Annotated in this window: 49 protein-coding genes (1 of these 49 cut by a window edge); 27 read left to right on the forward strand and 22 right to left on the reverse strand. The window is 71.8% G+C overall.

The annotated features are described in order from the left end of the window. Positions 1 to 96: 96 nt before the first annotated feature. Together ACIF83_RS25230 and ACIF83_RS25235 are read right to left on the reverse strand one after the other, a co-directional pair. Complete coding sequence (locus ACIF83_RS25230) at positions 97 to 1,503, reverse strand: MFS transporter (RefSeq protein WP_399730203.1); 1,407 nt, start codon at positions 1,501 to 1,503, stop codon at positions 97 to 99. A 103-nt stretch (positions 1,504 to 1,606) separates the two neighbouring features. Continuing rightward, positions 1,607 to 2,011 (reverse strand): winged helix-turn-helix transcriptional regulator, encoded by a 405-nt coding sequence (locus ACIF83_RS25235; protein ID WP_393467149.1) that lies wholly within the window; start codon positions 2,009 to 2,011, stop codon positions 1,607 to 1,609. 133 nt (positions 2,012 to 2,144) lie between these two features. Here ACIF83_RS25235 and ACIF83_RS25240 point away from each other — a divergent pair, with 133 nt between their 5' ends. From ACIF83_RS25240 to ACIF83_RS25270, 7 genes are all read left to right on the forward strand, one after another. Beyond that, positions 2,145 to 3,035: an NADP-dependent oxidoreductase gene (locus ACIF83_RS25240; protein ID WP_398136875.1), complete on the forward strand. Its 891-nt coding sequence runs from the start codon at positions 2,145 to 2,147 to the stop codon at positions 3,033 to 3,035. A gap of 33 nt (positions 3,036 to 3,068) precedes the next feature. Continuing rightward, complete coding sequence (locus ACIF83_RS25245) at positions 3,069 to 3,497, forward strand: GNAT family N-acetyltransferase (RefSeq protein ID WP_393467155.1); 429 nt, start codon at positions 3,069 to 3,071, stop codon at positions 3,495 to 3,497. An 81-nt stretch (positions 3,498 to 3,578) separates the two neighbouring features. Then, entirely contained in the window at positions 3,579 to 4,721 is a 1,143-nt protein-coding gene (locus ACIF83_RS25250; protein ID WP_399730208.1) for an LLM class flavin-dependent oxidoreductase, read from the forward strand. Then, a complete protein-coding gene (locus ACIF83_RS25255; protein WP_399730211.1) occupies positions 4,718 to 5,320 on the forward strand; it encodes an FMN reductase in 603 nt (200 codons plus the stop codon). The genes ACIF83_RS25250 and ACIF83_RS25255 overlap by 4 nt, the downstream gene beginning before the upstream one ends. Before the next feature lie 123 nt (positions 5,321 to 5,443). Further along, the gene (locus tag ACIF83_RS25260) at positions 5,444 to 6,181 is read left to right on the forward strand and encodes a response regulator transcription factor (RefSeq protein WP_393467164.1); all 738 of its coding nucleotides are present in this window, start codon (positions 5,444 to 5,446) and stop codon (positions 6,179 to 6,181) included. Next, positions 6,181 to 7,614, forward strand: a complete 1,434-nt coding sequence (locus ACIF83_RS25265; protein ID WP_393467167.1) for an ATP-binding protein — start codon at positions 6,181 to 6,183, stop codon at positions 7,612 to 7,614. The genes ACIF83_RS25260 and ACIF83_RS25265 overlap by 1 nt, the downstream gene beginning before the upstream one ends. Positions 7,615 to 7,976: 362 nt before the next feature. Next, on the forward strand, positions 7,977 to 9,245 hold the full coding sequence (locus tag ACIF83_RS25270) for an ArgE/DapE family deacylase (RefSeq protein WP_393467169.1): 1,269 nt from the start codon (positions 7,977 to 7,979) through the stop codon (positions 9,243 to 9,245). Here ACIF83_RS25270 and ACIF83_RS25275 read toward each other — a convergent pair. Further along, positions 9,229 to 11,049 (reverse strand): phosphatidylglycerol lysyltransferase domain-containing protein, encoded by a 1,821-nt coding sequence (locus tag ACIF83_RS25275; protein ID WP_399730215.1) that lies wholly within the window; start codon positions 11,047 to 11,049, stop codon positions 9,229 to 9,231. The two genes, ACIF83_RS25270 and ACIF83_RS25275, sit on opposite strands and share 17 nt — an antisense overlap. A gap of 102 nt (positions 11,050 to 11,151) precedes the next feature. Then, the gene (locus tag ACIF83_RS25280) at positions 11,152 to 11,388 is read right to left on the reverse strand and encodes a hypothetical protein (protein ID WP_393467175.1); all 237 of its coding nucleotides are present in this window, start codon (positions 11,386 to 11,388) and stop codon (positions 11,152 to 11,154) included. Between the two features lie 57 nt (positions 11,389 to 11,445). Here ACIF83_RS25280 and ACIF83_RS25285 point away from each other — a divergent pair, with 57 nt between their 5' ends. Then, on the forward strand, positions 11,446 to 12,384 hold the full coding sequence (locus ACIF83_RS25285) for a M55 family metallopeptidase (RefSeq protein ID WP_399730219.1): 939 nt from the start codon (positions 11,446 to 11,448) through the stop codon (positions 12,382 to 12,384). On the opposite strand, the gene pstB is transcribed toward ACIF83_RS25285, so the two are convergent. The 8 genes from pstB to ACIF83_RS25325 form a co-directional block, all read right to left on the reverse strand. After that, entirely contained in the window at positions 12,360 to 13,214 is an 855-nt protein-coding gene (pstB, locus tag ACIF83_RS25290) for a phosphate ABC transporter ATP-binding protein PstB (protein WP_393467180.1), read from the reverse strand. The two genes, ACIF83_RS25285 and pstB, sit on opposite strands and share 25 nt — an antisense overlap. Before the next feature lie 26 nt (positions 13,215 to 13,240). Next, a complete protein-coding gene (locus ACIF83_RS25295) occupies positions 13,241 to 14,149 on the reverse strand; it encodes a sortase (protein ID WP_393467183.1) in 909 nt (302 codons plus the stop codon). A gap of 73 nt (positions 14,150 to 14,222) precedes the next feature. Then, a complete protein-coding gene (locus tag ACIF83_RS25300) occupies positions 14,223 to 16,220 on the reverse strand; it encodes an Ig-like domain repeat protein (RefSeq protein ID WP_399730223.1) in 1,998 nt (665 codons plus the stop codon). 156 nt (positions 16,221 to 16,376) lie between these two features. Further along, complete coding sequence (locus ACIF83_RS25305) at positions 16,377 to 18,998, reverse strand: hypothetical protein (RefSeq protein WP_399730225.1); 2,622 nt, start codon at positions 18,996 to 18,998, stop codon at positions 16,377 to 16,379. After that, complete coding sequence (locus ACIF83_RS25310) at positions 18,995 to 20,668, reverse strand: phosphate ABC transporter substrate-binding protein PstS (protein ID WP_399730228.1); 1,674 nt, start codon at positions 20,666 to 20,668, stop codon at positions 18,995 to 18,997. The genes ACIF83_RS25305 and ACIF83_RS25310 overlap by 4 nt, the downstream gene beginning before the upstream one ends. Further along, positions 20,668 to 22,047, reverse strand: a complete 1,380-nt coding sequence (gene pstA, locus ACIF83_RS25315; RefSeq protein ID WP_399730231.1) for a phosphate ABC transporter permease PstA — start codon at positions 22,045 to 22,047, stop codon at positions 20,668 to 20,670. Before pstA ends, ACIF83_RS25310 begins: the two co-directional genes overlap by 1 nt. A 1-nt stretch (position 22,048) precedes the next feature. Further along, positions 22,049 to 23,116, reverse strand: coding sequence for a phosphate ABC transporter permease subunit PstC (gene pstC, locus ACIF83_RS25320; protein ID WP_399730234.1), 1,068 nt, complete (start codon positions 23,114 to 23,116; stop codon positions 22,049 to 22,051). Positions 23,117 to 23,264: 148 nt separating this feature from the next. After that, positions 23,265 to 23,876, reverse strand: coding sequence for a CGNR zinc finger domain-containing protein (locus ACIF83_RS25325; protein WP_393467199.1), 612 nt, complete (start codon positions 23,874 to 23,876; stop codon positions 23,265 to 23,267). 108 nt (positions 23,877 to 23,984) lie between these two features. Here ACIF83_RS25325 and ACIF83_RS25330 point away from each other — a divergent pair, with 108 nt between their 5' ends. The 5 genes from ACIF83_RS25330 to ACIF83_RS25350 all read left to right on the forward strand — a co-directional run bounded on the left by ACIF83_RS25330 (position 23,985) and on the right by ACIF83_RS25350 (position 28,757). Further along, positions 23,985 to 24,767: an MBL fold metallo-hydrolase gene (locus ACIF83_RS25330; protein WP_399730237.1), complete on the forward strand. Its 783-nt coding sequence runs from the start codon at positions 23,985 to 23,987 to the stop codon at positions 24,765 to 24,767. Between the two features lie 156 nt (positions 24,768 to 24,923). Beyond that, positions 24,924 to 25,883, forward strand: a complete 960-nt coding sequence (locus tag ACIF83_RS25335) for an ATP-binding cassette domain-containing protein (protein WP_393467205.1) — start codon at positions 24,924 to 24,926, stop codon at positions 25,881 to 25,883. After that, on the forward strand, positions 25,880 to 26,719 hold the full coding sequence (locus ACIF83_RS25340) for an ABC transporter permease (RefSeq protein ID WP_393467208.1): 840 nt from the start codon (positions 25,880 to 25,882) through the stop codon (positions 26,717 to 26,719). The genes ACIF83_RS25335 and ACIF83_RS25340 overlap by 4 nt, the downstream gene beginning before the upstream one ends. A 113-nt stretch (positions 26,720 to 26,832) precedes the next feature. After that, entirely contained in the window at positions 26,833 to 28,086 is a 1,254-nt protein-coding gene (locus tag ACIF83_RS25345) for a sensor histidine kinase (protein ID WP_393469719.1), read from the forward strand. Continuing rightward, on the forward strand, positions 28,083 to 28,757 hold the full coding sequence (locus ACIF83_RS25350; RefSeq protein ID WP_399730241.1) for a response regulator: 675 nt from the start codon (positions 28,083 to 28,085) through the stop codon (positions 28,755 to 28,757). Before ACIF83_RS25345 ends, ACIF83_RS25350 begins: the two co-directional genes overlap by 4 nt. Here the strand turns inward: ACIF83_RS25350 and ACIF83_RS25355 are convergent. Beyond that, complete coding sequence (locus tag ACIF83_RS25355) at positions 28,751 to 29,257, reverse strand: FxLYD domain-containing protein (protein ID WP_393467214.1); 507 nt, start codon at positions 29,255 to 29,257, stop codon at positions 28,751 to 28,753. The two genes, ACIF83_RS25350 and ACIF83_RS25355, sit on opposite strands and share 7 nt — an antisense overlap. 246 nt (positions 29,258 to 29,503) lie before the next feature. Here ACIF83_RS25355 and ACIF83_RS25360 point away from each other — a divergent pair, with 246 nt between their 5' ends. After that, the gene (locus ACIF83_RS25360; RefSeq protein WP_393467217.1) at positions 29,504 to 29,839 is read left to right on the forward strand and encodes a hypothetical protein; all 336 of its coding nucleotides are present in this window, start codon (positions 29,504 to 29,506) and stop codon (positions 29,837 to 29,839) included. A 19-nt stretch (positions 29,840 to 29,858) separates the two neighbouring features. Here the strand turns inward: ACIF83_RS25360 and ACIF83_RS25365 are convergent, their stop codons facing one another. Further along, positions 29,859 to 30,293, reverse strand: coding sequence for a copper-binding protein (locus ACIF83_RS25365; RefSeq protein WP_393467220.1), 435 nt, complete (start codon positions 30,291 to 30,293; stop codon positions 29,859 to 29,861). 319 nt (positions 30,294 to 30,612) lie between these two features. Here ACIF83_RS25365 and ACIF83_RS25370 point away from each other — a divergent pair, with 319 nt between their 5' ends. Continuing rightward, positions 30,613 to 34,659, forward strand: a complete 4,047-nt coding sequence (locus tag ACIF83_RS25370) for a molybdopterin-dependent oxidoreductase (RefSeq protein ID WP_399730716.1) — start codon at positions 30,613 to 30,615, stop codon at positions 34,657 to 34,659. 39 nt (positions 34,660 to 34,698) lie between these two features. Here ACIF83_RS25370 and ACIF83_RS25375 read toward each other — a convergent pair whose 3' ends face one another. Next, on the reverse strand, positions 34,699 to 35,898 hold the full coding sequence (locus tag ACIF83_RS25375; RefSeq protein ID WP_399730246.1) for a cysteine desulfurase-like protein: 1,200 nt from the start codon (positions 35,896 to 35,898) through the stop codon (positions 34,699 to 34,701). 108 nt (positions 35,899 to 36,006) lie between these two features. On the opposite strand from ACIF83_RS25375, the gene ACIF83_RS25380 reads away from it, so the two are divergent. After that, positions 36,007 to 36,999, forward strand: coding sequence for a LysR family transcriptional regulator (locus tag ACIF83_RS25380; RefSeq protein WP_399730249.1), 993 nt, complete (start codon positions 36,007 to 36,009; stop codon positions 36,997 to 36,999). On the opposite strand, the gene ACIF83_RS25385 is transcribed toward ACIF83_RS25380, so the two are convergent. After that, entirely contained in the window at positions 36,944 to 37,381 is a 438-nt protein-coding gene (locus ACIF83_RS25385) for a hypothetical protein (protein ID WP_003974483.1), read from the reverse strand. The two genes, ACIF83_RS25380 and ACIF83_RS25385, sit on opposite strands and share 56 nt — an antisense overlap. A 540-nt stretch (positions 37,382 to 37,921) precedes the next feature. On the opposite strand from ACIF83_RS25385, the gene hemL reads away from it, so the two are divergent. The 8 genes from hemL to ACIF83_RS25425 all read left to right on the forward strand — a co-directional run bounded on the left by hemL (position 37,922) and on the right by ACIF83_RS25425 (position 46,085). Further along, positions 37,922 to 39,241 (forward strand): glutamate-1-semialdehyde 2,1-aminomutase, encoded by a 1,320-nt coding sequence (gene hemL, locus ACIF83_RS25390; protein ID WP_398137154.1) that lies wholly within the window; start codon positions 37,922 to 37,924, stop codon positions 39,239 to 39,241. After that, complete coding sequence (locus tag ACIF83_RS25395) at positions 39,238 to 39,939, forward strand: histidine phosphatase family protein (RefSeq protein ID WP_393467246.1); 702 nt, start codon at positions 39,238 to 39,240, stop codon at positions 39,937 to 39,939. Before hemL ends, ACIF83_RS25395 begins: the two co-directional genes overlap by 4 nt. Before the next feature lie 171 nt (positions 39,940 to 40,110). Next, complete coding sequence (locus tag ACIF83_RS25400; RefSeq protein WP_393467248.1) at positions 40,111 to 41,412, forward strand: hypothetical protein; 1,302 nt, start codon at positions 40,111 to 40,113, stop codon at positions 41,410 to 41,412. 115 nt (positions 41,413 to 41,527) lie between these two features. Further along, positions 41,528 to 42,118 (forward strand): TlpA family protein disulfide reductase, encoded by a 591-nt coding sequence (locus ACIF83_RS25405; RefSeq protein WP_393467251.1) that lies wholly within the window; start codon positions 41,528 to 41,530, stop codon positions 42,116 to 42,118. Between the two features lies 1 nt (position 42,119). Then, positions 42,120 to 42,884, forward strand: coding sequence for a cytochrome c biogenesis CcdA family protein (locus tag ACIF83_RS25410; RefSeq protein WP_393467254.1), 765 nt, complete (start codon positions 42,120 to 42,122; stop codon positions 42,882 to 42,884). Between the two features lie 3 nt (positions 42,885 to 42,887). Next, entirely contained in the window at positions 42,888 to 44,579 is a 1,692-nt protein-coding gene (locus ACIF83_RS25415; RefSeq protein WP_398136890.1) for a cytochrome c biogenesis protein ResB, read from the forward strand. After that, positions 44,576 to 45,658, forward strand: a complete 1,083-nt coding sequence (ccsB, locus tag ACIF83_RS25420; protein WP_393467260.1) for a c-type cytochrome biogenesis protein CcsB — start codon at positions 44,576 to 44,578, stop codon at positions 45,656 to 45,658. Before ACIF83_RS25415 ends, ccsB begins: the two co-directional genes overlap by 4 nt. 25 nt (positions 45,659 to 45,683) lie before the next feature. Beyond that, on the forward strand, positions 45,684 to 46,085 hold the full coding sequence (locus ACIF83_RS25425; RefSeq protein WP_393467263.1) for a hypothetical protein: 402 nt from the start codon (positions 45,684 to 45,686) through the stop codon (positions 46,083 to 46,085). On the opposite strand, the gene ACIF83_RS25430 is transcribed toward ACIF83_RS25425, so the two are convergent. From ACIF83_RS25430 to ACIF83_RS25450, 5 genes are all read right to left on the reverse strand, one after another. Then, a complete protein-coding gene (locus ACIF83_RS25430; protein WP_393467266.1) occupies positions 46,082 to 47,629 on the reverse strand; it encodes a hypothetical protein in 1,548 nt (515 codons plus the stop codon). The genes ACIF83_RS25425 and ACIF83_RS25430 overlap by 4 nt on opposite strands. Then, entirely contained in the window at positions 47,629 to 49,725 is a 2,097-nt protein-coding gene (locus ACIF83_RS25435; RefSeq protein ID WP_393467269.1) for a hypothetical protein, read from the reverse strand. Before ACIF83_RS25435 ends, ACIF83_RS25430 begins: the two co-directional genes overlap by 1 nt. A 71-nt stretch (positions 49,726 to 49,796) precedes the next feature. Further along, positions 49,797 to 51,200 (reverse strand): condensation domain-containing protein, encoded by a 1,404-nt coding sequence (locus ACIF83_RS25440; protein WP_399730258.1) that lies wholly within the window; start codon positions 51,198 to 51,200, stop codon positions 49,797 to 49,799. Between the two features lie 154 nt (positions 51,201 to 51,354). Further along, the gene (locus ACIF83_RS25445) at positions 51,355 to 52,320 is read right to left on the reverse strand and encodes an isopenicillin N synthase family dioxygenase (protein ID WP_399730261.1); all 966 of its coding nucleotides are present in this window, start codon (positions 52,318 to 52,320) and stop codon (positions 51,355 to 51,357) included. Then, positions 52,313 to 52,762: a nucleoside deaminase gene (locus tag ACIF83_RS25450; RefSeq protein WP_393467278.1), complete on the reverse strand. Its 450-nt coding sequence runs from the start codon at positions 52,760 to 52,762 to the stop codon at positions 52,313 to 52,315. The genes ACIF83_RS25445 and ACIF83_RS25450 overlap by 8 nt, the downstream gene beginning before the upstream one ends. Before the next feature lie 112 nt (positions 52,763 to 52,874). On the opposite strand from ACIF83_RS25450, the gene ACIF83_RS25455 reads away from it, so the two are divergent. Both ACIF83_RS25455 and ACIF83_RS25460 read left to right on the forward strand, forming a co-directional pair. Next, on the forward strand, positions 52,875 to 53,642 hold the full coding sequence (locus ACIF83_RS25455; RefSeq protein ID WP_393467281.1) for a CDP-alcohol phosphatidyltransferase family protein: 768 nt from the start codon (positions 52,875 to 52,877) through the stop codon (positions 53,640 to 53,642). Between the two features lie 187 nt (positions 53,643 to 53,829). Beyond that, positions 53,830 to 54,276: an RICIN domain-containing protein gene (locus ACIF83_RS25460; protein ID WP_399730265.1), complete on the forward strand. Its 447-nt coding sequence runs from the start codon at positions 53,830 to 53,832 to the stop codon at positions 54,274 to 54,276. Between the two features lie 96 nt (positions 54,277 to 54,372). On the opposite strand, the gene ACIF83_RS25465 is transcribed toward ACIF83_RS25460, so the two are convergent. Continuing rightward, positions 54,373 to 54,975: a TetR/AcrR family transcriptional regulator gene (locus ACIF83_RS25465; protein WP_393467286.1), complete on the reverse strand. Its 603-nt coding sequence runs from the start codon at positions 54,973 to 54,975 to the stop codon at positions 54,373 to 54,375. Between the two features lie 104 nt (positions 54,976 to 55,079). On the opposite strand from ACIF83_RS25465, the gene ACIF83_RS25470 reads away from it, so the two are divergent. Further along, on the forward strand, positions 55,080 to 56,248 hold the 5' portion of the coding sequence (locus ACIF83_RS25470; RefSeq protein ID WP_399730268.1) for a protein kinase. It continues 700 nt past the right edge of the window; only the first 1,169 of its 1,869 coding nucleotides appear in the window; the start codon lies at positions 55,080 to 55,082; its stop codon lies off the right edge, out of view.

The raw sequence follows: 56,248 nt of genomic DNA on the forward strand, positions 1-56,248 counted from the left end.
CCTCCGTGCGGTGAAGATTCGACACCTCCACCACACACGGGGGCCTTCGCCACGATCAAGACCGGCCAGCGTTAACAACGCTCGTGATCAATACACCTAGGGGGTGTCCTTCGGCCGGCGCGACGCCTGGGCCACGAGGAGGAGCAGGAGTCCGCAGGCGGCGACCGTGATCCAGCCCGGCCGGGACGCGTGGGCGAGCCCCGCGGCGCTGGTGCCCGCGGCCAGGCCGCCGGCGATCGCGATGCCGAGCGCGGAGCCGAGCTGGCGGGCGGTGGAGGTGATGGCTCCGGCCACACCGGCCCGGGCGGGCGGCAGTCCGCTCACCGCGGTGTTGGTGATCGGGGCGTTGGCGAAGCCGAATCCGGCGCCGATGAGCGCGTAGGCCGCAAGGAGCAGCGGCAGGCCCGTGTGCCGGTCGAGTCCGAGCATGCCGAGACCGCCCGCGGTGATGAGGCCGCCGGCCAGGAGGAGCGGCAGCCGGGGTCCGGTACGGCCGACCAGGCGCCCGGACAGGGGTGCGCAGACGGTGGCCCCGAGGGCCATGGGCAGGGTCGCGGTGCCGGCGGCCAGGGGTGTCCATCCCCGGGTGTGCTGCAGGTAGAGGGTGTTGAGCAGCAGGGTCACGTTCAGGGCGACGAAGACCGCCACGGCGCCGAGGACCGCACCGCTGAAGGCCGGCCGGCGGAAGAGCCGCAGGTCCATGAGGGGTTCGCGCCGACGGGTCTCGACCCGGACGAAACCGGCTGTCGCGAGGGCCGCGACCGCGTACGCGGCCAGTGCCGCGGGCGAGGTCCAGCCGATGCGCGGACCTTCGATGAGGACGGCGACCGTGACCCCGATGACCACGGTCAGCAGGATCTGACCCGGGACGTCGAGCCGTCGCCCCCCGTGCGCGGCCCGGGACTCCGGTACGAACAGCGTGCTGAGGACGAGGGCGGCCACGATCACCGGTGCGTTGATCCAGAACACCGACCGCCAGCCGAACGCCGCGATGAGTGCGCCGCCCGTGACCGGGCCCGCGGCCATGCTGAGCCCGAAGACCGCTGCCCAGACTCCGATCGCCTGCGCTCGCTCTCTCGGATCCGGCATCGCGTTCACCACGATGGCCAGCGCCACGGGGCTGAGCATCGAGGCGCCCACTCCCTGCAGCGCGCGGGCCCCGACGAGCAGGCCCACCGACGGTGCGAGTGCGCACAGCAGCGAGGCGGTGCCGAAGACGGCGAGGCCCGACTGGAACACCCGGCGGCGGCCCAGCCGGTCCGCCAGCGCGCCGGAGGAGATCAGCAGACTGGCCAGGACGAGCGTGTAGGCGTCCACGGTCCATTCGAGGCTTCGGGTCCCGATGTCGAGACCCTCGCCCACGGCGGGCAGGGCCACGTTGACGATGGTGGTGTCGAGGCCCACCAGGAACATGCTCAGACAGCAGACGGCCAGCACCGTCCAGCGCCTGCGTGTGCTGAGGAGGGGCGGCTGGACAGGGTGCGGCGCGGCTATTGCGGTCACGGCCTACCTCGCGGTTCGGGGAGCGTCTGTCCGGCCATGCTGTGGCCGGACACCGGCCGTGCCCCAGCCCTTTTGCCGAGGCGGCAAAAGACCCGTTTCCCGGCTAGGCGGGATTCTCCGCGTCGTACCGCTCGCGGGCTTCCTGGACCTCCTCGAAGTGGGTCTCCGCCCACGTCTTCACCGCGGTCAGCAGGCCGGCGAGGCTGCGGCCGAGCGGGGTGAGTTCGTAGTCGACCCGGACCGGGACGGACGGGGTGACCGTGCGGGAGACGATGCCGTCGCGCTCCAGGGTGCGCAGGGTCTGGGTGAGCATCTTGGGGCTGACGCCGGCGACCTTGCGGCCGATGTCGCTGTAGCGCATGGGGCCGGGGGACAGGGCGGCGACGACGAGGCCGACCCACTTGTCGCTGAGCCTGCCGAGGAGGTTGTTGGTGGGGCAGGCCGCCAGGAAGGCGTCGTAGTCGATACGGGCCTGCTCGCGCCGCTGGGCTGCGCTCATGGTCGCCATGGCTCTCCTCCGGGTCCCCTACGCACTCTCAGGTAACTACTTACCGAAGGATAGTAGCTCTCCTATGGTTGGTGCTGCGGCCAGGAAATTGCCGCGAAGTACATCAAATACCTTGTGATCGGGGAGAATTGACATGCGTGCTGCTGTGGTGACGACGTTCGGCGGTCCGGAGGTCGTGGAGATCGTGGACGTGGCGGTGCCCGAGCCGGGGGCGCGGCAGGTGCGGATCAAGGTGGCGGCCGGCGCGGTGAACCCCGTGGACCTGGCCCTGCGGGCCGGTGTCTTCGGCGGCGCGGGCGGGACGCTGGGGCTCGGCTGGGACGTGGCCGGGACGGTGGACGCGGTGGGCGAGGCCGCGGCCTGGCAGGTCGGCGACGAGGTGGTGGCCCTCGCGGCGGGCGTGACCGATCCGCTGGGTGCGCACGCCGAGTACGTCGTCGTGCCGGCGGACGCGGTGGCCAAGGCCCCGGCCACGGTCGACGCGGTGCACGCCGGCACCCTGCCGCTGAACGCGCTGACCGCGATCCAGGCCCTCGACCTGCTGGAGCTGGCGCCGGGTGCGTCGCTGCTGGTGACCGGTGCTGCGGGCGCGCTGGGCGGGTTCGCCGTACAGCTGGCCGCGCACCGGGGGATCGCGGTGACCGGGCAGGCCCGGGCGGCCGACGAGGAGCTGGTGCGGTCCTTCGGCGCCACGGAGTTCACGGCCGAGGGGGTCGCCCCGGCGAGCGTGGACGCGGTGCTGGACGCGGCGATGCTCGGTGAGCCGGCGCTGGAGTCGGTGCGCGACGGGGGCGTCTTCGTCAGCGCCCGGCCCGGCGGGCAGCCCGACTCCGTCCGCGGGGTGCGGACCACGGCCGTGATGGTGAGCGCCGACGGGGCCCGGCTTGCGGAGCTGGCCCGGCTCGTGGACGAGGGGGTGCTGAGCCTCCGGGTGGCCGGGACGTACGGCCTGGAGGAGGCCGCGAAGGCGCACGCGCGGCTGGCCGAGGGCGGGGTGCGGGGTCGCCTGGTGCTGGTCCCGTAGTGCGGGTGGGGGCGTGCCCCCTAGGGTGCGGATATGAAGATCATGGAGCTGGAGCCGGGGGACCCGCGGCTCGGGACCGAGGTGCTGCCCGTGCTGCGGGAGCTGCGTCCGCATCTGACCGAGGAGCTGTTCGCCCGGGTGTACGAGGAGGGGAGCGCGCAGGGGCTGCGCTTCTCCGCCGCCTACGACGAGAACGGGGCCTGTGTGGGCGTGGCCGGCTGGCGGGTGCTGGTCAACACGGTGTCGCTGCGCCAGCTGTACGTCGACGACCTGGTGACCGCCCCGGCAGCCCGGTCCGGCGGGGTCGGCCGCGCGCTCCTCGCGCACCTGGAGGAGCGCGGCCGGGCACTCGGCTGTCATGAGCTGAACCTCGACTCGGGCACCCAGCGCACCGACGCGCACCGCTTCTACCTGCGGGAACGGATGGAGATCGGGGCCTTCCACTTCGCGAAGCCGCTGTAGGGAGACGCCGGGAATAGCTCGGACCGGGCCACCGTTCCAGGGGTATAGTTGAACCGTCAACAACCTGGAGGGTGAGCGACCATGCAGTTCGGGATCTTCACGGTCGGCGACGTCACGCCGGACCCCACCACGGGGCGTACGCCGACCGAGCGCGAGCGGATCAAGGCCATGGTCGCCATCGCGCTCAAGGCCGAGGAGGTCGGCCTCGACGTCTTCGCCACCGGCGAGCACCACAACCCGCCCTTCGTGCCGTCCTCGCCGACGACGATGCTCGGCCACATAGCGGCGCGGACGGAGAACCTGATCCTCTCCACCTCCACCACGCTGATCACCACCAACGACCCGGTGAAGATCGCGGAGGACTACGCGATGCTCCAGCACCTGGCCGACGGCCGGGTCGACCTGATGATGGGCCGTGGCAACACCGGGCCGGTCTATCCGTGGTTCGGCCAGGACATCCGTGAGGGCATCAACCTCGCCATCGAGAACTACGCCCTGCTGCGCCGGCTGTGGCGCGAGGACGTCGTCGACTGGGAGGGCAAGTTCCGCACACCGCTGCAGGGCTTCACGTCCACGCCGCGGCCGCTGGACGACGTGCCGCCGTTCGTCTGGCACGGCTCGATCCGCTCCCCGGAGATCGCAGAGCAGGCCGCGTACTACGGCGACGGCTTCTTCCACAACAACATCTTCTGGCCCGCCGACCACACCAAGCGGATGGTCGAGTTCTACCGGAAGCGGTTCGCCCACTACGGGCACGGCACGCCGGAGCAGGCGATCGTCGGGCTGGGCGGTCAGGTGTTCATGCGTCGCAACTCGCAGGACGCGGTGCGCGAGTTCCGGCCGTACTTCGACAACGCGCCGGTGTACGGGCACGGGCCGTCGCTGGAGGACTTCACCGAGCAGACCCCGCTCACGGTGGGCTCCCCGCAGCAGGTGATCGAGAAGACGCTGAGCTTCCGCGAGTACGCCGGTGACTACCAGCGCCAGCTGTTCCTGATGGACCACGCGGGCCTGCCGCTGAAGACCGTGCTCGAGCAGCTCGACATGCTGGGCGAGGAGGTCGTACCGGTGCTGCGCAAGGAGTTCGCGAACGGACGCCCGGCGAACGTGCCGGAGGCTCCCACGCACGCCTCCCTGCTCGCCGCCACCACTGCCTCTTCCGACCCCTCTGCCTCTTCCGGCCCCTCTGCCTCTTCCGACTCCGAAGGAGTGACCACCGAATGAAGCTCGTCGTCGTCTCGGCGGGGCTGAGCGTCCCGTCCTCCACGCGACTGCTGGGCGACCGGCTGGCCGCCGCCGTGGACCGTCACACGCCCGTCGACATCCAGGTGATCGAGCTGCGCGACCTCGCGGTCGAGATCGCGCACAACTTCACCAACGGGTTTCCGGGCCGCGCCCTGGCCGCCGCGCTGGACGCGGTGACCGAGGCGGACGGGCTGATAGTGGTCACGCCCGTGTTCACCGCGTCGTACAGCGGGCTGTTCAAGTCGTTCTTCGACGTGCTGGACAAGGACGCCCTGGCGGGCAAGCCGGTGCTGATCGCGGCGACCGGCGGTACGGCCCGCCACTCCCTGGTGCTGGAGCACGCGCTCCGTCCGCTGTTCGCCTACCTGCGGGCCGTGGTCGTACCCACCGCCGTGTACGCAGCCTCGGAGGACTGGGGCGCGCAGGGCCTGCCCGAGCGGACCGAGCGGGCGGCGGGGGAGCTGGCGGCCCTGATGCAGGGGCTGTCGGCGGCCCGGCCGGCCAAGGACGACCTCCCGGCCGAGGACGACCTCGCGGTCGTGCCGTTCGAGGAGCAGCTGGCCCGGCTCGGCGCATGACGGTGAAAAGACGGTAGGCCTCCGGTCCGGGTTGCTCCCGTGACGGTGAGAGGCGGGTAAAAAGGGTGATCGTAGACCCGCTCGTCCCGGCCGAACCGCCGGAGGCCTTGGCAGACTGGGGATGTGCCCCAGACTGTGCTGCTCGCCGAAGACGACCGTGCCATCCGTCATGCCCTGGAGCGTGCCCTGACCCTGGAGGGGTACGAGGTGACGGCGGTGGCCGACGGCGTGGAAGCGCTGGCGCAGGCCCACAGGACCCCGCCGGACGTCCTCGTGCTCGACGTGATGATGCCGGGCATCGACGGGCTCCAGGTCTGCCGGGTGCTGCGGGCCGAGGGCGACCGCACCCCGATCCTCATGCTCACCGCCCTGGTGGAGACCGCCGACCGTATCGCGGGCCTGGACGCCGGCGCCGACGACTACGTGGTCAAGCCGTTCGACGTGGAAGAGGTCTTCGCACGGCTGCGGGCCCTGCTGCGCCGTACCAGCCCGGTACCCGCGGGCGGTGGCGGCGCCGCGGGCACCGGCGGTGACGGCGGGCGCGACGTCCAGGTCTCCGACCGGCAGGTGGAGGCCGCCGGGATCCGGATGGACCTGCAGGCCCGCCGGGCCTGGCGCGGCCGGCGCGAGCTGGAGCTGACCCGCACCGAGTTCGAGCTGCTGGAGCTGCTGGTCCGCAACGCGGGCATCGTCCTCGACCACTCCACGATCTACGACCGCATCTGGGGCTACGACTTCGGTCCCGGCTCGAAGAACCTCGCCGTGTACGTCGGCTACCTGCGCCGCAAGCTGGACGAGCCCGGCGCTCCCCAGCTGATCCACACCGTCCGGGGCGTGGGTTACGTGCTGCGGGAGGACTAGTGAGCCGCCGCTGGCGGCTGCCGGCCGGGCCCCGGCCCAAGCTCGTGTCCCTGCGCACCACCTTCGCGGTGTCCTTCGCGGCCGTCACCGCCGCCGTGACCATCCTCGTCGGCATCCTGTCCTACGGCTCCGCGGCGCGCCTGGTCCGGGTCGACCAGCAGTCGGTGTTCACGCAGGTCGTGCAGGACGTGCAGGACGAGGTGCGGCAGCACGAGATGGTCCCCGAGGACTTCTCCTCCTCCCGCCCCGGCCATGATCTGGTCCGGCCGGCCCGGACCGACGTACAGGTGCTGGGCGCGCAGGGGCAGATCGTCGACCACGGCAGTCCGGTGCTGCCCGTCACCGCCCGGGACAAGGGTGTGGCCACCGCGCAGGGGGCCGGCAGGGTGGTCCAGCACAAGGACGTCCGGGTCGGCGAGGACCTGTTCCGCATCGCCACCGTCTCCCTCGGGGACGGGAAGGGCGCGGTGCAGGTCGCGCAGGAGTTCAGCGACACCGAGGATCTGCTGCGGGCGCTGCAGCAGCGGACGCTGATCCTGATGGCGGCGGTCGTGGTCGCCGCGGGGCTGTTCGGCTGGTGGCTGGCCCGCCGGATCACCCGGCGCCTGGTGATCCTCACCTCCGCCGCCGAGGACGTGGCCCGCACCCGCCAGCTGGGCATCGAGGTGCCCGTCGCGGGCCTGGACGAGGTGGGCCGGCTCGGCCGTGCCTTCGACCGGATGCTCGGCCGGCTCGCCCAGTCGGAGGAGGACCAGCGCAGGCTGGTCCAGGACGCCGGGCACGAGCTGCGGACACCGCTGACCTCGCTGCGTACGAACATCTCGCTGCTGCGCAGGATCGACGAGCTTCCCCCGGCGACCCGGGAGGAACTCGTCGCCGACCTCACCCAGGAGGCCCGGGAGCTGACCGACCTGGTCAACGAGCTGGTCGATCTCGCGGCCGGGCAGTCCGATTCCGAGCCGCCGCAGCGGGTGGACCTCGCCGACATCGCCGAGGACGTGATGGGGCTGGCCAAGCGGCGTACCGGCCGGGAGATCCTGCTGCGCGCCAGCGGTGACACGCGCACCGACGGGCGGCCCGGGATGCTGCAGCGGGCCCTGTCCAACCTGGTCGAGAACGCGGCGAAGTTCGACCGTGACGGCAAGGCGCCCATCGAGATCAGCATCACCGGGCCCGCGCGGCTCGGGACCGTCCGGGTCGAGGTCCTGGACCGGGGGCCCGGTATCGCCGAGGGCGACCTGATCCGCATCTTCGACCGCTTCTACCGTGCCGCCGACGCGCGGTCCCTGCCGGGGTCGGGGCTCGGCCTGTCCATCGTCCGCGAGGTCGCCATGGCGCATGGCGGTGCACCGTTCGCCTTCCGGCGGGAAGGGGGCGGGGCGGTGATCGGCTTCACGGTGGGCGGGGGGATCGTGGGCCACGGGGGGCACTGAGGGCGTTCGGGGTGGGACGCCTCGGCTTCGCCTTCGGCGGGATTTCGTTCCCACCCGCACCACCCGTGCAGCTTTCGTCGTCGGGTGCGGGTGGCCCCTGTGGGGCGGATTCGCCGTCGGCGGGTGCGGGTGGCGCTTGTGGGGTGGGTTCGTCGTCGGCGGGTGCGGGGGTCGGGTGGGGTGTGCGGCTTTCGTGGTCGGGTGCGGGTGGCCCCTGTGGGGCGGGTTCGTCGTCGGCGGGTGCGGGTGGCGCTTGTGGGGTGGGTTCGTCGTCGGCGGGTGCGGGGTGTGACGGGGGCTGTTCCCGGTGGTCTGGGGGGGTCATGATCGGAGCGGGAGTGGACCTCGGGAGGGGAGTCGCCGTGCTCAGTGATCAGGAGGCTGCCGTTCTCGCGTGTGTCGACGAGGCGGCCGTCGGGCGGATGCTGCTGGAGTTGATCGCGGTTCCCAGCGTGACCGGGAGTGCCGCCGAGTCGGAGATCCAGCATCGGCTGGCGGGGTGGCTGGAGCGGCTCGGACTGGAGGTCGATCTGTGGTCCATGGATCTGCCCGCGCTGCTGGCCGACCCGGAGTTTCCCGGCATGGAGGTGCCGCGCGAGGAGGCGTGGGGCCTGGTGGGGGTCAGCGAGGGGGGTGGGGATGGGCCGACGCTGGTCCTGCAGGGGCATGTGGATGTCGTACCGCCCGGAGTCCTTGCCGCCTGGGACGGGGATCCGTTCGTGCCGAGGGTGACGGGGGACGTCGTGCACGGGCGGGGGGCCTGTGACATGAAGGCGGGGGTTGTCGCTCATCTCGCTGCGCTGGCCGCGATCCGGGCCGCCGGGGTGCGGCTGCGCGGGCGTGTCGCCGTGCACTTCGTTGTCGGTGAGGAGGATGGGGGGATCGGTGCCTTCGGGACTCTGAAGCGGGGGTACGGCGGCGATGCCTGCGTCATCACCGAGCCGACCGGTGGGACCCTCATCACCGCCAACGCCGGGGCGCTGACCTTCCGTCTCGCCGTGCCCGGCCAGGCCGCGCACGCCAGTTCGCGGGACTCGGGCGTCAGTGCGATCGATGCCTATCTGCCGCTCCATGAGGCGCTGGCCCGGCTGGAGGCCGCCCGCAACGCCGGGCCCTCGCCGCTGATGGCCGAGTATCCGATCCCGTACGCCCTTTCCGTCGGGACGCTGCGCTCCGGGGACTGGGCGAGCAGCGTGCCCGATCTGCTGGTCGCGGAGGGGCGGCTCGGGGTGCGGCTGGGGGAGGAGCCGGGCGAGGCGCGGGCGGAGTTCGAGCGGTGTGTGGCCGAGGTGTGCGCCGGTCACCCCTGGTTGCGGGAGCATCCGGCGACGGTGAGCTGGCCGGGCGGGCAGTTCGCGAGCGGGCGGCTTCCGGAGGGGCATCCGCTGCGGGACGAGGTGCGCGACGCCTGCGCCGACGCCAACGGCTGGGCCACCCGGCCCCGGGAGCGCGGGGCGCCGTACGGGAGCGACCTGCGGCTGTACGCGGGGGCCGGGATTCCGACGCTGCAGTACGGGCCGGGGGACATCCGGGTCGCGCACAGTCCCCGGGAGTCCGTGTCCCTCCGTGAGGTGGTGGAGGTGGCACGGACCCTCGTCCTCACCGTGCTGCGGACTACCGGGGTGAAGTGACCTCCGGGCAGCCGGGCTGCCTGCGGCGGGTGAAGGCCGGCAGGGCGGGCGGGGTGAGGAAGCCCTCCGCCCGGGCGCTGGCCAGGCCGATGCGGGGGATGTCGCTGCTCTTCGCGAAGAGGAGGAAGCGGGGTTCCCAGACCGGGCGGTACTTGGCGTTCGCGCGGTACAGGGACTCGATCTGCCACCAGCGGGAGAAGAAGGTGAGGATCGAACGCCAGAGGCGGAGCACGGGCCCGGCGCCGAGACGGGAGCCGCGTTCGAAGACCGAGCGGAACATCGCGAAGTTCAGGGACACCCGGCGGACGCCCAACTCCTCGGCCCGCAGCAGGAGTTCCACGACCATGTACTCCATCAGGCCGTTCTCGCAGGCGCGGTCGCGGCGCATCAGGTCGAGGGAGAGGCCGGCCTCGCCCCAGGGGACGAAGCTGAGCAGGGCCCGGGGCACTCCGTCCGCGTCCCGGCACTCCAGCATGACGCAGCGGCCGTCGCCGGGGTCGCCGAGGCGGCCCAGGGCCATCGAGAAGCCGCGCTCGGTGGCGCCGTCGCGCCAGTGGTCGGCGCGGTCGACGAGCAGGGCCATCTCCTCGTCGGGGATCTCCTCGTGGCGGCGGATGCGGACCGTGTAGCCGGCCCGGCGGACACGGTTGTGGGCCTGGCGCACCACCCGCATGGCCCGGCCTTCGAGGGTGAAGTCGGCCAGGTCGACGATCGCCTCGTCGCCCAGTTCGAGGGCGTCCAGGCCGTGGCGGGAGTAGATGGTGCCCGCCTCCTCGCTCGCGCCCATGACGGCCGGGGTCCAGGCGTGGCGGCGGGCCTCGGCCAGCCAGGCGTCGATGGCGCCGGGCCAGGCCTCGGGGTCGCCGATGGGGTCGCCGGAGGCCAGGCTGACGCCGCCGACGACGCGGTAGGTGACGGCCGCCTTGCCGCTGGGGGAGAAGATGACGGCCTTGTCGCGGCGCAGGGCGAAGTAGCCGAGGGAGTCGCGTTCGCCGTGCCGGTCGAGCAGCGCACGCAGCTTCCGCTCGTCCTCCTCCGCCAGCAGGCACTCGCCGCGCGGGGCGCGGAAGCAGGCGTAGAGGACCAGGAGGAAGGTCGCCGCGACCAGGACGTTGACGATCACGTCCGTCCAGCGGGGCGCGTCGACGGCGGCGACGCGGTCGGCGAGCGGACCGACGCTGATGCCGCGCAGCAGGGTGTAGGCGATCTCGTCCTTGAGGGTGGCCCCGGGCAGCTTGTTGGTCGCGTGCACGAGCAGGGTGCCGAGGGCGGCACTGAGCAGCGTGCCGCCGGTGCCCACGGCGAGCGCCAGGCGCGGGTTGGAGCGGTCGCCGATGGCGTCGAACTCGCGCCGGCCGAGCAGCAGGGCGGCTACGAACAGGCCGGTCAGGGCGGCGGAGAGCCAGTTGAAGAGGTGCTCGCGGTAGGGGTCGCGGGTGAGCGCGAGGACGTAGAGGGAGAAGAGCGGGCCGGCGAGGAGCAGGTTGAAGACCCAGGCCGCTCGCTTGCGGCGGCGCATGACGATCGCGAGGAAGAGGGCGAGGGCCGCCGAGCCCAGGCCGGCGGTGGCCAGGTAGGGCGTGAAGAAGGCGCCCCCGTTGTGCTCGTGCACCTCCTCGCGGAACGGCAGCGAGACGACGGCCGCGACGTTGAGCACCACCTGCAGACGCAGGTACCAGACGGTGGCCGTTGCCGCCCGCTTCCGCAGCCGGCCGTCGCCGGTGGACGGGAAGGGAATGCGGGCACGGCGGTTGCGCTGAGCGGGGACCTGTGGGGTGGTCAGGCTCGACTGTTGTGCGGGCATGGTGGCGGGCACCTTGGGGAGGGGGACGGGGCAACGCTGACCCTACAGCTCGTAGGGTAGCGCGGATGTGTACGGGTGTACACATACCTGCTTCACAGGATCTCATCCTGGACCCTGGCCGCCCCGCCGGGCCGCCGCAAGGGTCCACGCCAGATTGCCTGCGGCCGCCCCGGCCGCCACCGCGGCCACGATCACCCCGCCGGTCGCCAGGCCGTCGCTGAACAGGTGCGGGCGCCGGTCGAGGCTGTGCAGCCCGAAGCCGCACAGCTCGTACACGCCGACGGCGGCGACGAACAGGCTGACGATCAGCAGGGTCAGCGTCGGGGCGAGAGCGCGCATGCAGACCTCCTCCGCCGGGCTCGGTTTCGCTTCCGTGTCCTGCATGGTCTTCCCCCGATGAACAGACGTGTGGCCGATGGCGGTTGGGAACCTACATTACGTAGGGTCGGTTGGGGTCGGAGGCGTGCGGATATACCTGAGCGCGGACATGGAGGGCACACCGGGCTCGTCGACGCCGACGACGTCCAGCCCGGCGGCCGGGACTACGAGCGGGGCCGCTCCATGATGGCCGAGGACGTGAACGCCGCGGTGCGCGGCGCGCTGGCGGCGGGCGCGACGGACGTCCTCGTGAACGACGCCCGCGGGCCGATGCGCAACCTGCTGCCCGAGGCGCTGCACCCGGCCGCCCGCCTGGTCCGCGGCAAGCCCAAGCAGATGCTCGTGCTGGAGGGACTCGGCCCTGAGTACGACGCAGCGCTCTGTGTCGGATACCACTCCAGGGCCGGTGCACTCGGCGTGCTCGGCCACAGCTTCATGAGTCATGAGATCGAGGACATCCGGCTGGACGGCCGCCCCGTCGGGGAGATCGGCCTCGCCCACGCCACCGCGGCGGCCCTGGGCGTCCCGGTGGTGGCCCTCACGGGTGACGACGCCGCGTGCGCGGAGATGACGGCGTGGGACGCGTCGGTCGTCACCGTCCCGCTGAAGTACGCCCACGACCGGTTCGCGGCCGGGCTGCGTCCGGCGGACAAGGCACGCGCGGCCATCGAGGAAGGGGTCGCACGGGCGCTGACCCCCGGGCCGGCGCGCCCCCGGCCTTTGCCGCCGAGGCGAACCTCACGGTGCGCCGGCAGTCCGCCTCGGTCGTCTCGACGCTGCTCGGCATACCCGGGGTCAAGGCCGACGACAGCCGGACGGTCCGGGCGAGCGGCGACCTTCCGTCCCTGTACCGGCTGTTCGGCGTGTGGATGCGCGTGGCGGCCTCGCTCACCGACCAGCAGCCGTACTGCTGGCGCCGGCGCCAGCGCGCCTCAGCCGAAGCGGCCCGCCACATAGTCCGCCGTGCGCTGGTCCGCCGGGGCGTTGAACATCTGCTCGGTCCGGCCGTGTTCGACGATCCCGCCGGGGGTGCCCTGTTCGGCGAGGAAGAAGGCGCACTGGTCGGAGACGCGGGCCGCCTGCTGCATGTTGTGCGTGACGATCACGATCGTGACCTGGCCCGCGAGTTCGTGGATGGTCTCCTCGACCCGGCGGGTGGAGGTCGGGTCGAGCGCCGAGCACGGCTCGTCCATGAGCAGGACCCGGGGCCGTACGGCCAGTGCGCGGGCGATGCACAGGCGCTGCTGCTGGCCGCCGGACAGCGCTCCGCCGGGCCGGCGGAGCCGGTCACGGACCTCCTTCCACAGGCCCGCGCGGGTCAGGGACTCCTCCACCAGCTCGTCCCGCTCACGCCGGCTCGCGCGGGTGCCGGTGAGCTTGAGGCCGGCCACCACGTTGTCGTAGATCGACATCGCGGGGAACGGGTTGGGCTTCTGGAAGACCATGCCGATCCGGCGGCGGGCGTCGGTCAGGCGGCGTTCGGGGGCGTAGATGTCCTCGCCCTCGAAGAGCACCTCGCCGCCGAAGGCCGCGCCGGGGATCAGCTCGTGCATGCGGTTGAGGGTGCGCAGGAAGGTCGACTTGCCGCAGCCGGAGGGGCCGATCAGGGCTGTCACCCGGCCCGCGGGCATGGTCAGCGAGACCCGGCTGAGCACCTGGTGGCCGCCGAACCAGGCCGAGACCGCGCGGGCCTCCAGGGTGGCGGGCGCGGCGCCGGGGACGGGGGCTGCGACGGGCAGTACGGCGGTGTCGGTGACGGCGGTGTCGGTCACTGCGGTCTCGGTCATGGTGGCCACCTCTGGTCGGGCAGGGGTTACAGCAGGTTCGGGAGCAGTTCGGTGGTGCGTGTGGCGACCTGGAGGCCCAGCACGGCGACGACCGGTGCGAAGACGATCCACGTCTGGTGGCGGCCCCAGCGGTGCCACGTCCACACCGCGGCGACGGACGCGAGGAGCAGCGCCTGGAGCCACAGCACCAGCGGCCAGGGCACCCCGGAGGGGCGGGCCAGTGGCTGCTCGGAGTCCGGCAGGGTGCCGGAGCGGATCACGGCCGCCGGGGTCTGGAAGGGCGCGGAGATCAGGTCGGCGTCGACGCGCAGGATGCCGCCGGGCATGAAGCGGGGGCCGGTCGCGGTGACCAGCACCAGGCGGCCCTTGCCCGCGGCCGCGGGGACGGGTGCCGGGTCGCCGGCCCGCCGTACGTCGATGACCTGGTACTCGGCCTTGCCCTGGCCGGTGGTCACGGTGAAGGTGTTGCCCGCGGTGAGGTCGGCCAGGTGCCCGAACGGGGCGCCGTACGCGGCCGCCCGGCCCATCAGCACGCTGGTCCCGGCCTGCCCGGGCATCGGGGTGTCCCGGCGGTGACCGGGGCCGTCGGTCGTGACGGCGGAGTCGGTGCCCTCGAACACGACCTGGTTCAGGCCGAGTTGCGGTACGTCGATGAGCGCGACCGGTGTGCCCGGCGCGAGCAGCTTGCCCTGCTGGTCGGTCTGGGACACGGGGGCCGTGCCCAGGGCGAGCTGCTCGCGCAGCTCGTCGAACGCGGCGTGCTGCGCGCTGTGCTGCTGGATGCCGCTGACGAGCAGCAGCTGGGCGGTGATGCCGAGCAGCAGGGCGGCGAGGCTGAGCAGGCCGCCGCGGGCCAGGTGGCGGACGGCGGTGACACCGCGGACGCGGGTGCGCGGCGCGGCCGGTGCGAGCGTGGTCGGTACGGCGACGGTCACGTCGGCCCGCCTCCTTCGCTGGGGGTGGGGGCTGCCGGGGAGACGGGACTGGTCTCCCCGGCAGCCGGGTGGATCAGGTGGACTTGACGGTGAAGTTGGCGCCGGCCTTGGACGCGACCGTGGTCGAGCCCGCGTAGAAGGCGTGCAGCGTGTGCTTGCCGCGGCTCAGCTTCGGCAGCGTGATCGTCACCTTGCCGCCGCTCAGCTTGCCGGTGGCGAGCACCTTGGTGCCCTCGTAGATGCGCACGGTGCCGCCCGGGGTGGTGCCGGTCGCGGTGACCTTCACGGTCACCTTGGCCTGGGCGGTGTGGCTGATGGAGGCCGGTGCGGTGGAGCTGACCGACGGCGTCGCCTTGGTGATCTTCAGGCCGGCCGTGGTCGAGGACGCGTTGAGATTGCTGTTGCCCGCGTAGGTGACGGACAGCGTGTGCGTGGTGACCTTGAGGTGGTTCGACAGGCCGATGGTGACCTTGCCGGACGCGTCCAGGGTGCCGGTGCCGAGGACCGTGGAGCCCTCCTTCACCGTGACCTTGCCGGTGGGGGCCACACCGTGCGAGCCGGCCACGGTGACGACGACCTTCGGGGTCTTGCCGTACGCGGTGGTCGCGGCGGTCGCCGTCGTGGTGCTCTTGAACTTCACCGAGCCGGACCAGGGGGCCGTGGCACCCGTGCCGTTGAGGTTGGCGCCGGCGACCGTGGCGGTGTAGCTGCCGGTGGCCAGGCCCGTGAAGGTGTACGAGGTGGCGCTCCCCGGAACGTCCTTGACGGCCACGACGGCGCCGTCCGAGTCGGTCAGTGTGACCCGGTAGTCGGTGAGCGGCAGACCGGTGGGCGCCGGCGCGGTCCAGGACAGCTTCAGGGACGCGTCGCCCGGCGTGCCCTTCACCCCGGTCGGGGCGGAGGGCGTCGAGGTGTCGATGCCCGACTCCTCCAGGCCGCCCAGCTTGGCGTGCTTGGCCACGCTGACCGAGCCGTTGTACGGCTCGTTCACGAAGCCGAAGGCGGAGATGACGCCCTCGGCGGAGTCCGAGGCCATCGCGGCTTCGTGGCTGCCCGCCGTCACGAAGACGTCGTAGAGGTCCTTGTCGAAGAAGATGCTGGTCGGGTCGATCGCCCGCGACGGCACGACGTTGTAGACGTCACGGCCGAAGGTGGAGTTCTCGTAGTAGGCGTTGACCGGGGCGAGCTTGCCGTTGACCGTCGTCACCGGGCTGGTGGCACCGGAGTCGCCGGGCAGCTGCACCGCGGCCAGGTGACCGCCCGCGGCCGCCGAGGTCTTGGTGAAGTCGGGGGAGACGCCGTTGTTCTGGGCGATCCAGGAACCGACCGAGAAGGGCACCAGCGCGCCGTCCTCGGTGAGGGCCGCGTCGCCCTGGTTCTCCTGGACCGTCGGGATGTTCGGGGAGAGCGTGGCGTCGGTCAGGCCGATCGCGGACAGGAAGAACTTGCGGGTGCCCGAGCCGCTCTGCGGGATCTTCGGGTGCACGGTCTGGCCGTTCACCTGGGTGAGCGCACCGGAGTAGATGTCGTGCAGCTGGTCCTGCGTCAGGCTGTTCAGCGCCGAGCCCTTCACCGCGACGCCGACCGCGTCCCGGGCGAACGGGATGTAGGTGAGCGCGGTGCCGGAGGTGGACGGACCGCTGGAGGAGCGGGCGAAGTCGACCTGGCCCTTGACGGCGACGCCGGAGGAGTCCGGGTACTTGTCACCGGTCAGCGACTCGCTCAGGGCCAGGCGGCCCTTGCCGGAGCCGTTGGGGCGCAGGAAGGACGGGCCGCCCGAGCGGGTGGTGATGTTCGAGGTGGTGGAGCCGGTGCCGGGCTCGATCGCGTCGTAGGAGGCGATGCCCGCGCCGCCTGCCGACTTCACGGCCGTACCGGCGTAGCTCGTGCCGTTGACGGTGTCACCGGCCAGGGCGTTGAGCACGTCCTGGGTGGTGTCGGAGCCCACGCCGACCAGCTGGCGGAAGGTACCGGCGGGGGTGGGGTCGGCGTACGCGGGGCTGGCCAGAGCCAGGCCGCCGGCCACCACGGCGGCGGCGACGAGCGCCGCCGAAGAGCGCGTTCTGCGCATCGAGAGTCTCCTGACGATAGTGCGTCGGTGCGGGAGAAGGGGATCTGGCAGGGTGGTACGGGCCGTCCGCCCCGACTGCCTTTCGGGGCGGGCGGCCGTCAGTGGGGGAGCCTTTCGGCTCCGGGAGGGGCAACCCCTCAGGGGCGCGGGGCGGTGTCAATCCGCGGCTCCGCCGCGTGGGCGCGACCAGCCACGACGCACCCGCAGTCGAACGAGCGCCTGCCTGGCCGAACTGAGCGTCAGCCGACGGCCACCCGCGAAAGGTGCCCCAAGTCCCGCGACCGCACCGAGCCCGGCCCCGACCGGTACGGCATAGCGGAGCGGATTCGCGGGGTCGGCCGGGGTGTTCCCGGCGGCCGTGGTCTGCACGGCCTTTCCGCCGTCGTAGGAGGCCTGGGCGCTGGGCGTGGCGCTCGCGCCGCCGTCCGCTCCCCTACCGCCGTCGCCGGAGGCACCGCCGGAGGTGGCGCCACCCGCCCCGTCGCCGGTGCCGGCGGAGGTCTGGCCGCCGCTGGTGCCGCCCGAGCCCGAGTCACCGTCGGTGGCTGGCGATCCCTTGTAGCGCAGGAGCGCGTCGGCCGCCTTCAGCGCACGGTCGCGCAGGGTGCGGGAGAGCGGGGCGTACCCCTCGGGCAGCCGGCCCGGGTCGGCGCCGAGGACCTGGCCGGCGCCCGCCGCGTAGCGCAGCAGCGCCGCGTAGTCCGCGCGGGCGTCCGCCTTCAGCCAGCCCGGTCGTGCGGCCGCGTAGACCAGCTGGGCCAGCGGGTAGGCGCCCTTCGCCCTGGCGTTCGCCGGGGTGATCTCGGCGACGTCCTTGCCGGAGGCGCTCTTGGCCGCCTCGGTCAGGGCCGTGGCGGTGGGGGCGACGAACTTGCCCGCCGTGTTGCGCAGCTCGGCCGTCTGCAGGCCGTACCGGACGGCGGAGGCCGCGTCGGTGACGGTGATGACGAACCGCGAGCCGACCGTCTGCGGGCCGGGGCTGCGGTACGCGGGCGGGTTGGACAGCGGGTCCCAGGTCGACTTCCACAGGGTGTCGGCGCGCCGGGTGTGCAGGGCGCCGGCGTGCATGTCGTCGACGTAGGGGTGGAAGTCGGTCATGCACTGCCGGGCGTCCTTGGGAGCGTCGGTGCCGGGCGGCACCGTGCACCAGGGGTCGCTCTTCGGGTACTCGTCGACGTGCGCGGGGGCGAAGGCGAGACCGGAGGGGTTCAGGTCCGCGTTGGTGCTGTAGTACGGGTTGACCCGCATGCCCCAGTCGTCGGAGACGCCGGAGAGGAACTGCCGGGCCTCCTTGTCCGAGAGGATCCACTGCCACACCGCGCGGGCGCTGTCGCTGTGGCCGAGCGAGGTGAGCAGGTCGGTGTCGGTGGCCGGGGTCTCGGCGACCGAGAGGTACGTGAACTCGGGGTTGAGGGCGATGAACTCGGGGTCGCTCGCCAGGCCCGCCGGGTTGTGCTTCGCCCAGCCGTACCCGTGGGCGGCCTTGTCGCCGAGCACCGAACCCCAGGTGGAGTTGCGGTACGACTCGGTGAGCAGCTTGGCGACCAGCCGGGGCGTCAGCCTGATCGATCCGACCTTGGTGCCCGCCTGTCTCCTGATGTTCTCGGGTGCCCCGGCCTTGGGTCTGCGTTCGATCGTGAACCCGATGACGGCTCCGGACAGCGCAACGGGCGCGTAGGTCGTCGTGCCGCCCGGTGCCGACGTGCCGTCGTCGGCGCCCAGGGCGCGGGTGGTGAAGCCGAGGCCGAACGTCTTGTCGGTGCCCAGCCGGGAGCGGGTGTCGGGCTCGCCGAGTTCCGTGTAGCCGTACACCTTGCCGGACGGGCACAGGGCCGCCTGCCAGCTGGTCACGGCGTCGGCGACCAGCTCGCTGCCGGTGGTGGGGCGCTCGTCGCTGCCCAGCGGGCAGTTGCTGCCCACCCGGTTGAAGTGCAGCGGGATCGCGATGCGGTTCTGCCAGTTGGTCGAGGAGACCGGGGAGCCCGCGTTGACCTGGCTGTGGTCCGCGTAGGGCTTTCCGTCGAGGTCGAGGTGGCCCTGCGGGACGATCACCAGCCAGCAGGAGCGCGGCTCGGTGACGCCGTTCCGGGTGACCGGGGAGCCGCAGCCCAGGTGCGGGGCCTCGTTGGCGGTCTGCACCTCGAAGTACTCCTGGCCGGTGCCGCCGGCGCCGGTGCGGGCGAAGTCGACCTCGTTGGTGGTGTTGTGGTTGAAGAACCGGTTGTTCTGGGTGTTGGTGAGGACCGTCTCGCCGGTGACCGACTTGAACGGCACCTCGCCCGGGACGCCGGGGGGCTGGGCGGCGCCGTAGCGGTTGTCCTGGCCGTAGTTGGTGGGGTCGGCGCTGTAGAAGATCTGGCGGGTGTCGTCCAGCTGGTTGCCGGGCCAGTTGCCGCGGTCGGTGGTCGGGGAAGCGCCGTACTGGCACTGGGTGCGGGGCGGTCCGGGGTTGCCCGGGACGCTGCCGTCGTCGTCGCCCCAGCACTGCATGATCTGGACGAAGTCGGTGTTGAACGAGGTGCCCGCGAAGGTGGTCGGGGTGCCGCCGCTCCAGGAGACCTTGATCGCCTGGCTGGTGAGGTGGCTCGTCCGGTCGACGGTGAACTTCATGTCCTTGAACTCGCCCCGCCCGGAGACGGTGACCGCCGAGCCGGCGGGGGCGGCGCTCGCGGAGGGGGCCGCCTGGGCGACCGCGAGGCCCGCGAGGGCGCCCACGGTGGCACCGGCGAGGAGGCGGATCAGGGCGCCGCGGACGCGGCCGGGCCGTCTGCGGATCATCGCCGGTCACCGTCCTTGGCGTTGTCCTGCGACCGGGCGCCGGCCAGGCGGGAGACGACCGAGGGCAGCAGGACCAGGCCGAGCACCAGGAATGCGGCCAGCAGCATCAGCGTCTGGGTGGCGGTCCAGCCGTGGCCGGCGGCGACGGCGACCGGCTGGGCGAGGGCGACGGTGTTGTCGGCGCCCGTACCGGTGCCGCCCGAGCCGCCGCCCGCGCTCGCGCCCGGCACGATGGTCTGCCCGGTGTCCGGGTCGACCGACGGGCCGCCGCTGCCGCCGGTGCCTGCCGTACCGTTTCCGCCGGTGGCGGAGGACCCGCCGTTCGCCGTACCGCCCGCCGCGGATCCGCCACCGGAACCGCCTTCGCCGTCACCGGACTTGGCGCCGCCGCTGCCCGTGGTGCAGGGCGGGGCGCCCTTCTTGTCGCAGGGCTTCGGGTAGGGCGCGGTGTCGGCGAGACGGTTGTGGCCGTCCGGGGTGAACGTCGGGTTGTTGCAGCGCTTGATGTTGATGTTCTGCGCCTGCACGCCCGGGATCCGGCGGATCTGGTCGAAGCCGGCCTTGACCAGGTTGATCGGCAGCGGCGAGTAGCCGAGCTTGGGCGCCTGCTGCTGGCCCTGGCACATGAAGTAGTACGAGAACGCGCCCAGCGTCCGGCCCTTGACCGTGCTGAAGGTGCCCCGCACCTTGAGCGGCAGGATCATGTACGAGTAGCTGGACAGCGGGTAGTTGCGGCTGTCGGAGTCGTTGTAGACGCCGTCGAGCTGCTGGGTGAGGTAGTCCGGGGAGTTCTTGTTCGTGTTGATCCGGGCCTTGAGCAGCGAGACCGCGACGTTCTGCGGGGTCGGCTCGGTGTAGTAGCCCGAGTGGTTCAGGATCTTGGCGACCGGGTAGTGCGCGTTGAGCGCGTAGGAGTAGTTGACGTACCCGATCGCGCCCTCGCCGTAGTTCTGGGCGACGTAGCCGGCCACACCGAGGTCGCCGGACTGGGCGATCATCCCCGGGCTGGTCGGGTAGTTCGAGGTCTGCCCGCAGGAGCCGGAGCGGCCCACCTTGCGGCAGTAGGCCTGCCACAGGGCCTTGTGCTGGTTGGTCATCCACAGCGTGAACTGGGCGGTGGAGCCGGAGCCGTCGGAGCGGACGACCGGGACGACCGTGCGGTGGGGCAGCTGGAGGCCGGGGTTGTCGGCCCGGATGGCCGGGTCGTCCCAGGTCTTGACGACCCCGGTGAAGATCTTCGTGACGACGTCGCCGGACAGGCGCAGGTTGGTGACCCGCTTGCCGTTGACGGTCAGGTGGTACATGAAGACGGTGCCGCCGGCGACGATGGGCATGTAGGCGTACGAGCCCGCCGCCGGGCGTTCGGCCGCGGAGCCGTCCGTCGGGTGGGTCTGGAACGGGATGTCGGAGACGGCGAAGTCGACGGTGCCGGAGAGGAATTGGCGACGGCCGTCGGAGGAACCGGTGCCGGCGTAGCTGATGCGCATGCCGTACTGGTTCACTGCGCGGCGCCATTCATCTACGGCGTTCTCCGCCCAGGTGGAGCCGGCGCCGGAGATGGGGGTGTAGGTGTCGGCGACGGCCGGGGTGGCGGCGGTCGAGGCGAGGATGCCGAGGAGTGCGGCCAGGATGCCCAGCCGTCGTAGGGCGGTGGCGAGTTGGCTGAGCATCAGTGGCTGCCTTCGTTGTCGGGTGCGGGTTCGTGGGCGGGCACCCGGCCTCCGGCCGGGTCCGGGTTCCCACCCGCACCACCCGTGCGGCTTCCGTGGTCGGGTGCGGGTGGCCCCTGTGGGGCTGAGTCGCCGTCGGCGGCTGCGGGGGGTCGGTCCTGCGGCGTCTTGTCGAACAGCGTCAGGCCCGGGGCGTGCAGGTCCGCGAAGCGATCCGCATCGCGCCGCGACGCCCGCGCAGCGCGCCGCGCCTGGCGCTTGCTCTGGTGGCCGGGGCCGCGGCCGCCGATGACGCGGGCGATCGCGAACAGCACCAGGACCAGGGCCATCAGCACCGCCGCCGCGCCGAAACCGCGGGCGATCATCGCCGGCTGGGGCGACTTGACGAAGTTGAAGACGGCGAGGGGCAGGGAGACCATCGGGCCGTTCGTCGGGTCGGCGTTCAGCGCCGCCGTGAACCCGGCGGTGAGCAGCACGGGCGAGGTCTCGCCGATGCCGCGCGCGGTGCCGAGGATGACGGCCGTGGCGAGACCCGAGCGGGCGGTGGGCAGGACCACGTGCCACACCGTGCGCCAGCGCGGTGCGCCCAGGGCCTCCGCCGCCTCGGTCAGGGTGCCCGGCACCAGCCGCAGCACCACGTCCGCCGCCCGGATCACGATCGGCAGCATCATCACGCTGATCGCGAAGCCCGCCGCGAGTCCCGACTTCTGCATGCCGAGCCCGAGGATCCAGGTGGCGTACACCATCAGGCCGGCCACGATCGAGGGCAGCGCGGTCATCGCCTCGACGATGGTGCGGACGAAGCGGGAGAAGCGCCCGGGGATCTGGTTCAGGTACACGGCGCAGGCCAGGCCCAGTGGGACCGTGATCACCAGGGCGATGGTGATCATGATGAGGGTGCCGAGCATGGCGTGCGCGATGCCGCCGTTGGTGAGCGGGTCGAGCGGGCCCGCGGCCTGCATGTCCTGGGTGAAGAAGTTGGCGTGCGGCAGCGCCTCGCGGCCGCGCCAGGCGGTGAAGCCGACGACCAGGGCGAGCGCGACGAACAGCAGGGTGGCCGCGCTCCACAGCACAACGGTCATCACCCGGTCCCGTACCGCCTGTCCGTTCTCCTCCAGGCCGGTGAGTACGGCGTAGATGAGGAGGAAGGCGAGGTAGGCCGTGACGGTGAAGCCCAACGCGCCGGAGAAGGGGGCGAGTTGGCCAAACAGCAGCAGGGCCGTGCAGAGTCCGGAGGCGGCGGCGCCGGTCAGGGACAGCACCCCCGAGCGGGTGGGGCCGCCGATCCGGCGGGGGACGTCCGGGAGTTCGTCGGCCGGCTGCGCGGCGGCGGCGGTCTCCCCGACGCCGCGTACGGTGTTCTCTTCCACGACTGTCATGTCAGGCCTCGCTCTGTGCGCCGGACCGGGAGCGGGCCACGACCGTCGACGCGGTGAAGTTGACCGCCAGGGTGAGCAGGAACAGCGCCAGACCCGCGGCCATCAGTGCCGACATGCCGAAGGTGGAGGCGTCGCCGTAGTGCAGGGCGATCAGGGAGGAGACGGAGTTCGCGCCGGTCTGCAGGATGTGCGGCTGGATGGTGAAGACGGGCGAGATGATCAGGTAGACGGCGATGGTCTCGCCGAGCGCCCGGCCGAGCCCCAGCATGGTGCCGCCGATGATCCCGCCCTTGCCGTACGGCAGCACGACCGAGCGGATCATCCCCCAGCGGGTCGCGCCGAGGGCGTAGGCGCCCTCCCGCTCCCCGGCCGGGGCCTGGGCGAACACCTCGCGCATCACCGAGCACTGGATCGGCGCCACCATGAGGGCCACGACGAGCCCGGCGATGAAGGTCGAGGCGGTGTAGACGCTCTGGGAGGCCAGCGGTTCGCCCGGCTGGGTACCGTCCACCTTGAAGAGCGGGAACCATCCGAACCAGTCGGACAGCCAGCGCGACAGCCCGATCACATGGCCCTGCAGGAAGAACAGCCCCCACAGGCCGTACACCACCGACGGTACGGCCGCCATCAGGTCGACCAGGGTCACGAGCGTGCGCCGCAGGGGGCGCGGTGCCACGTCGGAGATGAACAGCGCGGTGCCCACGGCCAGCGGCACGGAGATGGCGACGGCGACGAGGGCGATGAGCAGTGTCCCGGTGAGGACCGCGGCGATGCCGAACCGGTGGACGTCCGGCTGCCACTCGGCGGTGGTGAGGAAGGCGAACCCCCTGACCTTCAGCGCCTGTCCGGCCCTCAGCAGCAGAAACAGGCCAACGCCTGCCATGACTGCCAGGACGGCGACGCCGGTGGCGGTCAGCTGGTACCGGAAGATCCGGTCCCCGAGACTCCGCGCGGCGAACGCCCTTCGAGGCAAAGGCCGTTCGGGTTTCTCGGGCTCTTCGGATCTGTTGGGCCCGGCTCTGCCGGGCCCCTCTACGGCGGACACCACGTGTGGCCCCCCATGCGACATGAAGCGACATGTACGGGAACGGCGTCCCCGCGCGGGGAGAGTCAATGGCTGGATGCTGTCGCTTCCGGGCGCCGTAGACGGCCCACAGATGAATGGTTCATGTCATCTCAGTGGGGGAGTTGTGTGTAGCGGCCAGGCGTCGGCCGGTTCAGTCCGGCTGTGCGGGCGCGGTGCGGCGGGCGTAGGCGCGGGCCGCGCGGGCGCGGTCGCCGCAGCGGGTGGAGCACCAGTGACGGCGGCCGTGCCGGAGGAGGTAGCGGTTGCACGGGCTGGAGCCGCAGGCGGTGAGGCGCTCGGCGTCGGGGCCGGTGAGCAGTTCGGCGGCGTCGGAGGCGAGGGCCGCCAGGGCGTGCTCGACGATCTGGGTCGTGGGGTGGGAGGCCGCTCGGTACAGGCCGCGCTCGGGGTGCCAGTGCAGCAGGGCGGCCGCGGGGGCGCGGGTGAGCGCGTCGTTGAGCGCGTTCAGTGCGCCGGCGGGGGCGGCGTGCCCGTCGACCCGTGAGGCGAGCAGGGAGCGGATCTGTTCGCGCAGGGAGCGCAGCTGGGCCGCGCAGGTCTCCTGGAGATCCGCGTCGGCCGGGGCCAGGTCGTGCTCCACGAGCCAGCGGCCCGCCGCCGCGGGTGTCCCGAGCAGGTCGATGAACTGGCCGCCGGGCAGTGCGACGGCGCTGTTGGCGAGGTCGAGTGCGGCGTACTGATCCGCGCCCGGCGCGGGGAGCAAGGTCGGCTCGTCGGTCACGGTCCCCTTCATGAGTCTCATGGTACGTCTTGCGCCCATCCGTGAGAGGCGGCTAGCGTTCCTCACGGATAGAAATTCTCTATCCGTGAGATGCGTATCCCCGAGACGACCCCTCCGCGAGGTGCCCCCATGGCTGCAGCCGGCCCGAACCCCGACCCCACGAGCGAGCAGGTGCCCGTCCGGGTCCTCGGCGGCCCGACCGTCCTCATCGAGTACGGCGGCCTCCGCCTCCTCACCGACCCCACCTTCGACGCCCCCGGCGACTACCCCGCGCCCAGCGGCCGGGTCCTGACCAAGACCGCGCCGCCCCGCCTCACCCCGGCCGAACTCGGCCCCGTGGACGTCGTCCTGCTCTCCCACGACCAGCACGCCGACAACCTCGACCACTCCGGCCGCGCCCTGCTCGCCGAGGTGCCCCGCACCCTCACCACGCCGAGCGCCGCCGACCGCCTCGGCGGCACCGCCCGCGCCCTCGCCCCCTGGGAGTCCGTCGAAATGCCCCGCCCCGACGGCGGCACCGTCACCGTCACCGCCGCTCCCGGTCTGCACGGCCCCAAGGGCTCCGAGCCGCTCGTGGGCGAGGTCACCGGCTTCGTCCTGACCTCCGCCGACCTGCCCACCGTCTACGTCAGCGGCGACAACGCCTCGCTCGAACTGGTCCAGGAGGTCGCGGACCGGTACGCCCCCGTCGACACCGCCGTCCTCTTCGCCGGCGCGCCCCGCCTGCCCGTCCTCGACGACGCCCTCCTCGTCCTCGACGGCGCCGGAACCGCGACCGCCGCCCGCCTCCTCGACGCCCGCCGTGTGGTCCCGGCCCACTGCGACAGCTGGGCCCACTTCACCGAGACCAGGGAGGACGTGGTGGCCGCGTTCGTCGAGGCGGGGCTGGTGGAGCGGCTGCAGCTGGACTGACCGGCCGGCGGCGTCGTGGGGCCGTAGTACCGCGGTACCACCCGGGCGGGCCCCGTTCAGCCCCCGGTACCACGGAATCAGGGCGATTCGGACTTTAGCGTTGCGGGTGAGGCGTCAGACGCGACGGGCGCCCGAGTCCGAGAGAGAGCGACGCGCATGATCGACGCACGGCAACTGACCAAGAGATACGGGGAGAAGACGGCCGTCGACGGGCTGGACTTCGTCGTGAAGCCGGGCACGGTGACCGGCTTCCTGGGGCCCAACGGCGCGGGGAAGTCCACCACCATGCGGATGATCGTCGGGCTCGACGCCCCGACGAGCGGCACCGTCACCGTGAACGGACACCACTACGCCCACCACCGGGCACCGCTGCAGGAGGTCGGGGCGCTCCTGGAGGCGAAGTCCGTCCACCCGGGCCGCACGGCCCACCAGCACCTCAGGGCGCTGGCCCTGACCCACGGCATCCCGCGCCGCCGGGTCGACGAGGTCATCGAGCTGGCCGGCCTCGGCAGCGTGGCCCGCAAGCGGGCCGGTGCCTTCTCCCTCGGCATGGGCCAGCGGCTCGGCATCGCGGCGGCGCTGCTCGGCGATCCGCAGACGGTGATGCTGGACGAGCCGGTCAACGGCCTCGACCCGGAGGGCGTGCGCTGGATCCGCACCCTGCTGACCTCGCTGGCGGCCGAGGGACGGACCGTGTTCGTCTCCTCCCATCTGATGAGCGAGGTGGCACTGGTGGCGGACCACCTGATCGTCGTGGGCCGGGGCCGGCTGCTGGCCGACACCACCGTGAGCGACCTGGTCCGCGAGGCGGGCGGCGACACGGTGCGGGTCGCGACCGAGGACCCGGCACGGCTGCGGGACGTGCTGGCCGGGCCCGGCGTCGACATCACCGGCCGCGTCGGCTCCGAGGAACTGCAGGTCACCGGTCTGACCGCCCGTGAGATCGGGCTGAAGGCCGCCGCACACGGCATCCCGCTGTTCGAACTGACCGCGCGGACCGTCTCCCTGGAGGAGGCGTTCATGGACCTGACCCGGGACGCCGTGGAGTACCACGGCTCCACGACCGGCTCCACGACCGGCACCGAGACCCCCGAGACCGTCGGGAGCACCACATGAGCACCCTCACCGCCACCGCCGAGGAACCCCGCACCGCGCCCACCCGCCCCGCCTACCGCGTGACCGGACGGCGCGTGCTGTCCTCCGAGTGGGCCAAACTCTGGTCGCTGCGCTCGACCTGGATCACCCTGGGCCTCGGCCTGCTCTTCCTCGTCGTCTTCGGGCTCATCGCCGCGGCCCGCTACCGGTCGATGGTCGGCACTCCCCGGATGGCCCCGGACTTCGCCCGCGCGACGGCCGTGAGCCTGTCCCTCTTCGGCACCAACTTCGCCCAACTGGCCCTCGGCGTCCTCGGCGTGCTGGTCATGGCGGGGGAGTACTCCACCGGCCTGATCCGCTCGACCCTGGCGGCCGTGCCGCGTCGGCTGCCCGTCCTGTGGTCCAAGGCGGCCGTGTTCGGGCTGGTCGCGCTGATGGTCGGCACCCTCGGCTCGTTCGTCGCCTTCCTGCTCGGCAGCGGCATCGTCTCCGGCACGCCCGCCGCGATGGACCTGACCCACGCGGGGGTCGTACGCAGCCTGCTGGGCGCCGGGCTCTACCTCGGCCTGGTCGGTGTCATCGGCATCGCCCTGGGCGCGCTGCTGCGGTCGGTGGCCGGCGGCATCTCGGTGCTGGTCGCCACCCTCATGCTCATCCCCGGACTGATCTCCCTCCTGCCCAGCTCCTGGCAGGACGACATCAGCCCCTACCTGCCGAGCCACGCCGGCCAGGCGATGTTCGCCGTGACCCAGGACTCCACCACCCTCTCGCCCCTGGCCGGACTGCTGGTCTTCCTCGGCTGGACAGTCCTCGCGCTGGCGGGGGCGGCGTACCGGCTGGCGCGCAGCGACGCCTGAGCGTGGACGCGATGCACACCGCGACGTCGGACAGCGTGGGGCGTGACGCTGCGGCGTCCGACCCTGTGCACCATGGGCTGGTGACCGCCGTGACCGCTTACGACATCAGTGGGATGGGGCCGCTGGTCGCCCGGCTCGGGCGGGTGGGCCAGCGGCTCCGCCAGGCCGACCGGGCCCGGCCTTGGGTGCTGGACACCACGGTGGTGGTGCTGGTCCTTCTGATGTTCTGTCTGCCCGACCTGGTGCACGCGGGCGCCGGGGACGGCGACGGACCGCGCCACGTGCGGCTCAGCTTCACCCGGCCGCCCGTGGCGGCCATGTTCGCCCTGCAGGCGGGTCTGCTGCTGCCACTGCTGTGGCGAAGGCGCAGGCCCCTGGCCGCCTTCGGCGCCGTCTGGGCCGTCTTCGTCCTGCAGTGGTCCCTCGATGTGGCGCTGCGCGCGGACGTGGCCCTCTTCATAGCGCTGTACAGCCTGGCCCTGCACGGGCGGCTGCGGCAGCTGCCCTGGGCCTGCGGGGCCATGGCGGCGGGGATGGCGCTGGTCGCGGTGCGCGTGTCGCCGGCCGTGTCCGTCTGGGACGCGCTGTTCTTCCTGCTGAGCACGGCGACCGCGGCCCTCGCGCTCGGCCTGGTGGTACGCATCCGCCGGGCCCAGCTCGCCGGGCTGCGGGACCGGGCGGCCCGCCTGGAGATCGAGCGCGACCAGCGCAGCAGGCTGGCCGCCGCCACCGAACGGGCCCGGGTGGCCCGCGAGATGCACGACATCGTCGGCCACAACCTGTCCGTCATCATCACGCTCGCCGACGCCGGCGCCTACGCCACCGACACCGCTCCCGAACGCGGCAAGGAGGCCCTGCAGCTCATCGGCGACACCGGCCGCCAGGCGCTCGGCGAACTCCGGCGCGTCCTCGGTGTCCTGCGCGAGGCGACGGACGGCCTGCCGGGCGCGCCCGAACTGAGCCCGCAGCCCGGTATCGCCGACATCGACGCGCTCTGCGAGGGTGTGCGTGCCGCGGGTCTGGACGTCGTCTACCGGACCGCCGGAGACGTCGACGCCCTGGACGACGGGGTGCAGCTGACGGCCTACCGGGTCGCCCAGGAAGCCCTGACGAACACCCTCAAGCACGCGGGCGCCGGCACCCGGGCACGCCTGTCGATCGCCGTCGAGGACACCCGGCTGACCATCCGGGTCCAGGACACCGGCCCGGCCGCCCGGCCCGGACCGCCGAACGAGGAAGGGCAGGGCCTGGTGGGCATGCGGGAGCGAGCGGCACTCTACGGCGGAACGGTCAGTGCGGGCCCGGCGGGCGGCGGCTGGCAGGTGGCGGTCTGCCTGGACCTGGCCTCCGCGGGCGGTGCCGTGTGACCACCGTACTGATCGTCGACGACCAGCCGCTCCAGCGCTACGGCTTCCGCCTCCTGCTGGAGTCCGTCCCCGGGACCGAGGTGGTCGGTGAGGCCGCGCACGGCGCCGAGGCCGTCCGCAGGGCCGCCGAACTGCGCCCCGACGTCGTGCTGATGGACGTACGGATGCCCGGCATGGACGGCATCGAGGCCACCCGCCGTATCGCCGAGTCCGGCGGCCGCTCCCGGGTCCTCGTCCTGACCACCTTCGACCTGGACGAGTACGTCCACGCGGCCCTGCGCGCCGGAGCCAGCGGCTTCCTCCTCAAGGACGCGCGCCCCGAGGAACTCCTGGCCGGCATCCGCGCGGTCGCCGTCGGGGACGCCGTGATCGCGCCCGCGCTCACCCGGCGCCTCCTGGACGAGTTCGCCCAGCTCCTCCCACGGTCCGCCGGTGACCCGGCCGAGGACGCGCGCCTGAACGCCCTCACCGACCGTGAGCGCGAGATCCTCGTCGCCATCGGCAGGGGCTGGACCAACGGCGAGATCGCCGCCCGCTTCGTCCTGTCCGAGTCCACGGTCAAGACCCACGTGGGCCGGGTCCTCGCCAAGATCGGCGCGCGGGACCGCGTGCAGGCGGTGATCTTCGCGTACGACCGCGGGCTCGCCCGGCCGGGCAGCGGCGGTCAGTAGCGCAGCGCCGAGCCGACCACCGCGTGGACCTCGCCGCCCAGCTTGCGGTTGCTGGTGGCCGTGGCCTCGCCGGAGGTGCCTGCGCCCACGTCCTTGACCGTCGCCACGGTCACGTCCAGCAGGTTGCCGCTCTTGTCCGTGAAGTTGACCTGGACGGCGAAGGACTTGGCGGAGTCGGCGGTGTTCTTGGCGGTCACCTTGACCATGGCCTTGCCCGCACTGTCGGGGGTGGGGGCGCCGAGCGTCACGTCGTCCTTGGCCTTCACCCCGTTCTTCACTTCGTTCAGCTTGTTCCTGGCCTGCGCCGAGGCCGAGGCCAGCGCCTCGCCGGCCTGGGAGGCGAGGGACGAGGCGGCGGAGGAGGCCGCCGATGCCGCCTTGCTGGCGGCGCCGGACGTGTTTCCGGAGTTGTTGCCGGAACATCCGGCCGCCGCGCCGGTGACGACCAGGGCCAGTACCGCGCCCGCCGTGCCCCTCGTCCATGTCTTCCGCACTGCCATGCCGCGCCTCCACTGACTGCCGAAAGGTCTGTTCCTCTCACTTCAGTGAAGGGGCCGCCGCCGTGCCCTGCACGCCGGGTGAGGTGTCCGGGTGCCGTCCGGCGGGCCGTCGCTTCCGTCGCCACCGTCGCGAAATTCACCCGAATGCAGTAGTGGCCGTACTCGCCGGGGGCGCCGATCGGAGTACGGACGGATAGTGGTGCCCGGGGAACGGTGTCCCGACGGCTCCCCGGTACAGGAGGCTCCATGCGTGCTTCACGGTCGCTCGCCGCACTCATCGGTGTCGCGTCGCTCGGTATCGCGCTGACCGCCTGCCAGGACCAGGCGTCCGGCACGATCGTGGCGCACACCGGAGCCCGATATGTGGAGACCTTCACGAACCCGCCGATCCGCGGGTGCCACCGTTTCCGCGAGGGCGTGACCCACGTCAAGAACTACACGCTGAGCAGCATGCTCATGTACACGACACCCGACTGCACCGTGCCGCCGGGTGGGTCGAGCATCTACGTGGACATGCAGTCGTCGGACCAGGTGGTCCCGGCCTCCGGCCTGTGGCGCAGCTTCTCCTTCGCCCCCGAGTGAGAGCGGGGCACGGGGTGTCTCAGCCGACGTTGATGTGCTGGTCCATTCCCATCTGCTTGTGACTGTCGATCGGGCAGTACACGTCGTACGTGCCCTTCTTGAGGGTCACCGTCACCGTCCCACTGTGGCCTGCCGGGATGTCCTTGGTCCGGGCGTCCTGCACACCGGGGCCGTCGATGGACAGGGCGTGGGTGGTCTTGCCTGCGTTCTCGGAGACGAAGGTGTAGGTGCCCGGTGTGAACGACGTCCGGGGCAGCTTCAGCGTGAACTCGGTCTCGGTGACCGCCACCCGGGTCCCCGAGCCCGCCTGGGGCGTGCCGGAACTGGCCGAGCTGCTCGCCTGACCGCCGCCTCCGCTCGAACAGGCGGCCAGGAGGAGAGCGGCGCAGAAGGCCCCCGCTGTCGTACGGAGCGCCGTACGGGTCGTATGTGCCGAGATTGCCGGGATCGCCATCTGGCTCATCCCCTTCGATGTCAGGGAAAGGCCCCTATGACGGATACGTTCGAGCGGGTCAGATGGTTCATGGCGGCGGCCACCTGCGGCTCGGCGGCGGGATCCTGCGCTCACACCCGCCTCCCGGGCCCTGTGCGGTGCGCTTAACCCCTGGCGATCCGGCGCAGAGACACCCACGTAATGAGCGGTTCGTACCGTCGTGAGGGGTGAGATCGGACCGAGCACAGCAAGGGAGGCGCCCGTGGCCGCGCCGGGCTCGCGGAGTGAGGGCACGACGACGGTGCGGACGGTCTGTTCCTACTGCGGAGTGGGCTGCGGCATGGTCCTCGACATCGGCAGGGGACCGGACGGGAGGCGCACGGTCCTGAAGGCGACCGGGGACAAGGAGCACCCGGCGAACTTCGGCCGGCTGTGCACCAAGGGCGCGACCACCGCTGACATGCTCGCCGCACCGGGCCGGCTGACCACCGCCCTCGTCCGGACGGACCGCGGCGAGGAGCCGCAGCCCACGACCGTGGCGGCCGCCGTCGTCGAGACCGGCCGTCGGCTGCGCGCGATCGTCGACGAGCACGGCCCCGACGCGGTCGCCCTCTACGTCTCCGGACAGATGAGCCTGGAGGCGCAGTACCTCGCGAACAAGCTGGCCAAGGGCTTCGTCCGGACCAACCAGATCGAGTCGAACTCCAGGCTGTGCATGGCCAGCGCCGGCACCGGTTACAAGCTGTCGCTGGGCGCGGACGGGCCGCCCGGCTCGTACCAGGACCTCGACCGGGCCGACGTCTTCTTCGTCATCGGCTCCAACATGGCCGACTGCCATCCGATCCTCTTCCTGCGGATGATGGACCGGGTGAAGTCGGCGGGCGCCAAGCTGATCGTCGTCGACCCGCGGCGCACCGCCACCGCAGCCAAGGCCGACCTGTTCCTGCAGATCAAGCCGGGCACGGACCTCGCGCTGCTCAACGGGCTGCTGCACCTGCTGCACGCGAACGGCCACACCGACGCCGACTTCGTCGCCGCGCACACCGAGGGCTGGGAGGCGATGCCCGCCTTCCTCGCCGACTACCCGCCCGCCACCGTCGCGGAGATCACCGGCATCCCGGAGGACGACATCCGCGAGGCCGCCCGGCTGATCGGTGAGGCGGGGGAGTGGACGAGCTGCTGGACGATGGGCCTGAACCAGTCCACGCACGGCACCTGGAACACCAACGCCCTGGTCAACCTGCACCTCGCCACCGGCGCGATCTGCCGTCCGGGCTCCGGCCCCTTCTCCCTCACCGGCCAGCCCAACGCCATGGGCGGCCGGGAGATGGGCTACATGGGGCCGGGGCTGCCCGGGCAGCGTTCCGTGCTCGCCGACGCCGACCGGGCCTTCGTCGAGGAGCTGTGGGAGCTGGAGCCGGGCGCCCTGCGCGCCGACGGCGTCGGCCGGGGCACGGTCGAGATGTTCCGGAAGATGGCCGACGGGGACATCAAGGCCTGCTGGATCATCTGCACCAACCCGGTCGCCTCCGTCGCGAACCGCAAGACGGTCATCGAGGGCCTGGAGGCCGCCGAGTTCGTCGTCGCGCAGGACGTGTTCGCCGAGACGGAGACGAACGCGTACGCCGACGTCGTCCTGCCCGGCGCGCTGTGGACCGAGACCGAGGGCGTCCTGATCAACAGCGAGCGCAACCTGACGCTCGCCCGGCAGGCCGCCGATCCGCCCGGCGAGGCGATGGCGGACTGGCGGATCATCGCCGCCGTGGCCCGCGCGATGGGCTACGAGAAGGGCTTCGCGTACGACAGCGCGGAGGAGATCTTCGAGGAGATCAAGCGTGCCTGGAACCCGGCGACCGGCTGGGACCTGCGCGGTGTGAGCTACGAGCGGCTGCGCGAGACGCCCGTGCAGTGGCCGGCGGCGAGCTCCGACGGTCCCGACCGCAACCCGATCCGGTACGTCGACGAGGACGGCTCGCCGACCTTCCCGACCGCGAGCGGCCGAGCGGTGTTCCACGCCCGCCCGCACGTCCCGGCGGCGGAGATGCCCGACGACGACTACCCGTACGTGCTCAACACCGGCCGCCTCCAGCACCAGTGGCACACGCTGACGAAGACGGCCAAGGTCGCCAAGCTGAACAAGCTCGACCCCGGACCCTTCGTGGAGGTGCACCCGCAGGACGCGGCCGAACTGGGCCTCACCGAGGGGGATTCGGTGGAGGTCGCCTCGCGGCGCGGGCGGGCCGTGCTGCCCGCGGTCGTCACCGACCGGGTGCGGCCGGGCTGCTGTTTCGCGCCGTTCCACTGGAACGACCTGTTCGGGGAGTACCTGAGCGTCAACGCGGTGACCAGCGACGCCGTCGACCCGCTGTCGTTCCAGCCCGGGTTCAAGATGTGCGCGGTGTCGCTGACCAAGGTGGCCGCACCGGTGACGGTGCGGGCCCCGGCCCAGGCGTCCACAGAGGTCTCGGTCCCACCGCTCGCCGCCCTTCCCCCTGCGTCCGTTCCCTCTCCCTTCGGGCTGGAGCCCGCGCCGCCGCCGGTCCTGGCCGAACACGAACGCCGGTATCTGACCGGTTTCCTGGCCGGAATTCCGTCGGGCGCCCCGGGCGTCCCGGTGCTGCCGCCGGACGCCCCGTTCAGCCCGGAGCACGCCCTGTGGGTGAACGGCGTACTGGCCGGGATGTACTCCAGGACCTCCGGCGGCGCGGCGACACCTGCCACCGCGTACGGCGTCGGCGGCTCCCCGGGGTCCTCCGCGGGCGCTCCGCCCCGCCAGGTCGTGATCCTCTGGGCGTCGCAGACCGGGAACGCCGAGGAGTTCGCGACCGCCGCGGCCGAACGGCTCACCGTGGACGGCCACCCCGCCTCCCTCCTGCCCATGGAGGAGGCGGACCCCGCCGCGCTGCCGTCCGACGCCGACCTGCTGCTGATCACGAGCACCTTCGGCGACGGCGACGCCCCGGACAACGGCACCGGCTTCTGGGACGCCCTCGCCTCACCCGAAGCCCCGCGCCTGAAGGGCCGGCGCTACGCCGTCCTGGCCTTCGGCGACTCCTCGTACGACGACTTCTGCGGGCACGGCCGGCGTCTCGACCGGCGCATGGAAGAGCTGGACGCGGTACGGCTGGCCCCGCGTACCGACTGCGAACCGGACTACGAGACCGAGGCCGAGGCCTGGCTCGACCAGGTGCGCACCGTGTTGAAGGGCTCCGAGCGACCGGAACCGGCCCTGAGCCCCGCGCCGCCGGCGGCTCCTCGGCCGAGCCGTCCCGCCCCCGCCACCGCCCGCCTCACCGGCAACCGCCTGCTGAGCCTGCCCGGCGCGGGCAAGGAGGTCCGGCGCTTCACCTTCGACACCCGTGACAGCGGCACCCCGCTGGTCTACGAGGCCGGGGACGCCCTCGCGGTGCACCCGGCCAACCAGCCGGACCTCGTGACGGAGTGGCTGGCCGTCACCGGCCTGGACGCGGACGCGGCCGTCCAGGTCAAGAGCGTCGGAGAGGTGCCGTTCGCCGAAGCCCTGCAGCGCCACCTGGACATCAGCCGCGTCACCGGCGACCTGCTGCGCTTCGCCGCCGACCGGACCCGTGACCCCCGCGAGCTGCGCAAGCTGCTGCGCCCGGACAACAAGGGCGAGTTGGCGCGCTGGTCCTGGGGCCGCCAGGCCGTCGACGTGGTCGCCGAGTTCGGCATCCGGGCCGGGGCGCAGGAGTGGGCCGACGTGCTGGGCCGCCTGCAACCCCGCCTGTACTCCATATCGTCCAGCCCGCTGACCGATCCCCATCTGGTGTCCCTGACGGTCTCCGTCGTCCGCTACGAGAACCCGCACGGCCGCCCCCGCCAGGGCGTCTGCTCCCCCTTCCTCGCCGACGCCGAGCCCGGCACCCCGGTGCCGGTCCGCGTCCAGCGGGCCCCGCACTTCCGCCCGCCCGCCGACCCCGCCACACCGGCGGTGATGATCGGCCCCGGCACGGGCATCGCACCCTTCATCGGCTTCCTTGAGGAACGCCGGGCCCGCGGCCACCGCGCCCCGAACTGGCTGTTCTTCGGTGAACAGCACCGGGCGACCGACTTCTACTACGAGGAGGAGCTGGCCGCCCACCTCGCCGAGGGCACGCTCACCCGCCTGGACACCGCCTTCTCCCGCGATCAGCGCGCCAAGGTCTACGTCCAGGACCGGATGCGCGAACACGGTCCGCTGCTGTGGTCCTGGCTCCGCGACGGCGCCCACTTCTATGTCTGCGGCGACGCCTCCCGCATGGCCAAGGACGTCGACCGGGCCCTGCGGGAGATCGCGACCGTCCACGGCGGCCTGGACGACGCGGAGGCGGCGGCGTACGTCAAACAGCTCGCCACCGACAAGCGCTACGTGCGCGACGTGTACTGACCACGGCCGGCCGGAACCGGTGCGCACCCGCCTCATGGGTCAGCGGAAGGCGGCGAGGCCGTCCAGGAGCCGGTCCACGTCATCGGCCGTGTTGTAGGGCGCCAGACCCACCCGCAGGGCGGGGTCCGTGAGCTTCAGCGCGGTGAACGGTTCGTAGGCGTAGAACGACCCGGCGGGTGCCAGCACGCCGCGTGCGGCCAGGTGCACCTGGGCCTCGCGCGCGTCCCGGCCTTCGAGGGTCATCAGGAGTGTCGGGGTGCGGTCGGCGGCCCCTGAGCGGAGGGTGACCAAGTCACCGAGAGCCCCCAGACCTTCCTCCAGTCGCGTACGCAGTTCCTGCTCGTGCTCGTGCAGGGCGCCGAGCGAGTGCGCGAGCCGTTCCCTCCGCGTGCTTCCCGAGCCCGGGTCCATCGCGGCGAGGAAGTCCACGGCTGCGGTGGCGCCCGCCAGGATCTCGTAGGGGAGCGTGCCGAACTCGAAACGCTCGGGCACGGTGTCGGGGGACGGCACGAGCTTGTCCGGGCGCAGGGTTTCGAGGAACTCCGGTGCTGCCGCAAGCACCCCGCAGTGCGGTCCGAGGAACTTGTACGGCGAGCAGACGAACAGGTCGGCTCCGAGAGCGGGTACGTCCACCAGGTGGTGCGCGGCGTAGTGGACGCCGTCCACGTACACCAGGGCGCCGACTTCGTGGGCCCGGTCGGCGATCCGGCGGACGGGCGGCTTGGTGCCCAGCACGTTGGAGGCCGCGGTGACCGCGACCAGCCGGGTGCGTGAGGAGAGGGCTCGCTCGTACGAGTCGAGGTCCGGGTCCGTCGTCTCGGCGTCGATCTCGATCCAGCGGACCGTCACTCCGGCACGCTCGGCCGCCTGGATCCAGGGGCGGACGTTGGCGTCGTGGTCCAGCCGGCTGAGGATGATCTCGTCGCCTGCCTTCCAGCCCTTGGCCAGGTGGCGGGAGAAGTCGTAGGTGAGCTGGGTGGCGCTGCGCCCGTGGACGATGCCGCTCGCCGGCATGCCGAGCAGGTCGGCGTAGGCGGCGCGGGAGTCGGCGACGGCGCGCTCGGCGTTGAGTTCGGACGGGCTGACGGTTCCCCGGTTGGACAGGGGGCCGGTCAGTGTCGAGGCGATGGCGTCGGCGACGGGGCGGGGTGTCTGCGTTCCGCCCGGACCGTCGAAGAAGGCGAGGCCGGTCTCGAGGGAGGGGAAGTGGGCCCGGAGGGCGGTGAGGTCGATGGCCATGGTCCCGGCTTTCTGTCTCGCGGAGTGCCCGGCGTCGGGGTGCCTTTACTCTGGCCTCGACCTCGCGACAGGTAAAGCGATGGATCCCGAAGCGAAAGTTCATGATCCATGAAGTCTCAGCCGGATCTGAAGCTCCTGCCCACCTTCCTCGCCGTGGTGCGCCAGGGCTCGATGGCCGAGGCCGCTGCGGCGCTCGGCTACGTGCCCTCGGCGGTCTCCCAGCACATCGCCGCGCTGGAACGCGACATGGGCATCGAACTGATCGTCCGCCGCCCCGGCAGCCGGCTGATCCTCAGCGCGGCCGGCCGCTCCCTCGCCGAGGCGGCCGAGACGCTCTTCGACGCGACCGCGCGGTTCCAGGACGCCGCCGACGCCGTCGCGAACCGCGAAACCGCCGAACTGCGCGTCGGGACCTACCCCAGCGCGATGACCTACCTGCTCCCGCAGGTCCTGGCCACGCTCAGGGCACGCCGCCCGGGTCCCCGGCTCCGTCTCATCGTCGTGGAGACGGACGAGGGGGTACCGAGGGTGAAGTCCGGGGACCTGGACCTGCTGGTCGCCTACCGCTACCTGCCCGAGGACCCGCCGGCCCGGTCCGAGGCGCTGACGATCACCGTGCTGGGGCGCGAACCGCTGGTCCTGGTCACGGGTGCCGAGCCGGGACGCCGACGCCCGGTGGAGCTGGCCGAATGCCTGGAACGGGAGTGGGTCTCGGGCCACGCGCGCAACCCCGACCGGCGTCTGCTGCACCGCTGGGCCGGGGTGCTCGGGATCGCGCCTCGGGTGACGCTGGAGACCGAGGACCTGCACAGCATGCTCGCCATGATCCGGGCCGGCCTCGCGGTGGGCTTCATCCCCGCAACGCTGCTCGGCGCAGGACCCGACGCCGGAGTCGAGACGGTGACCCTGCCGCCCGGGATCGCACCGCTGCACCGCGAGATCCTCGCCGTCAGCAGACCCGGCGCCCGCCCCCCGATCGCCGACGAGCTGGTAGCGCTCCTGGCCGGTGCCGTGGAGGGCGCGCAGTCGTCGGAGGGGTCTCGGCTCAGGGCCACACCAGGCAGTACGGCTGATGCCCCGCCTCGTGCAGGCGATGGCTGAAGTCCTGCCACTCGTGCAGCAGCTGGTACACGTTGAACGCGTCCCGAGGACCACCTCGGTCGGGCACCGTCGACCAGATGAACGCCGCCGCGCCCACCGCTTCCTCGCCGATGCCGCGCAGGGGGTCGACGACCGTCATGGGGAGCTTGACGACCGCGTAGTCGGGGTGCAGGACGACCAGCTCCAGGGGCGGCACCTTGTGCAGGGGCACGCCCTCGATGCCGGTCAGCACCATCGCGGCCATCGTCTCCGGCTTGATCTTGGTGAACATGCCGTTCATGCCCAGCTCGTCGCCGCCGAGTTCCTCGGGGCGCATCGAGATGGGGACGCGGGCCGCGGTCGCGCCGTCCGGCGCGCCGAAGTATTTGTACGTCACCCCCACCCGACCACCATTCCTGCTCCCCGCCCGGAGGCGGTCGACCCGGTGGTCGAGCCGGCTGTCGAACTGCCGGTCGTGCCGCTCGGGCTCACTCGGTACACCCTGTGCCTGACGTGCGTCAGTCTGTCGTGCTTCGGTAGTTTCCTCCGCGTCGCGCCGGTGCCTTCCCCGCCGGGCACGTCGAGGACCCAGGTCATCAGTCCCCTCGCCCAGTCCGCCACCGCGATGCATATCTCCACCCGACTGCTTTTCTAGGACGCGTGGCCCCCGCCGCGCAACCCGATCATCGTGTCAGTGACCTCCCCCACGGCCGCTCGCCGAAACGTGCGGTGAAACACCAGTCCGCGGGATCTTCAACGGCCCCTTACTACTACGTGCCGTATGAGCTGTGTGTATCAGGTGTCAGTCTCGCAGATGGCGCGGCCGCGATCGCGGTTCCGATCTTGAGGTCTGCCGCTCCTCGGGTGAGCCGCGGCCTACCCTGAGGAGGTCACCACGCAACCGGAGTCCGAGAAGTCGGAGAATTCGCACGTCATGAGCGCCATGAGCGAACTGCCCTATCCCTACGAAGCGCCCGTCTCACAGGCGCTCTTCGACCGTGCGTCCGTCGTCACACCGGGCGGTGTGAACTCGCCGGTGCGCGCCTTTCGTGCCGTGGGCGGCACGCCGCGGTTCATGGTTTCCGGCACGGGGCCGTACCTGACCGACGCCGACGGACGGGAGTACGTCGACCTGGTGTGCTCCTGGGGGCCGATGATTCTGGGGCACTCCCACCCCGAGGTCATCGGCGCCGTCCAGGAGGCGGTCGCGCGCGGTACGTCCTTCGGTACGCCCGGTGAGGGCGAGGTCGCGCTCGCCGAGGAGATCGTCGCCCGGGTGGAGCCCGTCGAGCAGGTGCGGCTCGTCAGCAGCGGCACCGAGGCGACCATGTCGGCGATCCGGCTCGCCCGTGGGTTCACCCGGCGGTCCAAGGTGATCAAGTTCGCCGGGTGCTACCACGGGCACGTGGACTCCCTGCTGGCCGCCGCCGGGTCCGGCGTCGCGACCTTCGCGCTGCCCGACACACCCGGTGTCACCGGCGCCCAGGCCGGCGACACGATCGTGCTGCCGTACAACGACCTCGAAGCCGTGCACGAGGCCTTCCACCGGCACCCGGGCGAGATCGCCTGTGTCATCACCGAGGCCTCGCCCGGCAACATGGGCGTCGTCCCGCCGGACCCCGGGTTCAACCAGGGGCTCAAGGACGCCTGCCAGAAGAACGGCGCCCTCTTCATCTCCGACGAGGTCATGACCGGGTTCCGGACCAGCCGCGCCGGCTGGTACGGGATCGACGGGGTCAAGCCCGACCTCATGACCTTCGGGAAGGTCATGGGCGGCGGGTTCCCCGCCGCGGCCTTCGGCGGTCGCGCCGACGTCATGGCCCACCTCGCTCCCGCCGGGCCCGTCTACCAGGCCGGCACCCTCTCCGGGAACCCCGTCGCCACCGCCGCCGGGCTCGCCCAGCTGCGGCTTCTCGACGACGCCGCGTACGACAAGGTCGACGCCGTCTCCGAGCAGATCCGGTCCCTCGTGACCGAGGCGCTCAGCAAGGAGGGCGTGGCGCACCGGCTGCAGACCGCCTCCAACATGTTCTCCGTGTTCTTCACCGACCGGCAGGTGCGGAACTACGAGGACGCCAAGCGGCAGGAGTCGTACCGCTTCACCGCCTTCTTCCACTCGCTGCTGTCGAACGGCGTCTACCTGCCGCCGTCGTCCTTCGAGTCCTGGTTCGTGTCCACGGCCCACGACGAGCGGGCCATCCAGAAGATCGCCGACGCCCTTCCGGCGGCGGCCCGAGCGGCCGCGGAGGCCACTGCAGCATGAGCAGCAACGCCAGCTACGCCAGCGAAAAGGACATCACCGTCGTCCACCTCATGCGGCACGGCGAGGTCGCCAACCCGGACGGGATCCTCTACGGGCGGCTGCCCGGCTACCACCTGTCCGAGCTGGGCCGGCAGATGGCCGACCGGGTCGCCGACCACCTCTCCTCGCGCGACGTCACCCACGTGGTCGCCTCGCCGCTGGAGCGCGCGCAGGAGACCGCCACCCCGATCGCGAAGGCGCACGGGCTCGACCTCGCCACCGACGAGCGGCTGATCGAGGCCGACAACGTCTTCCAGGGCAAGACCTTCGGGGTCGGGGACGGCGCGCTGCGCAAGCCCGACAACTGGAAGCACCTCGTCAACCCGTTCAAGCCGTCCTGGGGCGAGCCGTACATCGACCAGGTCGTCCGGATGATGGGCGCGCTGAACGCGGCCAAGGACCAGGCCCGCGGGCACGAGGCGGTGCTGGTCAGCCACCAGCTGCCGATCTGGACCGTGCGGTCGTACGTCGAGAAGCGACGGCTGTGGCACGACCCGCGCAAGCGGCAGTGCACCCTGGCCTCCCTGACGACTTTCACATATCTGGGCGACAGGATCGTCTCCGTCGGCTACGCCGAGCCCGCCATCGACCTCGTGCCCGCTCATCTCCGGGCCGGTGTCAAGCCGGTGAAGGGGAAGAGCAAGGCCTTCGGGGCCTGACGCTCCAGCTGAACGCCGCATCCGACGGCCGCTTCTGACGGTCCGTTTGGAACGGCTTAGGGTTCCTTTGCCGGATCCGTTGCGAAAAACATAAATATCAGCGGAACCTCCCCGATCGTCGCGCCCTCTGAATGGGTGACCACCAGCAGGCGCGATGAATCGGGGATTTCCATGCGCACCAACTCCCGGACCCTTTCCCGGAGGGGAATACTCGGCCTCGGCGCGGGCGCGGCGGCTGCCGCCACACTCGTCGGCTGTGGGTCTCTCAAGTCCTCGGACGGCGGTGGGCACGGATCCGGTTCCGGGAACTCGGCCGGGGGAGGCGGAGGCAAGAACGGCGGGGTCAAGGCGCGGCCCATCGGCGACGGCTCCACCTCCTTCACCGGCAAGCAGCCACACCAGCCCGCCAAGCCCGAGCCGCTGGAGCCGGGGCAGACCCCGCCGCAGTTCGTGATCTTCTCCTGGGACGGCGCCGGCGAGGTCGGCAACGGACTCTTCCCGCGCTTCCTGGACCTGGCCAAGGAGCACGGCGCGAGCATGACCTTCTTCCTCTCGGGGCTGTACCTGCTGCCCGAGTCGAAGAAGCGGCTGTACGAGCCGCCGAACAATCCGCGTGGCGCCTCCGACATCGGCTACCTCACCGACGAGCACATCAAGTCGACGCTGGCGGGCGTCCGCCGGGCCTGGCTGGAGGGGCACGAGATCGGCACCCACTTCAACGGGCACTTCTGCTCCGGGACCGGCACGGTCGGCAACTGGACCCCGCAGCAGTGGTCGAGCGAGATCACGCAGGCCAAGGCGTTCGTGAAGGAGTGGCGGACCAACACCGGCTGGACCGATCTGCCCTCGCTGCCCTTCGACTACGACAAGGAACTGGTCGGCGGCCGCACGCCCTGTCTGCTCGGCCAGAACAACCTGCTGCCCACCGCGCAGAAGCTGGGCTGGCGCTACGACGCCTCCTCGCCGGGCGGCCGCCAGGTGTGGCCGGAGAAGAAGCTGGGGATCTGGGACCTGCCGTTGCAGCAGATACCTTTCCCCGGACGTTCCTTCGAGGTCCTGTCCATGGACTACAACATGCTCGCCAACCAGTCGGTCAACTCGACCAAGGCGCCCGCCTACAACTACCCGGGCTGGCGCAAGCAGTCCGCGCAGGCGTACATCGCCGGATTTGAGCGGGCATACAAGACAAACAGGGCGCCGCTCTTCATAGGCAACCACTTCGAGCAGTGGAACGGCGGCATCTACATGGACTCCGTCGAGGAGGCCTTCAAGCACATCGCGCGCGAGAAGGAGAAGGGTGCGGACGTGCGCCTGGTCTCCTTCCGGCAGTTCGTGGACTGGATGGACGTCCAGAAGCCCGAGGTGCTCGCCAAGCTGCGCACCCTGGAGGTCGGGCAGCAGCCGGCCGGGGGCTGGAAGGGCTTCCTGCGGGACGCCAAGGGCGCCAAGTCGGCCTCCTCGGACGCCGCCTGAGGGGCAGCCCGGCAATGCGCCTGAAATGTCCGGAGTAAATACCTCCTGAAATGCGGTTTTCCACCCGCCAGGGGGGTGCGCGAAATCCCCGGAACAGGCATGCGAAACTTTTCACATGAGTACCCGTAGCCGCGCCGTCCTGCTTGGCGCCATGGCCGCCGCGGCGGCCCTGACCCTGTCCGCGTGCGGCAACGGCGGCACCTCCGGCGGGGGCGGCAACACCGGCTTCGTCACCGGCAACAGCGGCATCGACACCGTGCCGCAGGGCAAGCGGGCCACGGCGCCCGACCTGTCCGGCAAGACCATCGACGGCAAGCCCCTGGACGTCGCCGACTACAAGGGCAAGGTCGTCGTGATCAACGTCTGGGGCTCCTGGTGCGGACCGTGCCGGGAGGAGGCCAAGTACTTCTCCAAGGTCTCCCAGGCGTACGAGGGCAAGGGCCTCCAGTTCGTCGGCATCAACACCCGGGACACCAGTACCACCCCCGCGGTCGCCTTCGAGAAGGAGCACGGGATCAGCTACCCGAGCCTGTACGACCCCACGGGCAAGCTGATGCTCCGCTTCAAGAAGGGCACGCTCAACCCGCAGCTGATCCCGTCCACGCTCGTCATCGACAAGGACGGGAAGGTCGCCGCGCGGGCGCTGGAGGCGCTCGACGACACCACCCTGCTGAAGATGGTCAAGCCGGTCCTCGCGGAGAAGTGACATGAGCGGACTCGTCACTCTGGCCGCGCAGAACCAGACCGTTCTTCACGGGGCCCTGCTGGTCGCCCTGCCGATCGCCCTGCTCGGCGGCCTGCTCTCCTTCTTCTCGCCCTGCGTCCTGCCGCTGGTGCCCGGCTACCTCTCCTATGTCACCGGGATCGCCGGAACCGACCTGGCCGAGGCCAGACGCGGGCGCATGGTGGCGGGTGCCTCCCTGTTCGTGCTCGGCTTCAGTGCCGTGTTCATCTCCGGCGGGGCGCTGTTCGGCTCCTTCGGCTGGACCCTGCAGGTCCACAAGGACGTTCTGTCCAAGGTGCTCGGCGTGCTGATGATCGCCATGGGCGTCCTGTTCATGGGGCTGATGCCCTGGCTCACCCAGCGCGAGTTCCGCTTCCACAAGCGCCCGGCGACCGGCCTGGTGGGCGCGCCGATAGTCGGAGCCCTGTTCGGGATCGGCTGGACCCCCTGCATCGGCCCCACCCTCGCGTCGGTGAACGCCCTCGCCATCGAACAGTCGAGCGCCGGGCGCGGCGCCGTGCTGATGGTCGCCTACTGCCTGGGCCTCGGCGTGCCCTTCGTGCTCGCGGCGGTCGCCTTCCGCAAGGCGCTCGGTGCCTTCGGCTGGGTAAAGCGCCACTATGTCTGGGTGATGCGCATCGGCGGCACGATGATGATCGTGACCGGTGTGCTCTTGCTGACCGGGGCCTGGGACCGCCTGGTGCAGGAAATGCAGACCTGGTCCGACGGCTTCACTGTGGGGATCTGATCGATGAGCAAGACCGAAACCGACAACGGCCAGGAGCAGGAGGACCTGGGGGCGGCCGGCTCCCAGCTGTCCACCGCCCCGCAGGAGGAGATCGCCTCCGTGCCCGGCCTCGGCGTCATCGGCTGGGCCCGCTGGTTCTGGCGGCAGCTGACCTCCATGCGGGTCGCGCTGCTGCTGCTCCTGCTGCTGTCGCTCGGTGCGATCCCCGGCTCGCTGATCCCGCAGACCGGCGCCGACGCCGCCAAGGTCGACGACTTCCGCCAGGCGCACAGGACGCTCGCGCCGATCTACGACAAGCTCGGCCTGTTCCACGTCTACAGCTCGGTGTGGTTCTCCGCGATCTACATCCTGCTGTTCGTCTCCCTCATCGGCTGCATCATCCCGCGCACCTGGCAGTTCGTCGGCCAGCTGCGCGGCCGCCCGCCGGGCGCCCCCAAGCGGCTCGACCGGCTGCCCGCCTACACCACCTGGCGCACCACCGCCGAGCCGGAGCAGGTCCGCGAGGCCGCGCTCGCGCTGCTGAAGAAGCGCCGCTTCCGCGCCCACCTCGCCGGTGACGCCGTCGCCGCCGAGAAGGGGTACGTCCGGGAGCTGGGCAACCTGGTCTTCCACGTCGCGCTGATCGTGCTGCTGACCGCCTTCGCCTCGGGCCAGATGTTCAAGTCGGACGGCACCAAGCTGATGGTGGAGGGCGACGGCTTCTCCAACGCGCTGCCGATGTACGACGACTTCAAGTCCGGCAGCCTGTTCAGCACCGACGAGCTGGTGCCGTTCAGCTTCGACCTGAAGGACTTCGAGGGCACCTACGAGCTGACCGGCCCCAATCGCGGCACCCCGCGCACCTTCCAGGCGAAGATCACCTACAGCGAGGGCGCGTACGGCAAGGAGAAGCCGGCCACCGTCAAGGTCAACCAGCCGCTGGAGATCGGCGACTCCAAGGTCTACCTGGTCAGCCACGGCTACGCGCCCGTGATCACCGTCCGCGACGGCAAGGGCACGGTCGTCTACCAGGACGCCGTGCCGCTGCTGCCGCTCGACGGGAACGTCACCTCGCAGGGCGTCATCAAGGTCATGGACGGCTACCGCAACGCCCAGGGGCAGAAGGAGCAGCTCGGAGTCCGGGCCTTCTTCCTGCCGACCTACGGCGGCGGCGCCTCGGTGCTCTCGCAGTTCCCCGCCCTGCTGAACCCGGTGCTGAACCTGGAGCCGTACCACGGCGACCTCGGTGTCAACTCGGGCCTTCCGCAGAGCGTGTACCAGCTCGACAAGAGCCACATGAAGGCGTTCAAGGACGCCAAGGGCCTGCAGCTGCGCGGGAACCTCAAGCCCGGACAGACCCTGCAGCTGCCGAACGGCGCCGGCTCGATCACTCTCGAGAAGGACATCAAGGAGTGGGCCGGCTTCGAGATCGTCCAGGAGCCGGGCAGCGGCTGGGCGCTCGGCGGTGCCCTCGCCGCGATCTTCGGTCTGGCCGCGTCCCTGTTCATCCAGCGCCGCCGCGTGTGGGTGCGGGCGGTGCGCGGCGCCGACGGCGTGACGGTCGTCGAGATGGCCGGGCTCGGCCGCAGCGAGTCGGCCAAGGTGCCCGAGGAGCTGGGCGACCTCGCCGGAACCCTCTACGACCGGGCGCCGGGGGCACCCGACCGCGACTCCAACGAATCCGACGTCGTACCTGCCGAAGGGGCTGAGAAGTGACTCTCGCCGCCGCGACCAACGAACACCTGGCCAGCATCAGCAACACGCTGATCTACTCGTCCATGGCCGTCTACACCCTGGCCTTCTTCGCCTACATCGCCGAGTGGCTCTTCGGCAGCCGCAGCAAGGTGGCCCGTACGGCCGCGGCGCTGACCTCCGCCGGCGAGCAGGAGGCGAGCGGCCCCGCCGTCACCGTCAAGCAGGCCGGGGGCACCGCCGTACTGGAGCGGCCCAAGGTCGTCGTGCGCTCCGCGTCCGGCGCCCGGGACGTGCCGGACGGTCCCGGTGCGCACGGCGGGGACGAGCAGGGCGACCTCTACGGGCGGATCGCCATCTCCCTCACCGTGCTCGCGTTCCTGGTGGAGCTGGGCGGGGTCGTCGCCCGCGCGGCCTCCGTGGAGCGGGCGCCGTGGGGCAACATGTACGAGTTCAACATCACCTTCTCCACGGTCGCGGTCGGGGTGTACCTCGGGCTGCTGGCGCTGAAGAAGAACGTGCGCTGGCTCGGCCTGTTCCTGATCACCACGGTCCTGCTCGACCTCGGTCTGGCCGTCACGGTCCTGTACACCGCGAGCGACCAGCTCGTCCCGGCCCTGCACTCGTACTGGCTCTACATCCACGTCTCCACCGCGATCTTCTGCGGCGCGGTCTTCTACGTCGGTGCGGTCGCCACGATCCTGTACCTGTTCAAGGACTCGTACGAGAACAAGCTGCAGACCGGCGGCAAGCCCGGCTCCTTCGCGACCTCGGTCCTGGAGCGCCTGCCCGCCTCGGCGTCCCTCGACAAGTTCGCCTACCGCGTCAACGCGGCGGTCTTCCCCCTCTGGACCTTCACGATCATCGCGGGCGCGATCTGGGCGGGCGATGCCTGGGGCCGCTACTGGAACTGGGACCCCAAGGAGACCTGGTCCTTCATCACCTGGATCGCCTACGCCTGCTACCTGCACGCCCGTGCCACGGCCGGCTGGAAGGGCCGCAAGGCCGCCTACCTGGCGATGATCGCCTTCGGTTGCTGGCTGTTCAACTACTACGGCGTCAACATCTTCGTGAGCGGCAAGCACTCCTACGCGGGCGTCTGAGCCGCCGGTCGCCCACACTGGTGCCATGAGCGGTTCCATCGCACAGGGCACCAGTCAGACCCACGGGAACACGCACATACTCCACTTCCTGGTGCGGCTCCCGAGGTCCATGGAGCAGGTCTGGCCGGCGGTGGCCACCCGGCAGGGGCTTACGGAGTGGTGCACCGCCGCCGACGTCCTCGAACCCCGGCTCCACGGTCTGGTCACCCTGCGTGACCTGGGTACCGGCCGGGTCACCGCGTGGGACGTGGACCGGGTCGCGGAGTACACCGTGGAGGGCGGCGGCCGCATCCGATTCCACCTGGAGCGGGACGGGGACACCGCGAGCGTGCTGCGCTTCACCCACGAGTTCAAGGGCGAGGGCGAGTCGGAGGCGGGCTGGCGGGCCAGATTCGAACGACTGGTCGATTTTCTCCGGCGCCCCTAGGACGGCGGCAGGCACTCCTTCGTCGGTGGCCTGTCCTCCGGCCAGGCGATCTTCACGAAGCGGGAGCCGCCCTCGGGGGTCAGTTCCACGATCGGGACGGCCTTGTCGTACGGGTTGCCGTGTACGTCCAGGCAGATCCAGCCGCTCGCACCGCTCACCCGGAGCGAGCCCTTGACCTGCGGCCACTGGAGCCCGACGTCCGTGAGGGCCGGGACGTTCCTGCCGTCCGGTACCGCCTCGCGGATGCCGTGGACCGCCAGCTGAAGGGCGTCGTAGCCGATGATCAGCTGGCCGTCGTCCAGGGCGACCGAACCGATCGGCCCGGACGGCCCCCGTTCGGCGGCGGTCAGCAGCCGCTGCAGCACCCCGAAGTCCGCCGCGGAGCCGCCGGTCTTCGCCGGGTCCCTCGTCCAGGCGTCCGGGTGGGCGAGGGAGGTGTAGCGGACGGAGAGGTTGTGGCGCAGAGCGTCGCGGTCCAGGTCCCTCTCGTGGGTCAGGTACGACGCCTCGTCGCCGGTCAGGACGGTGAACTTCCGGTCCTGGCAGCCACGTCCGCCGAGCGCGTTGATGAACTGCCGCAGCTGCGTGTGCCGTCCCGCGAACAGGATCGTGTCGGTCTCCCGGGAGGTGTCGCACACCAGGTGCGTGATCTGCCGGAACGTGTTCGCCGTCGTCCCCTCCTTGCTGCGGTCGGCGGGCGGCGTGAACGGCTGCGGCTCGTACGGCGAGCCCTTGATCAGTGCCGCGAACGACTCCTGCAGCGTCCGGGTGTACGGGTCGCCCGGCTTGTCGTACACCAGCAGCGCCCTGCCCGCGCTCACCTTGGCGAAGGACGCCAGCGCGCGGGCCTCGTCGGTGTTGGTCGGAGACACCCGGGCAAGGCCGGGGTAGGGGTCCGTGCCACCCTGCCCGTTGGCCAGGTCGTCGGCGGTGATCGAGGAGCCGACCACCGGGATCCCGAGCCGGGTCAGCGCCTGGACGGCCTGCTTGTTGTTGTCGGTGCTCTGCCCGATCCCCGCCACGGCCCGCAGCCGGTCCGCGCCCGTCGTCATCCGCTTCAGCCGGTCCACCGTCTGCTGCCAGTGGTCCCCGGTCGCGCCCGGGTTGGCCAGCACCAGCCGGATCGCGGGCGCCTCCCCGTTGGACTCGTGGTTGGCCTGGTACTGCGCCAGGTAGGCGCCCTGCAGCTGGTGCTGGATGTCGTTCAGGTTGGTCGCGGAGGTGGAGCTGTACGGGAGCATCAGCGCCACCGTCACGTAACTGCCGGGCTTGAGTCGGTCGTTCTCCCGGGCGACCGCCCGCACGACGTCCTTCAGCTGTGCGTGCCCGAAGTCGTACGAGCCCGTCGCCACGCCCACGCACTCGTCGCTGTCCTGCGGCCGGGACACCCCGGGCGCACAGGACCGGTCCTCGTGCATGAGCGCCCGGCCCGCGAAAACCAGCCCCGTCACCAGGGTCGCGGTCACCAGCAGCGCCAGATAGCGGCGCAGCGGGATCTCCCACACGCTCTCGCGCACCCACGTGCCCACGCCTCTGCGTGCCATCACGCCTCCCCGCTGCGGTCGTCCGGGCCGTCGTCCGTGTCGTCGGGGTCGTCGGGGTCGGCCATCGGGCGCCCGGCGAGCGCCGCCGCCGGCCAGTCCCGGGACGCCCGCCACAGCAGCGCGTTGGCCGCCGGCCGCAGGTTGGACAGCTGCTCCAGCTCGAAGCGGAGCCGGTCGCACACCTTCGGATCGGGCAGCACCAGCGGATCGCCCAGCTGCCACACCGCGTGCAGCAACCGCCGTGTCCGCAGGTGCAGTACGGCGTCCGCGCCCTCGGGCGGCTCCTGCCCGGCGTCCGTGCGGCCGAGCGCGATGGCGGCCCGCCGGTCGCCGTGGCCGGTGAAGTCGCGGCCGTCGGCGTCGTGCGCGTGGAAGTAGGGCGCCGACGCCACGAAGCGCAGGGTGCGCAGCCAGCTCCGGATGTCCGCGGTGTGGAAGGTGTCACGCAGATGGGCGACTGCCGACTCCGAGCTGCCCAGGGCGAGTTCGTGATGGAGCCGGTAGCGGGCCTGCTCGGGGTCCGGGTAGTGCGCGATCAGCGTCTCGTGCGCCGTACGCCACGACGCGTGGTCGGCGTCCCGCAGATGCAGCCTCAGCAGCAGCAGGGTGCGCACGAAGGGGTCGCCGACGAACCGGCCCGGCTCGGCCGGCAGCCCCTCCTCGGCCAGCCGGGTCCGCAGGGCCCGTACGTCCGCCGGGCCGAAGGTGTCCGGCAGCAGGGCCGCGGCCAGCGCGCAGGCCGAGTCGTGGTCGTGGGCGGCGGCCAGCACGGTCAGCTCGTCCAGGTGCTCGGCGGGCACCAGCCGGTCCAGCAGCGCCCGGTAGGCGGGGGCGGCCTCGTGGTCCTCGTCCAGCCGTACGCCGGTGGTGAGCAACTCGCCCAGCGAGACGGCCCGGTTCTGCGCGGCGGACTCGGCGAGCAGGACGATGCCCAGTGGATTGCCGCCGGTCAACCGGTGTGCCGCGTGCGGTAGTTGGGGCGGGACCGGGGTGTCGTCGCAGACGGCGCCGACGATGTGCAGGGTGTCGTCCGGGCTCAGCGGGGGAAGCGCGACGAGCAGCGCCCGCGAGGAGGGGGCCGCGTCCGGGGTCCAGCCGCTGCGCCGGGCCACCTCGGGCAGCTCCCGCCGGACCGCGCTGCGCAGCTCCTCGCGGCCCTCGCCGCGCCGGGCCGCGACGAACGCCACCTGGTCCGCGATGCCCTCGGCGCGGTCGCGCAGCACGGCCTCCACGAGCCCGGGCCCGGGCGCGGTCTGCGCGTCGTCGATCAGCACCAGGGGCCGCCCGAGCCGCTGCATGCGCGGCAGCACCCCCGCGTACGCCTCCGTCAGGTCGGCCAGCAGCGCCCGCACCAGATACCGCTCGGCGTGCTCCCGGGAGGTGCCGCCCGCCCGGAAGTGCCCGGACAGCAGCATGAGCCCACGCTGGGCGTGCCCGCCCGCGTTCGGGTACGTCCGGTACCAGACCGACGCCTTCTGGTGCCGCCGGCTGGTGAAGCCCTCGGCGACGGACTCCAGGGTCGCCTCGATCGCCCCGGACAGCAGCGGCCCGGTGCCGGTGGCCGCAGCGACCACCTTGGCCGCCACCTTCCCCGCCCAGCGGCCGGCCAGACCGCTGATCCACGAGCCGCTCTCGTTCAGCAGCAGGATCCGCTCGACCTCCCGGCGGATCCGCTCCGAGTCGGCGTCGCCCCAGCCGCTCGCGGCCACCGCCACCAGGCCCGACATCAGCCGCGGAAAGGTGATCCGCCCGGCGCCCGTCACCGGCGCCGCCAACTGCTCGGCGATCACCAGCAGCGCCTGCGCCACCGGCGACCACGACTCGGCGGGCCGCTCCGCGGGCGGCCTCGCGAACTGTTCCTCCGCGCAGTCGATCAGCGCGACCGGCGTGTGGCCCTTGTAGGCGTCCCGTAACTCGGCCAGCACCGCGCTCTTGCCCAGCCCGCGGGCGCCCGTGAGCACCACGAAGGGCAGCTCGCCCGGGTGCTCGAACGGATGACCACGGTGCTGGTGGGGGCGCAGGCCCACGAGCCGGGGCGCGAGACCGGCCGGATCGACGTCGAACAGCGCTCCGCGCCCGTGCAACCGTCTGTGCACCGCATTCCCCCCTCAACAGCAGTGTAGAAAGGGGTAGTTGTCACTGACCAGGGTCAGTGATGTCCGTTGGGTTACGAAATTTGACCGGGTCGCGACGCCGTCGCCGTGACCAGATCCCGCAGCCGCTCGACGTACAGCCGCATGTTCTTGGCCGCCACGTCGGTGTCCGGATAGCGGCTCGCCACCCACAGGCCGTCGTGCAGCCGGGTGACCCACACGCACACCTGGTCGCCGTACGACACCCGCAGCAGCGCGTACGCCTTCTGCTCGGCCCACCGCGCGGCGCCCGGGATGCCGCGGGCGTCCAGGAACGAGACGATCGAGTACAGGTCGGGGGAGGTCGGCCGGAACTCCGCGCCGAGCAGCTTCAGCACCCGGGCGAGCGGCATGCGCGCGAGTGACCGGCCCGCCTGCAGCTCGGCCCGCACGGCCCGTAGCGTGCTGGGCAGATCGGGAGTGCCGGCCACGGGCACCTCGATCGGGGCGCCGCCCACGAACCAGCCCACCGAGTCGCTCCAGCGGGACTTCACCCGGGTGTGGAACGGCACCACCGTCCGGTACACGGACTGCCCGCCGAGTTCGTGGACGATCAGACCGGTGGCCGCCAGCAGGCCGACCAGGCTGCCGCCGTGGGGCCGGCAGTACGCCTCGAACGCGGCGGCCGAGTCCGCGTCCGCGAGCGGCTCGCAGATCATCTTCTGCGGCGGCAGCGGACCGCCGGGTTCGAGGCCGAGGTCGACGGGGAAGCTCGGCAGCGTTCCGTCGCACCGCCGGACGAACTCCCGCCAGCGCGCGACGATCTCGTGGCCGCCGTCGATGCGGTCGGCGTCCGCCCGCTCCAGCTCGCAGAAGTCGACGTAACTCGCGGCCGGCGTCCGCACCACGGGTCCGCGCCCCCGCAGGCCCGCCGCGTACAGCTCGTGGACCTCGGCGGGGATGCCGTGCAGGGAGTAGGCGTCCACGTTGCTGTGGTCGAAGGCCATGTACACGCTGGTCGAGTCGTCCCGGACGACCGCCGTGTAGATGAGGTTCGGCCAGCGCAGGGCGTCCGCGACGGCGTCGAATCGGTCCTGCAGGTGCCGGGCCAGGGCGTCCGCGTCGCCGAAGTCACCGACCGTCTCGCGCCGCAGGGACACGTCACCGGCGTCGAGGGTGAACCGGCCCAACCGGTCGTCCGCCCAGCGGAAGCCGCTGCGCAGCGTCTCGTGCCGCAGCGTCCAGGCCCGCAGGGACTCCTGGAGCACGTCGAGGTCGACCCGGCCCGGCAGGTCGAAGGCCGTACCGATCCAGGTCGGTACGAACAGCCCGCCGTCCCGTACGGACCTGGCGGTTCTGATGTGCGACTCCTGGATGTAGGCCGGCGGCCGGGAGTCCTCCGGCAGCCCCTCCGCCGTGGCGACGGTGGCCGGACTCAGCGTCCACTCGACGAGCCGTCCCGGCCGGACCTCGCAGCGCTGGATGTCAGTGATTCGCACGCGTCTCCGATCGCAGAAGGGGGCCCTGTGATGTGGGCCCCCTTCAAGGGAATGCCGTCGGACGCGGCCGGGACATGCCCGACCGGGGCATTTCAACGGAACGGATGGCGGGCCGAACGCGGAAGTGATTAACCCATGGTGATCGGATGGGGGTTCATTCGACGGCGATCGAGGTCAGCTTCTCCCGCAGGTACACGTGCGAGTCGACGGGCGGGTACGCCACCCGGCCCACCGGCGCCGGCACGGACTCCACCAGCGTGCCCGGGGTGCACTCGCCGAAGTAGACCAGCGACATCAGCTCCTCGCCGGGCGCGTCGGCGGGCGGCGGCAGCACCCGGTGCCGCCCCGACCGCCACCGGTCGCCGGTCCACCGGGCCATCAGGTCACCGATGTTGATGGTGAAGGCCGCCGGATCGTAGGGCGCGTCCTCCCAGCCGCCCTCGTCCGTGTAGACCTGCAGGCCGCCCTTGCCCGCCTGCCGGTCGAGGACGGTGACGGTGCCGAAGTCGGTGTGCGGCCCGATCCGGAACTGCCCGGGCTCGGGCTCGCCGACGACCTCGGTCCCCGGGTACCAGTTGATGTTGAAGCCGTACGTCGGACGGTCCATGTGCCGGGAGAAGAAGTCGGGTTCGAGCCCGAGGGCGTACCCCAGCAGCGACAGCAGTTCCTTCTCCAGCCCGGCCATCCTGGCGAGGTACTCCTCGCACGGCGAGCGAAGCCCGGGGATCTCCGCCGGCCACACGTTCGGCGCGTACCACTCGGCGTTGACGACCGGGTCCTCGAAGGGCTCGTGCGTGGCGAAGGTCAGCGACTCCTTCAGGTCGGGCGGGGTCTCGGTGCCCTCCGCGTACGCGTTGGCCTCGGCGCCCGGACCCAGCCAGCCGCGCCCGCCGACCTTGGCCTCGTACCGCCGCTTGACCTCTTTGGGCAGCAGGAAGAAGTCCCGGGCGGCCGCACGGATCCGCGCGCGCAGCTCCGGCTCGACGCCGTGCCCGGTGACCAGCAGGAACCCGGCGGTCCGGAGGGCCTGGTCGACGGTACGGGCGAGGGCCGCCCGGGCCTCGGCGTCGCCGGACAGCCAGGGGCGGAGATCGATGGTCGGAATCCGCGGTTCACTCACCGATGTCCTCGTTCCACAGAGCGGGGTTGTCCTTGACGAAGGCGCGCATCAGGCCGACGCACTCGGGGTCGTCCAGCAGCACGATCTCCACACCGTGCCCGGCGAGCCAGTCGTGGCCGCCGTGGAAGGTGGCCGCCTCGCCGATCACCACACGCGAGATCCCGAACTGGCGGACCAGGCCGCTGCAGTACCAGCAGGGGGAGAGAGTGGTCACCATGGTCGTGCCGCGGTACGTGCGCTGCCGTCCCGCCGCCCGGAAGGCCGCCGTCTCCGCGTGCATCGAGGGGTCGTCGTCCTGGACGCGGCGGTTGTGGCCACGGCCCAGCAGGGTGCCGTCCGGGCCGTAGAGGGCGGCGCCGATCGGGATGCCGCCCTCGGCGAGTCCGGCGCGGGCCTCGGCGACGGCGGTGGCGAGCCAGGCGCGGGCCTGTTGCTGATCCATGTCCTCACTGTTCCCCGGTGAGGGTGCCCGGGCAACGCGCAGCGCCCGCGTTCGGGTGGCCCGAACCGCCTCTGTACCCTGGCCCGATCACATCGCGCGGGAGGGAACGCCCATGGTCGCTGCCCCGGTTCTGGAGGAGCTGCGGGAGGTCTGCCAGCCGTACGCCAAGCTGGCGAGCCGCAACGGCGAGCACTGGGCGGGCCGGCTGTACATGCGCAGGGTCTCGCTGCGGTTCACCCGACAACTGGTGCGTACCCCGGTCACCCCGGACCAGCTGACCTGGACCATGGTGGTCTGCGGAATCGCCTCCGGCGCAGCCCTCCTGATCCCCGGCCCGACCGGTGCGGTCCTGGCCGTCGTCCTCATGCAACTGTTCCTCCTCTTCGACTGCGTGGACGGCGAGGTCGCCCGCTGGAAGGGGCAGAACAGCGCGACCGGCATCTACGTGGACCGGCTCGGGGCGTACCTCGCGGACGCGGCGCTGATGGTGGGGATCGGGTTCCGGGCGGCGGAGAACGGCCTCGGCGGCTGGCTCTCGCTCGGCATCGCCACCGCACTCGGGGTGGTCCTGCTGAAGGCCTCGACCGACCTGGTGGACGTGGCCCGGGCCCGGCGCGGGCTCGGGGTGGCCGACGACGAGTCGACCCGGCCGCGGTCGCAGGGCGTGGCCACGGTGCGGCGGCTGGCGGCGGCCTTCAAGATCCACCGCGTGACGAACGGCATCGAGGCGTCCCTGGTCCTGCTGGCGGCGGCGGTCGGGGACACACTTACGGGCGGGGTGGAGGTGACCCGCTGGGCGCTGGTCGGCCTGGCCGCGATCACCTGGCTGATGGTCCCGGCCCACCTGCTGTCGATCCTGGCGTCGTCGCGGCTGCGTTAACGCATTGCTGGGGGTGATCGCGTCGGGGTAGCGTGACACCGACCTCAATGATCGATTCGGCATGTCGACCGCTGTCACCCCTCACCCTCGGGTGAGCACAGCGCACTCGCCGCTCACCGGTCTACACCCGCAGGTGAGGCAGCCGTTGCCGCCGGACACGACATTCGACCTGTGAACGGGGAACTCCATGAAGAAGCGTTTGGTGGGCAAGTTCGTCGCGGCGGCATTCCTCGCCCCGGCGTTGGCCTTTGCGGGGACGGGGCAGGCGTTCGCCGCCGACCACGCCGTCACCTGGAAGAGCAAGAGCAACGGCGAGTACCTGGCCTACTTCAACGGCAAGGTCCGTACGACCTCTGCCACCGGGGCGAGCATGAAGTGGGACGAGAACAAGCAGTCCGACGGCTCCTTCACCATGAAGCACCACCTCACCGGGAAGTGCCTCGACAGCAACAGCAACGGCGCCGTCTACGTGGGTGCGTGCAACGGCGGCAACTACCAGAGGTGGTACGAGAGCAACGACGCCTCGGGCTGGCACCTGCAGAACAAGGCGACCGGGCTCACCCTCGGGCTGGCGCCCAGCGGGGCCGTCGTCACCGCTCCCGACGCGGGCGCCCCGCGCCAGCGCTGGAGCTGATCCGCAGCTCGTTGCGTCGAGCAGGTCGGGCCGGTCCGCATCCGTTCGAGACGGGTGCGGGCCGGCCCGGCCTCTTCATGTACGCCTGGACGGCGCTCACTTCGGCTCCGCGCCGACCGACCGCCAGATCCTGTCGGGCAGAATCACCGCCGCCTCGTCGAGGTCGACGTCGTCGATGCCGGAGAGCCAGCGGCGGGAGATGCCGATCACCGGGCCGAGGATCAGCGATTCGAGCAACGCCGGCGGCAACGGGGCGAGTTCGCCGGAGGCGACGTATCTCTGGGCCCAGGCGGCGAGGGGGGACAGGCGGGCCTCCTGGGCGTCGCGCAGGCGCTTGCCGTCGGCCATGCCCGCTCGGTCGGCGTAGGAGGAGTGCAGGAGCAGGGCGGCCTCCCGGTGCTCCTGGACGAAGCGCAGGTAGGCCGTGACCAGCGCCCGGATGCCGGTGTGGGCGGTGCGGGTGCCCTCCAGGGCCTTGACCAGCTCGTCCAGCAGCCGCCCCAGCCAGCGCAGCAGCAGCGCGTTCAGCAGGCCGTCGATGCTGCCGAAGTGGTGGTAGAGGCTGCCCAGGCTGACCCCGCTCGCCCTGGTGACGGCACCGACCGTCAGGCCCTGGTCGCCCGCCTCGGCGTACACGCGCAGCGCGGCGTCCAGCAGCTGCTCCACGGTGGCTTCCCCGCGCTGTTGTTTGCGGCTCATTCTGGAATACTTTTCTAGAAACTTATTTCGGAACAGCTTACTGCCTGGTAGGTAGTGCCTGCCAGGCCTCGGCTCGTGGGCACGCTGAACTCAGGGGGAGAGACTTGAACGGGGAACAGAACGGGGTCGAGCCGCTGGAGGACGACGATCCTCGGCGGATCGGACCGATCCCGCTGCTCGGCCGGCTCGGGGCCGGCGGCATGGGGCGGGTCTACCTGGGCGTGCACGAGGGCCGGTACGCGGCCGTCAAACAGGTACTGCCCTCCGTGGTGGGTGAGGACCAGGACTTCGTACGGCGCTTCGGGCACGAGCTGGACAACCTCTCCCGGCTGCCTGCCGGGGCCACCGCGCCGCTGCTCGCGGGTGACCGGGCCGCCCGGCCGCCGTGGTTCGCCACCGCGTACGTGCCGGGGCTGACCCTGCGCGAGGCCGTGGAGGCGCACGGCGGGCCGTTGCCGCCCGGGGCGCTGTGGCTGCTGCTGCGGGAGGCGGCGGCGGGGCTGGCGGCGGTGCACGAGCTGGACATGGTGCACCGGGACGTCAAGCCGTCGAACGTCATGCTGACCCTGGAGGGGGTCACCCTCATCGACTTCGGTGTGGCCCGGGCCGCCGAGCAGAGTCAGCTGACCCGGACCGGCATGGTGGTGGGGACTCCCGCCTACATGTCTCCCGAACAGGCGTCGGGGGCAAGGCGGTTGACCGGTGCGGTGGACGTGTTCGCGCTGGGATCGGTGATCGCGTTCGCGGCCAGCGGCCGGCCGCCCTTCGGTGACGAGTCCGGGCACGGCGTGCTGTACCGGATCGTGCACGAGCAGCCCGATCTGGCAGAACTGCGGGAAGCCGACGCGGAGTTGGCCGCCGTCGTCGCGTCCTGTCTGGACAAGGATCCCGAGGGCCGGCCCACCGCCGCCGAGCTCGTCGAACTGGCCGCCGGGCGGGGCCCGTCGGAGCCCCCGCTGTGGCCCGGGTCCCTCACCGAACGGCTGACCGCGCGGGCGGCGTTCGCGGCGCAGGTGCCGGAGGTGACGGAGGTGCCGGAGGCGGAGCCGGCATCCGGGCCGGAAGCGGAGGCCGGGTCGGAGCCCGAGGTGGTCGTACGGCCCGGCGCGAAGCAGCGGCCGGCCGAGCGGCCCCGCGAACGGCGTCGTACGCGCATCCTGTTGGCCGTCGTGCCGGCCGTGGTCGTCGTCGGTACGGCGACGCTGGCCTTACAGCTCCTGCCGTACGCCACCGACTCCGGCCGGAAGGACACCGCGGGCACCCCCGAGGCCTC

Origin of the sequence: Streptomyces sp. NPDC085866, assembly GCF_044541035.1 — a bacterium.
Classification (GTDB): domain Bacteria; phylum Actinomycetota; class Actinomycetes; order Streptomycetales; family Streptomycetaceae; genus Streptomyces.

Excerpts from the sequence above, each read along its gene's own strand:
- ACIF83_RS25235 (WP_393467149.1), bottom strand. The coding sequence starts at position 2,011 with ATGGCGACCATGAGCGCAGCCCAGCGGCGCGAGCAGGCCCGTATCGAC.
- ACIF83_RS25240 (WP_398136875.1), top strand. The coding sequence starts at position 2,145 with ATGCGTGCTGCTGTGGTGACGACGTTCGGCGGTCCGGAGGTCGTGGAG.
- ACIF83_RS25245 (WP_393467155.1), top strand. The coding sequence starts at position 3,069 with ATGAAGATCATGGAGCTGGAGCCGGGGGACCCGCGGCTCGGGACCGAG.
- ACIF83_RS25250 (WP_399730208.1), top strand. The coding sequence starts at position 3,579 with ATGCAGTTCGGGATCTTCACGGTCGGCGACGTCACGCCGGACCCCACC.
- ACIF83_RS25255 (WP_399730211.1), top strand. The coding sequence starts at position 4,718 with ATGAAGCTCGTCGTCGTCTCGGCGGGGCTGAGCGTCCCGTCCTCCACG.
- ACIF83_RS25275 (WP_399730215.1), bottom strand. The coding sequence starts at position 11,049 with ATGCCCGCACAACAGTCGAGCCTGACCACCCCACAGGTCCCCGCTCAG.
- ACIF83_RS25280 (WP_393467175.1), bottom strand. The coding sequence starts at position 11,388 with ATGCGCGCTCTCGCCCCGACGCTGACCCTGCTGATCGTCAGCCTGTTC.
- ACIF83_RS25285 (WP_399730219.1), top strand. The coding sequence starts at position 11,446 with ATGAACAGACGTGTGGCCGATGGCGGTTGGGAACCTACATTACGTAGG.
- pstB (WP_393467180.1), bottom strand. The coding sequence starts at position 13,214 with ATGACCGAGACCGCAGTGACCGACACCGCCGTCACCGACACCGCCGTA.
- ACIF83_RS25300 (WP_399730223.1), bottom strand. The coding sequence starts at position 16,220 with ATGCGCAGAACGCGCTCTTCGGCGGCGCTCGTCGCCGCCGCCGTGGTG.
- ACIF83_RS25305 (WP_399730225.1), bottom strand. The coding sequence starts at position 18,998 with ATGATCCGCAGACGGCCCGGCCGCGTCCGCGGCGCCCTGATCCGCCTC.
- ACIF83_RS25310 (WP_399730228.1), bottom strand. The coding sequence starts at position 20,668 with ATGCTCAGCCAACTCGCCACCGCCCTACGACGGCTGGGCATCCTGGCC.
- pstA (WP_399730231.1), bottom strand. The coding sequence starts at position 22,047 with ATGACAGTCGTGGAAGAGAACACCGTACGCGGCGTCGGGGAGACCGCC.
- pstC (WP_399730234.1), bottom strand. The coding sequence starts at position 23,116 with ATGTCGCATGGGGGGCCACACGTGGTGTCCGCCGTAGAGGGGCCCGGC.
- ACIF83_RS25325 (WP_393467199.1), bottom strand. The coding sequence starts at position 23,876 with ATGAGACTCATGAAGGGGACCGTGACCGACGAGCCGACCTTGCTCCCC.
- ACIF83_RS25330 (WP_399730237.1), top strand. The coding sequence starts at position 23,985 with ATGGCTGCAGCCGGCCCGAACCCCGACCCCACGAGCGAGCAGGTGCCC.
- ACIF83_RS25335 (WP_393467205.1), top strand. The coding sequence starts at position 24,924 with ATGATCGACGCACGGCAACTGACCAAGAGATACGGGGAGAAGACGGCC.
- ACIF83_RS25340 (WP_393467208.1), top strand. The coding sequence starts at position 25,880 with ATGAGCACCCTCACCGCCACCGCCGAGGAACCCCGCACCGCGCCCACC.
- ACIF83_RS25345 (WP_393469719.1), top strand. The coding sequence starts at position 26,833 with ATGGGGCCGCTGGTCGCCCGGCTCGGGCGGGTGGGCCAGCGGCTCCGC.
- ACIF83_RS25355 (WP_393467214.1), bottom strand. The coding sequence starts at position 29,257 with ATGGCAGTGCGGAAGACATGGACGAGGGGCACGGCGGGCGCGGTACTG.
- ACIF83_RS25360 (WP_393467217.1), top strand. The coding sequence starts at position 29,504 with ATGCGTGCTTCACGGTCGCTCGCCGCACTCATCGGTGTCGCGTCGCTC.
- ACIF83_RS25365 (WP_393467220.1), bottom strand. The coding sequence starts at position 30,293 with ATGGCGATCCCGGCAATCTCGGCACATACGACCCGTACGGCGCTCCGT.
- ACIF83_RS25370 (WP_399730716.1), top strand. The coding sequence starts at position 30,613 with ATGGTCCTCGACATCGGCAGGGGACCGGACGGGAGGCGCACGGTCCTG.
- ACIF83_RS25375 (WP_399730246.1), bottom strand. The coding sequence starts at position 35,898 with ATGGCCATCGACCTCACCGCCCTCCGGGCCCACTTCCCCTCCCTCGAG.
- ACIF83_RS25380 (WP_399730249.1), top strand. The coding sequence starts at position 36,007 with ATGAAGTCTCAGCCGGATCTGAAGCTCCTGCCCACCTTCCTCGCCGTG.
- hemL (WP_398137154.1), top strand. The coding sequence starts at position 37,922 with ATGAGCGAACTGCCCTATCCCTACGAAGCGCCCGTCTCACAGGCGCTC.
- ACIF83_RS25395 (WP_393467246.1), top strand. The coding sequence starts at position 39,238 with ATGAGCAGCAACGCCAGCTACGCCAGCGAAAAGGACATCACCGTCGTC.
- ACIF83_RS25400 (WP_393467248.1), top strand. The coding sequence starts at position 40,111 with ATGCGCACCAACTCCCGGACCCTTTCCCGGAGGGGAATACTCGGCCTC.
- ACIF83_RS25405 (WP_393467251.1), top strand. The coding sequence starts at position 41,528 with ATGAGTACCCGTAGCCGCGCCGTCCTGCTTGGCGCCATGGCCGCCGCG.
- ACIF83_RS25410 (WP_393467254.1), top strand. The coding sequence starts at position 42,120 with ATGAGCGGACTCGTCACTCTGGCCGCGCAGAACCAGACCGTTCTTCAC.
- ACIF83_RS25415 (WP_398136890.1), top strand. The coding sequence starts at position 42,888 with ATGAGCAAGACCGAAACCGACAACGGCCAGGAGCAGGAGGACCTGGGG.
- ACIF83_RS25425 (WP_393467263.1), top strand. The coding sequence starts at position 45,684 with ATGAGCGGTTCCATCGCACAGGGCACCAGTCAGACCCACGGGAACACG.
- ACIF83_RS25430 (WP_393467266.1), bottom strand. The coding sequence starts at position 47,629 with ATGGCACGCAGAGGCGTGGGCACGTGGGTGCGCGAGAGCGTGTGGGAG.
- ACIF83_RS25450 (WP_393467278.1), bottom strand. The coding sequence starts at position 52,762 with ATGGATCAGCAACAGGCCCGCGCCTGGCTCGCCACCGCCGTCGCCGAG.
- ACIF83_RS25455 (WP_393467281.1), top strand. The coding sequence starts at position 52,875 with ATGGTCGCTGCCCCGGTTCTGGAGGAGCTGCGGGAGGTCTGCCAGCCG.
- ACIF83_RS25460 (WP_399730265.1), top strand. The coding sequence starts at position 53,830 with ATGAAGAAGCGTTTGGTGGGCAAGTTCGTCGCGGCGGCATTCCTCGCC.
- ACIF83_RS25465 (WP_393467286.1), bottom strand. The coding sequence starts at position 54,975 with ATGAGCCGCAAACAACAGCGCGGGGAAGCCACCGTGGAGCAGCTGCTG.